66 protein-coding genes and 1 pseudogene are annotated in these 53,848 nt (G+C 58.2%); 48 read left to right on the forward strand and 19 right to left on the reverse strand.

What is annotated here, in order from left to right; genetic code table 11:
• The 30 genes from BO74_RS08080 to rplQ all read left to right on the forward strand — a co-directional run.
• Window positions 1-150, forward strand: a 150-nt coding sequence (locus BO74_RS08080; RefSeq protein WP_496441505.1) for an EF-Tu C-terminal domain-related protein, incomplete at its 5' end; no start/stop codon positions are given.
• Between the two features lie 54 nt (window positions 151-204).
• The gene (gene rpsJ / locus BO74_RS08085) at window positions 205-516 is read left to right on the forward strand and encodes a 30S ribosomal protein S10 (protein WP_305073101.1); all 312 of its coding nucleotides are present in this window, start codon (window positions 205-207) and stop codon (window positions 514-516) included.
• Window positions 517-626: 110 nt separating this feature from the next.
• Window positions 627-1,271, forward strand: coding sequence for a 50S ribosomal protein L3 (gene rplC, locus BO74_RS08090; protein WP_496441391.1), 645 nt, complete (start codon window positions 627-629; stop codon window positions 1,269-1,271).
• Window positions 1,271-1,891 carry a 50S ribosomal protein L4 gene (gene rplD / locus BO74_RS08095; RefSeq protein ID WP_496441392.1) on the forward strand — a complete coding sequence of 207 codons (621 nt, stop codon included), beginning with the start codon at window positions 1,271-1,273 and terminating at the stop codon, window positions 1,889-1,891. The genes rplC and rplD overlap by 1 nt, the downstream gene beginning before the upstream one ends.
• The gene (gene rplW / locus BO74_RS08100) at window positions 1,888-2,190 is read left to right on the forward strand and encodes a 50S ribosomal protein L23 (RefSeq protein ID WP_496441394.1); all 303 of its coding nucleotides are present in this window, start codon (window positions 1,888-1,890) and stop codon (window positions 2,188-2,190) included. Before rplD ends, rplW begins: the two co-directional genes overlap by 4 nt.
• Window positions 2,190-3,017, forward strand: a complete 828-nt coding sequence (rplB, locus tag BO74_RS08105; protein ID WP_496441396.1) for a 50S ribosomal protein L2 — start codon at window positions 2,190-2,192, stop codon at window positions 3,015-3,017. The genes rplW and rplB overlap by 1 nt, the downstream gene beginning before the upstream one ends.
• 13 nt (window positions 3,018-3,030) lie before the next feature.
• Entirely contained in the window at window positions 3,031-3,306 is a 276-nt protein-coding gene (gene rpsS, locus BO74_RS08110; protein ID WP_496441398.1) for a 30S ribosomal protein S19, read from the forward strand.
• A 10-nt stretch (window positions 3,307-3,316) separates the two neighbouring features.
• Window positions 3,317-3,646, forward strand: coding sequence for a 50S ribosomal protein L22 (rplV, locus tag BO74_RS08115; RefSeq protein ID WP_496441507.1), 330 nt, complete (start codon window positions 3,317-3,319; stop codon window positions 3,644-3,646).
• 9 nt (window positions 3,647-3,655) lie between these two features.
• The gene (gene rpsC / locus BO74_RS08120; RefSeq protein ID WP_496441400.1) at window positions 3,656-4,501 is read left to right on the forward strand and encodes a 30S ribosomal protein S3; all 846 of its coding nucleotides are present in this window, start codon (window positions 3,656-3,658) and stop codon (window positions 4,499-4,501) included.
• Window positions 4,485-4,898 carry a 50S ribosomal protein L16 gene (gene rplP / locus BO74_RS08125; protein ID WP_496441402.1) on the forward strand — a complete coding sequence of 138 codons (414 nt, stop codon included), beginning with the start codon at window positions 4,485-4,487 and terminating at the stop codon, window positions 4,896-4,898. Before rpsC ends, rplP begins: the two co-directional genes overlap by 17 nt.
• Before the next feature lie 3 nt (window positions 4,899-4,901).
• Window positions 4,902-5,096 carry a 50S ribosomal protein L29 gene (rpmC, locus tag BO74_RS08130; protein WP_496441404.1) on the forward strand — a complete coding sequence of 65 codons (195 nt, stop codon included), beginning with the start codon at window positions 4,902-4,904 and terminating at the stop codon, window positions 5,094-5,096.
• Window positions 5,093-5,356, forward strand: a complete 264-nt coding sequence (rpsQ, locus tag BO74_RS08135; protein WP_496441406.1) for a 30S ribosomal protein S17 — start codon at window positions 5,093-5,095, stop codon at window positions 5,354-5,356. The genes rpmC and rpsQ overlap by 4 nt, the downstream gene beginning before the upstream one ends.
• Before the next feature lie 123 nt (window positions 5,357-5,479).
• The gene (gene rplN, locus BO74_RS08140; protein WP_496441408.1) at window positions 5,480-5,848 is read left to right on the forward strand and encodes a 50S ribosomal protein L14; all 369 of its coding nucleotides are present in this window, start codon (window positions 5,480-5,482) and stop codon (window positions 5,846-5,848) included.
• Between the two features lie 9 nt (window positions 5,849-5,857).
• Complete coding sequence (rplX, locus tag BO74_RS08145; protein WP_496441410.1) at window positions 5,858-6,175, forward strand: 50S ribosomal protein L24; 318 nt, start codon at window positions 5,858-5,860, stop codon at window positions 6,173-6,175.
• 9 nt (window positions 6,176-6,184) lie between these two features.
• Complete coding sequence (rplE, locus tag BO74_RS08150; protein ID WP_496441412.1) at window positions 6,185-6,724, forward strand: 50S ribosomal protein L5; 540 nt, start codon at window positions 6,185-6,187, stop codon at window positions 6,722-6,724.
• Window positions 6,725-6,731: 7 nt separating this feature from the next.
• A complete protein-coding gene (gene rpsN, locus BO74_RS08155) occupies window positions 6,732-7,037 on the forward strand; it encodes a 30S ribosomal protein S14 (RefSeq protein WP_496441414.1) in 306 nt (101 codons plus the stop codon).
• A gap of 17 nt (window positions 7,038-7,054) precedes the next feature.
• Window positions 7,055-7,450, forward strand: coding sequence for a 30S ribosomal protein S8 (rpsH, locus tag BO74_RS08160; protein WP_496441416.1), 396 nt, complete (start codon window positions 7,055-7,057; stop codon window positions 7,448-7,450).
• Between the two features lie 9 nt (window positions 7,451-7,459).
• Entirely contained in the window at window positions 7,460-7,993 is a 534-nt protein-coding gene (rplF, locus tag BO74_RS08165) for a 50S ribosomal protein L6 (protein ID WP_496441417.1), read from the forward strand.
• 12 nt (window positions 7,994-8,005) lie between these two features.
• Window positions 8,006-8,359 (forward strand): 50S ribosomal protein L18, encoded by a 354-nt coding sequence (gene rplR, locus BO74_RS08170; protein ID WP_496441508.1) that lies wholly within the window; start codon window positions 8,006-8,008, stop codon window positions 8,357-8,359.
• Between the two features lie 29 nt (window positions 8,360-8,388).
• A complete protein-coding gene (rpsE, locus tag BO74_RS08175; protein ID WP_496441419.1) occupies window positions 8,389-8,913 on the forward strand; it encodes a 30S ribosomal protein S5 in 525 nt (174 codons plus the stop codon).
• 3 nt (window positions 8,914-8,916) lie between these two features.
• A complete protein-coding gene (gene rpmD / locus BO74_RS08180) occupies window positions 8,917-9,099 on the forward strand; it encodes a 50S ribosomal protein L30 (RefSeq protein ID WP_496441420.1) in 183 nt (60 codons plus the stop codon).
• Window position 9,100: 1 nt separating this feature from the next.
• Complete coding sequence (gene rplO, locus BO74_RS08185; RefSeq protein ID WP_496441422.1) at window positions 9,101-9,535, forward strand: 50S ribosomal protein L15; 435 nt, start codon at window positions 9,101-9,103, stop codon at window positions 9,533-9,535.
• A gap of 86 nt (window positions 9,536-9,621) precedes the next feature.
• Window positions 9,622-10,881, forward strand: coding sequence for a preprotein translocase subunit SecY (gene secY, locus BO74_RS08190; protein WP_496441511.1), 1,260 nt, complete (start codon window positions 9,622-9,624; stop codon window positions 10,879-10,881).
• A 1-nt stretch (window position 10,882) separates the two neighbouring features.
• On the forward strand, window positions 10,883-11,101 hold the full coding sequence (infA, locus tag BO74_RS08195) for a translation initiation factor IF-1 (RefSeq protein ID WP_496441424.1): 219 nt from the start codon (window positions 10,883-10,885) through the stop codon (window positions 11,099-11,101).
• 76 nt (window positions 11,102-11,177) lie between these two features.
• Window positions 11,178-11,291, forward strand: coding sequence for a 50S ribosomal protein L36 (gene rpmJ, locus BO74_RS08200; RefSeq protein ID WP_263769975.1), 114 nt, complete (start codon window positions 11,178-11,180; stop codon window positions 11,289-11,291).
• Between the two features lie 66 nt (window positions 11,292-11,357).
• Window positions 11,358-11,720, forward strand: a complete 363-nt coding sequence (rpsM, locus tag BO74_RS08205) for a 30S ribosomal protein S13 (protein ID WP_496441427.1) — start codon at window positions 11,358-11,360, stop codon at window positions 11,718-11,720.
• A 12-nt stretch (window positions 11,721-11,732) separates the two neighbouring features.
• Complete coding sequence (gene rpsK / locus BO74_RS08210; protein WP_496441428.1) at window positions 11,733-12,122, forward strand: 30S ribosomal protein S11; 390 nt, start codon at window positions 11,733-11,735, stop codon at window positions 12,120-12,122.
• A 12-nt stretch (window positions 12,123-12,134) separates the two neighbouring features.
• Window positions 12,135-12,764: a 30S ribosomal protein S4 gene (gene rpsD, locus BO74_RS08215; protein WP_496441429.1), complete on the forward strand. Its 630-nt coding sequence runs from the start codon at window positions 12,135-12,137 to the stop codon at window positions 12,762-12,764.
• Between the two features lie 41 nt (window positions 12,765-12,805).
• A complete protein-coding gene (locus tag BO74_RS08220) occupies window positions 12,806-13,783 on the forward strand; it encodes a DNA-directed RNA polymerase subunit alpha (protein WP_496441431.1) in 978 nt (325 codons plus the stop codon).
• A 32-nt stretch (window positions 13,784-13,815) separates the two neighbouring features.
• Window positions 13,816-14,214 carry a 50S ribosomal protein L17 gene (rplQ, locus tag BO74_RS08225; RefSeq protein ID WP_496441432.1) on the forward strand — a complete coding sequence of 133 codons (399 nt, stop codon included), beginning with the start codon at window positions 13,816-13,818 and terminating at the stop codon, window positions 14,212-14,214.
• 349 nt (window positions 14,215-14,563) lie between these two features.
• Here rplQ and msbA read toward each other — a convergent pair whose 3' ends face one another.
• The 5 genes from msbA to BO74_RS08250 form a co-directional block, all read right to left on the reverse strand.
• Window positions 14,564-16,369: a lipid A export permease/ATP-binding protein MsbA gene (gene msbA, locus BO74_RS08230; RefSeq protein ID WP_496441434.1), complete on the reverse strand. Its 1,806-nt coding sequence runs from the start codon at window positions 16,367-16,369 to the stop codon at window positions 14,564-14,566.
• Between the two features lie 98 nt (window positions 16,370-16,467).
• A complete protein-coding gene (locus BO74_RS08235; protein ID WP_496441436.1) occupies window positions 16,468-17,826 on the reverse strand; it encodes a hypothetical protein in 1,359 nt (452 codons plus the stop codon).
• Window positions 17,827-18,016: 190 nt separating this feature from the next.
• Window positions 18,017-18,961: a glycosyltransferase family 2 protein gene (locus BO74_RS08240; RefSeq protein WP_496441437.1), complete on the reverse strand. Its 945-nt coding sequence runs from the start codon at window positions 18,959-18,961 to the stop codon at window positions 18,017-18,019.
• A 63-nt stretch (window positions 18,962-19,024) separates the two neighbouring features.
• On the reverse strand, window positions 19,025-19,981 hold the full coding sequence (locus BO74_RS08245) for a glycosyltransferase family 2 protein (RefSeq protein WP_496441439.1): 957 nt from the start codon (window positions 19,979-19,981) through the stop codon (window positions 19,025-19,027).
• 31 nt (window positions 19,982-20,012) lie between these two features.
• Window positions 20,013-21,776, reverse strand: a complete 1,764-nt coding sequence (locus tag BO74_RS08250) for a carbamoyltransferase family protein (protein WP_496441440.1) — start codon at window positions 21,774-21,776, stop codon at window positions 20,013-20,015.
• Between the two features lie 202 nt (window positions 21,777-21,978).
• Between BO74_RS08250 and BO74_RS08255 the strand changes: the two genes are divergently transcribed.
• Window positions 21,979-22,779, forward strand: a complete 801-nt coding sequence (locus BO74_RS08255) for a lipopolysaccharide kinase InaA family protein (RefSeq protein ID WP_496441442.1) — start codon at window positions 21,979-21,981, stop codon at window positions 22,777-22,779.
• On the opposite strand, the gene BO74_RS08260 is transcribed toward BO74_RS08255, so the two are convergent.
• Entirely contained in the window at window positions 22,776-23,663 is an 888-nt protein-coding gene (locus BO74_RS08260) for a lysophospholipid acyltransferase family protein (protein ID WP_496441443.1), read from the reverse strand. The two genes, BO74_RS08255 and BO74_RS08260, sit on opposite strands and share 4 nt — an antisense overlap.
• A 117-nt stretch (window positions 23,664-23,780) precedes the next feature.
• Between BO74_RS08260 and dapF the strand changes: the two genes are divergently transcribed.
• From dapF to xerC, 3 genes are read left to right on the forward strand one after another with little or no spacing between them, the layout of a single operon-like run.
• Entirely contained in the window at window positions 23,781-24,611 is an 831-nt protein-coding gene (dapF, locus tag BO74_RS08265; protein ID WP_496441445.1) for a diaminopimelate epimerase, read from the forward strand.
• Complete coding sequence (locus BO74_RS08270; RefSeq protein WP_496441446.1) at window positions 24,608-25,264, forward strand: DUF484 family protein; 657 nt, start codon at window positions 24,608-24,610, stop codon at window positions 25,262-25,264. Before dapF ends, BO74_RS08270 begins: the two co-directional genes overlap by 4 nt.
• A gap of 4 nt (window positions 25,265-25,268) precedes the next feature.
• Window positions 25,269-26,165: a tyrosine recombinase XerC gene (gene xerC, locus BO74_RS08275; RefSeq protein ID WP_496441447.1), complete on the forward strand. Its 897-nt coding sequence runs from the start codon at window positions 25,269-25,271 to the stop codon at window positions 26,163-26,165.
• A gap of 116 nt (window positions 26,166-26,281) precedes the next feature.
• On the opposite strand, the gene msrB is transcribed toward xerC, so the two are convergent.
• Window positions 26,282-26,695, reverse strand: a complete 414-nt coding sequence (msrB, locus tag BO74_RS08280) for a peptide-methionine (R)-S-oxide reductase MsrB (RefSeq protein ID WP_496441449.1) — start codon at window positions 26,693-26,695, stop codon at window positions 26,282-26,284.
• Window positions 26,696-26,826: 131 nt separating this feature from the next.
• Here msrB and BO74_RS08285 point away from each other — a divergent pair, with 131 nt between their 5' ends.
• The 4 genes from BO74_RS08285 (at window position 26,827) to hslV (ending at window position 30,112) form a co-directional block, all read left to right on the forward strand.
• Window positions 26,827-27,267 carry a Fur family transcriptional regulator gene (locus tag BO74_RS08285; RefSeq protein WP_496441451.1) on the forward strand — a complete coding sequence of 147 codons (441 nt, stop codon included), beginning with the start codon at window positions 26,827-26,829 and terminating at the stop codon, window positions 27,265-27,267.
• Window positions 27,264-28,244: a CobW family GTP-binding protein gene (locus BO74_RS08290; protein WP_496441452.1), complete on the forward strand. Its 981-nt coding sequence runs from the start codon at window positions 27,264-27,266 to the stop codon at window positions 28,242-28,244. The genes BO74_RS08285 and BO74_RS08290 overlap by 4 nt, the downstream gene beginning before the upstream one ends.
• Window positions 28,245-28,378: 134 nt before the next feature.
• Window positions 28,379-29,566 (forward strand): STAS domain-containing protein, encoded by a 1,188-nt coding sequence (locus tag BO74_RS08295; protein ID WP_496441454.1) that lies wholly within the window; start codon window positions 28,379-28,381, stop codon window positions 29,564-29,566.
• Window positions 29,567-29,575: 9 nt separating this feature from the next.
• Window positions 29,576-30,112 carry an ATP-dependent protease subunit HslV gene (hslV, locus tag BO74_RS08300; RefSeq protein ID WP_305073060.1) on the forward strand — a complete coding sequence of 179 codons (537 nt, stop codon included), beginning with the start codon at window positions 29,576-29,578 and terminating at the stop codon, window positions 30,110-30,112.
• Between the two features lie 21 nt (window positions 30,113-30,133).
• Here hslV and BO74_RS08305 read toward each other — a convergent pair whose 3' ends face one another.
• Both BO74_RS08305 and BO74_RS08310 read right to left on the reverse strand, forming a co-directional pair.
• Window positions 30,134-30,973: an HDOD domain-containing protein gene (locus BO74_RS08305; protein ID WP_496441455.1), complete on the reverse strand. Its 840-nt coding sequence runs from the start codon at window positions 30,971-30,973 to the stop codon at window positions 30,134-30,136.
• Window positions 30,970-31,242, reverse strand: coding sequence for a hypothetical protein (locus BO74_RS08310; protein ID WP_496441457.1), 273 nt, complete (start codon window positions 31,240-31,242; stop codon window positions 30,970-30,972). Before BO74_RS08310 ends, BO74_RS08305 begins: the two co-directional genes overlap by 4 nt.
• Window positions 31,243-31,396: 154 nt before the next feature.
• On the opposite strand from BO74_RS08310, the gene hslU reads away from it, so the two are divergent.
• Entirely contained in the window at window positions 31,397-32,728 is a 1,332-nt protein-coding gene (hslU, locus tag BO74_RS08315; protein ID WP_496441458.1) for an ATP-dependent protease ATPase subunit HslU, read from the forward strand.
• Window positions 32,729-32,752: 24 nt separating this feature from the next.
• Here the strand turns inward: hslU and BO74_RS08320 are convergent.
• The 7 genes and pseudogenes from BO74_RS08320 to lptM all read right to left on the reverse strand — a co-directional run.
• A pseudogene (locus tag BO74_RS08320) lies at window positions 32,753-32,931 on the reverse strand (MFS transporter); the annotation flags it as partial.
• Between the two features lie 81 nt (window positions 32,932-33,012).
• A complete protein-coding gene (locus tag BO74_RS08325; RefSeq protein ID WP_496441460.1) occupies window positions 33,013-33,606 on the reverse strand; it encodes a cysteine hydrolase family protein in 594 nt (197 codons plus the stop codon).
• Window positions 33,607-33,691: 85 nt separating this feature from the next.
• Window positions 33,692-34,093: an RNA-binding S4 domain-containing protein gene (locus BO74_RS08330; RefSeq protein ID WP_496441462.1), complete on the reverse strand. Its 402-nt coding sequence runs from the start codon at window positions 34,091-34,093 to the stop codon at window positions 33,692-33,694.
• Window positions 34,094-34,099: 6 nt separating this feature from the next.
• Window positions 34,100-37,192: an efflux RND transporter permease subunit gene (locus tag BO74_RS08335; RefSeq protein WP_496441464.1), complete on the reverse strand. Its 3,093-nt coding sequence runs from the start codon at window positions 37,190-37,192 to the stop codon at window positions 34,100-34,102.
• 11 nt (window positions 37,193-37,203) lie between these two features.
• Complete coding sequence (locus BO74_RS08340; protein ID WP_496441466.1) at window positions 37,204-38,319, reverse strand: efflux RND transporter periplasmic adaptor subunit; 1,116 nt, start codon at window positions 38,317-38,319, stop codon at window positions 37,204-37,206.
• Complete coding sequence (gene lysA, locus BO74_RS08345; protein WP_496441468.1) at window positions 38,316-39,563, reverse strand: diaminopimelate decarboxylase; 1,248 nt, start codon at window positions 39,561-39,563, stop codon at window positions 38,316-38,318. Before lysA ends, BO74_RS08340 begins: the two co-directional genes overlap by 4 nt.
• Window positions 39,560-39,724: an LPS translocon maturation chaperone LptM gene (lptM, locus tag BO74_RS08350; RefSeq protein ID WP_496441469.1), complete on the reverse strand. Its 165-nt coding sequence runs from the start codon at window positions 39,722-39,724 to the stop codon at window positions 39,560-39,562. The genes lysA and lptM overlap by 4 nt, the downstream gene beginning before the upstream one ends.
• 37 nt (window positions 39,725-39,761) lie before the next feature.
• Between lptM and cyaY the strand changes: the two genes are divergently transcribed.
• Window positions 39,762-40,079 carry an iron donor protein CyaY gene (gene cyaY, locus BO74_RS08355; RefSeq protein ID WP_496441471.1) on the forward strand — a complete coding sequence of 106 codons (318 nt, stop codon included), beginning with the start codon at window positions 39,762-39,764 and terminating at the stop codon, window positions 40,077-40,079.
• 13 nt (window positions 40,080-40,092) lie between these two features.
• Here cyaY and BO74_RS08360 read toward each other — a convergent pair whose 3' ends face one another.
• Complete coding sequence (locus tag BO74_RS08360; protein ID WP_496441473.1) at window positions 40,093-42,384, reverse strand: penicillin-binding protein 1A; 2,292 nt, start codon at window positions 42,382-42,384, stop codon at window positions 40,093-40,095.
• Window positions 42,385-42,609: 225 nt separating this feature from the next.
• Between BO74_RS08360 and BO74_RS08365 the strand changes: the two genes are divergently transcribed.
• The 8 genes from BO74_RS08365 (at window position 42,610) to BO74_RS08400 (ending at window position 50,356) form a co-directional block, all read left to right on the forward strand.
• Window positions 42,610-43,689, forward strand: coding sequence for a pilus assembly protein PilM (locus tag BO74_RS08365; protein WP_496441475.1), 1,080 nt, complete (start codon window positions 42,610-42,612; stop codon window positions 43,687-43,689).
• Window positions 43,686-44,252, forward strand: a complete 567-nt coding sequence (locus BO74_RS08370; protein ID WP_496441477.1) for a PilN domain-containing protein — start codon at window positions 43,686-43,688, stop codon at window positions 44,250-44,252. The genes BO74_RS08365 and BO74_RS08370 overlap by 4 nt, the downstream gene beginning before the upstream one ends.
• Window positions 44,249-44,914 (forward strand): type IV pilus inner membrane component PilO, encoded by a 666-nt coding sequence (locus tag BO74_RS08375; RefSeq protein WP_496441479.1) that lies wholly within the window; start codon window positions 44,249-44,251, stop codon window positions 44,912-44,914. The genes BO74_RS08370 and BO74_RS08375 overlap by 4 nt, the downstream gene beginning before the upstream one ends.
• A complete protein-coding gene (locus BO74_RS08380) occupies window positions 44,911-45,432 on the forward strand; it encodes a pilus assembly protein PilP (RefSeq protein ID WP_496441480.1) in 522 nt (173 codons plus the stop codon). The genes BO74_RS08375 and BO74_RS08380 overlap by 4 nt, the downstream gene beginning before the upstream one ends.
• Window positions 45,429-47,546, forward strand: coding sequence for a type IV pilus secretin PilQ (locus BO74_RS08385; protein ID WP_496441482.1), 2,118 nt, complete (start codon window positions 45,429-45,431; stop codon window positions 47,544-47,546). The genes BO74_RS08380 and BO74_RS08385 overlap by 4 nt, the downstream gene beginning before the upstream one ends.
• Window positions 47,547-47,641: 95 nt before the next feature.
• Window positions 47,642-48,172, forward strand: coding sequence for a shikimate kinase (locus BO74_RS08390; protein WP_496441484.1), 531 nt, complete (start codon window positions 47,642-47,644; stop codon window positions 48,170-48,172).
• Complete coding sequence (gene aroB, locus BO74_RS08395) at window positions 48,160-49,248, forward strand: 3-dehydroquinate synthase (RefSeq protein ID WP_496441485.1); 1,089 nt, start codon at window positions 48,160-48,162, stop codon at window positions 49,246-49,248. The genes BO74_RS08390 and aroB overlap by 13 nt, the downstream gene beginning before the upstream one ends.
• Complete coding sequence (locus tag BO74_RS08400) at window positions 49,241-50,356, forward strand: deoxyguanosinetriphosphate triphosphohydrolase (RefSeq protein ID WP_496441487.1); 1,116 nt, start codon at window positions 49,241-49,243, stop codon at window positions 50,354-50,356. Before aroB ends, BO74_RS08400 begins: the two co-directional genes overlap by 8 nt.
• Before the next feature lie 60 nt (window positions 50,357-50,416).
• Here the strand turns inward: BO74_RS08400 and pntB are convergent, their stop codons facing one another.
• Entirely contained in the window at window positions 50,417-51,838 is a 1,422-nt protein-coding gene (pntB, locus tag BO74_RS08405) for a Re/Si-specific NAD(P)(+) transhydrogenase subunit beta (protein ID WP_496441488.1), read from the reverse strand.
• 12 nt (window positions 51,839-51,850) lie between these two features.
• Window positions 51,851-53,446: a Re/Si-specific NAD(P)(+) transhydrogenase subunit alpha gene (locus tag BO74_RS08410; protein WP_496441489.1), complete on the reverse strand. Its 1,596-nt coding sequence runs from the start codon at window positions 53,444-53,446 to the stop codon at window positions 51,851-51,853.
• Window positions 53,447-53,848 lie beyond the last annotated feature (402 nt).

The following is a 53,848-nucleotide window of genomic DNA, read 5'->3' on the forward strand; positions in this document are numbered from 1 at the left end:
GAAGGTACCGAAATGGTCATGCCGGGCGACAACGTGCAGATGACGGTCAAGCTGATCTGTCCGATCGCGATGGAAGAAGGTCTGCGCTTCGCTATTCGTGAAGGCGGTCGTACCGTCGGCGCCGGCGTCGTCGCAAAAATTATCGAGTAATAGTTACTACGCGGGCGGGAAGTCTCCCGCCCCTTCGCTCTTTGGAACCTGAAAATGCAAAATCAGAAAATCCGTATCCGGCTGAAAGCTTTCGATTATCGCCTCATCGATCAGTCCGCTCTTGAAATCGTCGAAACTGCCAAGCGCACCGGGGCTGTCGTACGTGGCCCGGTTCCCTTGCCGACTCGTGTCCAGCGTTTTGATGTGCTGCGTTCGCCGCACGTCAACAAGACCTCCCGTGATCAGTTCGAGATCCGTACGCACCTCCGTCTGATGGACATCATTGATCCTACCGACAAGACCGTCGATGCGCTGATGAAGCTCGATCTTCCGGCTGGAGTGGATGTAGAAATTAAATTGCAGTAATAGCTTTAAGCCGGCTATAATGGCCGACTTTCACCGAGTGGCATCAAGCGATGCCACTCATTTTGTTTTGTGCTCGCCGGCCAATCGCAGCTGGCAAGAGGAGAATAACCATGAGTCTAGGCCTTGTTGGGCGCAAGGTCGGCATGACGCGCATCTTTACCGACGACGGCATGTCCGTTCCGGTAACAGTGCTCGACGTGTCGAACAATCGCGTCGCCCAGATCAAAACGCCTGAGAGCGACGGCTACACCGCCGTGCAAGTAACCTTCGGCAAGCGGCGCGCGTCGCGTGTCACGAAGTCGTTGGCCGGTCACTTGGCCAAGGCGGGTGTCGAAGCGGGTGTGTTGCTCAAAGAGTTCGTCCTGTCCCCAGAGGAAATTTCGTCGCTCAAGCCCGGTGATCAGATCAGTGTTTCGATCTTCGCCGTCGGCCAGAAGGTCGATGTGACCGGGAATACGATCGGTAAAGGTTTTGCCGGCGGAATCAAACGGCATCATTTCAGTTCGCAACGTGCTACGCACGGCAACTCCGTGTCCCACAACGCACCGGGCTCCATTGGTATGAACCAGGATCCGGGTCGTGTTTTCCCCGGGAAGCGTATGGCGGGGCATCTTGGCGATGTCAAGCGCACGCAGCAGAATCTCGAGGTGGTTCGCGTTGATGTCGAACGTCAGTTGTTGTTGGTTAAGGGTGCAGTTCCTGGCTCCAAGGGGTCGGATTTGGTCGTGCGCCCGGCTGTGAAGGCGGGGGCATAATGGAACTCAAGCTTATCAATGAGCAGGGCCAGGAAGCCAGCCGGTTGCAGGCATCGGACGTTTTGTTCGGGCGTGAATACAACGAGGCTCTGGTTCATCAGGTCGTTGTCGCTTATCAAGCCAACGCGCGTAGCGGGAATCGCGCGCAGAAGGATCGTGGGCAAGTCAAGCACACCACGTCCAAGCCGTTCCGTCAAAAGGGTACCGGTCGTGCGCGTGCCGGTATGTCCTCCTCGCCGTTGTGGCGCGGGGGTGGTCGCATCTTCCCGAATTCTCCTGAAGAGAATTTCAGCCAGAAGCTGAATAAGAAAATGTACCGTGCAGGTGTTGCGTCGATTCTGTCGCAACTTGTGCGTGAAGACCGGTTGGCTGTCGTCGATAGCATCTCGGTTGATGCGCCGAAGACCAAACTCTTCGCGCAGAAGATCAAGGGCATGGGTTACGACTCGGTGTTGGTGATTACCGACAGCCTCGACGAGAACGTTTACCTTGCTTCGCGCAATTTGCCGAATGTGCTTGTCCTGGAAGTGAATGAAGCTGACCCGGTGTCGCTGGTTCGTTTCCCCAAGGTGTTGATGACGAAGAGTGCCGTCGCCAAGTTTGAGGAGATTCTGGGATGAATCAACAGCGTTTGATGCAAGTGTTGCTTGCTCCTCAGATTTCTGAGAAGGCGACCTACGTCGCGGACAAGAACGAGCAGGTTATTTTCCGGGTTGCGTCCGACGCGACGAAGCCGGAAGTCAAGGCTGCGGTGGAGTTGCTGTTCAAGGTGGCTGTCGAGTCGGTTCAGATTGCCAACGTGAAGGGCAAGCAGAAGCGCTTCGGGCGCCACATGGGAAGCCGCAAGGGCTGGAAGAAGGCGTATGTCAGCTTGAAACCGGGCCAAGAGATTAATTTCGTTGATGGAGGGGCTGTGTAATGGCACTCGTCAAAGTAAAACCGACTTCGCCTGGTCGTCGCGCCGTAGTCAAGGTCGTCAATGCCAATCTGCACAAGGGTGCGCCCCACGCCGCTTTGGTCGAGGCGCAGTCGAAGAACGCCGGTCGCAACAATAACGGCCGTGTGACCACGCGGCACCAGGGCGGTGGCCACAAGCAGCACTATCGCCTCATCGACTTCAAACGCAACAAGGATGGTATTCCGGCGAAGGTCGAGCGCATCGAATATGATCCGAATCGGACCGCCAACATCGCGTTGCTGTGCTACGCGGACGGCGAGCGCCGCTACGTGGTTGCGCCGAAGGGGCTGGTGGTTGGTCAGCAGGTTGTCAGCGGTTCAGAGGCGCCCATCAAGGCCGGAAACGCACTGCCTATTCGCAACATCCCCGTTGGTACGACAATTCATTGCGTTGAAATGATTCCTGGCAAGGGTGCGCAGCTCGCGCGCTCGGCAGGGACCTCCGCTCAATTGCTGGCTCGCGAGGGCGTTTATGCGCAGCTTAGACTGCGTTCCGGCGAAATTCGCCGAGTGCATGTCGAGTGCCGGGCCACTGTCGGAGAAGTTGGCAACGAAGAGCACAGCCTGCGTTCAATCGGCAAGGCCGGTGCGAATCGCTGGCGCGGAATTCGCCCGACAGTCCGTGGTGTGGTCATGAACCCGGTGGATCACCCGCACGGTGGTGGTGAGGGCCGTACTGCATCCGGTATGCCGCAGGTTACTCCGTGGGGGCAGAAGACCAAGGGGTATCGCACTCGCAGCAACAAGCGTACGACCTCGATGATCGTGCAGCGCCGTCATAAACGCTAAGGGATAGAGAACTATGGGACGTTCCATTAAAAAGGGCCCGTTTGTCGATGCCCACTTGCTTAAGAAGGTCGAGACGGTTCGTGCAACCAGCGACAAGCGCCCGATCAAGACTTGGTCGCGCCGTTCTACGGTGCTTCCGGATTTCGTTGGGCTGACGATTGCGGTTCATAACGGCAAGCAGCACATTCCGGTCTACGTTACGGAAAACATGGTCGGGCATAAGCTGGGTGAGTTTTCGCTGACCCGTACGTTCAAAGGCCACACCGCCGGCAAGAAGGCGAAGAAGTAAAGGAATGGATATGGAAACACGTGCTATTTTGCGCGGCGTTCGGCTCTCCGACCAAAAGGGTCGGCTGGTTGCCGACCAGATCCGCGGATTGCCTGTGGATAAAGCGCTCAACATCTTGACGTTCAGCCCCAAGAAGGGCGCTGGAATCATGAAGAAGGTGCTTGAGTCGGCGATTGCCAATGCTGAACACAATGACGGTGCTGACATCGACGAGTTGAAAGTCAAGAGTGTCTATGTCGAGAAGGGCATGGTGCTCAAGCGCTTCACGGCCCGAGCGAAGGGGCGTGGCAACAGGATCGTCAAGCCGACCTGTCATATTTTCTTGACCGTCGGAAACTAAGGAAAAGAAATGGGACAGAAAATTCATCCGACCGGCTTCCGGCTGTCTGTTACGCGTGATTGGTCGTCGCGCTGGTATGCCAACAGCAAGAACTACTCGACCATGCTGAACGAAGACGTTCAGGTTCGAGATTACCTTAAGAAGAAACTCAAGCACGCCTCTGTCGGGCGCGTATTGATCGAGCGTCCCGCTCGCAACGCCAGGGTTACCGTGTTCTCGGCGCGCCCGGGTGTTGTCATCGGTAAAAAGGGCGAGGACATCGATCAGCTCCGCACGGCGCTGCAGCAGATCATGCGTGTTCCGGTGCATGTCAGCATCGAAGAGATCCGCAAGCCTGAGCTTGATGCGCAACTGATTGCCGATTCGATTACGCAGCAGCTCGAGAAGCGCATCATGTTCCGTCGCGCGATGAAACGTGCAATGCAGAACGCAATGCGGCTGGGCGCCCAGGGTATCAAAATCATGAGCTCCGGGCGTCTGAATGGTGCGGAAATTGCGCGGCGTGAGTGGTATCGCGAAGGGCGTGTTCCGCTGCATACACTGCGTGCCGACATCGATTATGCGACCTCGGAAGCGCTTACGACCTACGGCATCATTGGTGTCAAGGTCTGGGTGTTCAAGGGTGAGGTTCTCAATCGTGACGAAGCGGCTGAGGGGGCTGCGACCGATTCGCCGGCTTCCGAAGAGCCGGGTCGTCGGCCGCGGCGTGCCGCTAAGCCGTCCGGCGATGCGGATCGCGCTAAGCGCGCCGTAAAGGGCAATGGTGAGTCGGCCGTCGAGGGCGCTGCTACAGACGCCAAGGCGCCGGCAAAACGAGTAAGAAAGGCAGGAACGACTGATGCTGCAGCCAACTAGAAGAAAGTACCGCAAGGAGCAAAAGGGCCGGAATACCGGTCTGGCTACGCGCGGGACGAAAGTGAGTTTCGGCGAGTTTGGCCTCAAGGCGACTGGGCGCGGTCGTCTGACTGCTCGTCAGATTGAGGCGGCGCGTCGCGCGATGACCCGTCATATCAAGCGGGGTGGGCGTATCTGGATCCGGATTTTCCCCGACAAGCCTATCTCCAAGAAACCCGCTGAAGTCCGTATGGGTAACGGTAAGGGAAATCCCGAGTACTACGTTGCCGAAATACAGCCCGGCAAGATGTTGTACGAGATGGATGGCGTTGCCGAGACGCTGGCGCGTGAAGCCTTTGCGCTCGCCGCGGCGAAGCTGCCCATCCCGACGACGTTTGTAACCCGAATCGTAGGGTGAGAAATGAAAGCCAGTGAACTAAGAGCGAAAAGCGTTGATGAATTGAACAAGGAGCTCCTTGAGCTTCTGAAGGCACAGTTCAATCTGCGCATGCAAAAGGCGACGCAGCAATTGACCAACCTTAGCCAGATCGGCAAGGTTCGGCGTGATATTGCGCGCGTTCGCACTCTTCTTCGTGAAAAGGCGGTGCAACAATGAGCCAAGAAATCAGAAGGCGTGCCCTGGTTGGGCGTGTTGTCAGCGACAAGATGGACAAGACCGTTACGGTTTTGGTTGAGCGTCGAGTCAAACACCCGATCTACGACAAGATCATCGTGCGTTCAAAGAAATATCACGCGCACAACGAAGAAAACCAGGCGAAAGCCGGGGATCTCGTGGAAATCCAGGAAGCGCGTCCTTTGTCGAAGACCAAGTCTTGGGCGGTTACCAAGCTGCTCGAAAAGGCGATCGCGATTTAGGCTTGTGCTTCACTAAAAATCGGATATAATGCTTGTCCCTCGCGCCCGACCTATGACGTCGGGCGTTCTTGCCCTTCGGGGTTCCAAGACTGACCGCGTTGGCGGGACAAGTTGGAGACATAAATGATTCAGATGCAGACGGTTCTGGACGTTGCCGACAATACCGGCGCGCGTTCAGTTATGTGTATAAAAGTGCTCGGTGGCTCGAAGCGCCGCTATGCGAGCGTTGGCGATATCGTCAAGGTCAGCATCAAGGATGCCGCGCCGAGAGGTCGGGTCAAGAAAGGTGACGTCTACAATGCCGTGGTTGTGCGCACGGCAAAGGGTGTTCGTCGGCCGGATGGCTCGCTGGTGAAGTTTGACAACAATGCGGCAGTGTTGTTGAACAATAAGCTGGAGCCTATCGGAACCCGTATTTTCGGGCCGGTTACGCGCGAACTTCGTAGCGAGCGATTCATGAAAATCGTGTCGCTGGCGCCTGAAGTGCTGTAAGGGGTGGCGATGGAAAAGATTCGTAAGGGCGATGAAGTTATTGTCATCGCTGGCAAAGACAAGGGCAAGCGCGGTGCAGTTGTTCGGCGTACAGATGCTGATCATGTCGTGGTTGAAGGTGTTAATCGCGTCAAGAAGCACGTGAAGCCGAATCCTGTCAAGGGTGTCGTGGGCGGGGTTGTCGACAAGGACATGCCGTTGCACGTATCCAACATCGCGTTGTTTAACCCGTCCACCAAGAAGGCGGATCGGGTTGGCTTCAAGGTTCTTGAGGATGGCAAGAAGGTGCGTGTCTTCAGGTCGAATGGCGAACAGGTCGGGGTATAAGGAGCGGACATGGCACGTTTGCTGGACTATTACAAGAGTACGGTAGCTCCGGAGTTGGCTCAGAAATTTGGGTACAAGTCCGTGATGGAAATCCCGCGTATCACCAAGATCACCCTGAATATGGGTGTGGGTGAGGCGGTGGCTGACAAGAAGGTGCTGGAAAACGCCGTAGGCGATATGACCAAGATCGCTGGCCAGAAGCCGGTTGTGACCAAGTCGCGCAAGTCGATCGCCGGCTTCAAGATTCGCGAAGGTTACCCGATTGGTTGCATGGTTACGCTTCGTGGTCCGCGGATGTTCGAATTCCTTGATCGTCTGGTTGCCGTGGCGCTTCCGCGCGTTCGGGACTTCCGTGGTGTCTCCGGAAAAGGCTTTGATGGCCGTGGCAATTACAACATGGGCGTCAAGGAACAGATTATTTTCCCGGAAATCGAGTACGACAAAATTGACGCGTTGCGTGGTATGAACATCAGTGTTACGACCACCGCAAAGAGCGATGAAGAGGCGCGGGCACTCCTCGCGGCCTTCAAATTTCCGTTCAAGAACTGAGGCTTACATGGCGAAACTAGCACTGATTAACCGTGAAGATAAGCGGCGCAAGATCGTAGAGAAGTACGCGGCAAAGCGTGCGGAACTCCTGGCGATCATCGGTGATGTGTCCCGTTCGGAAGAAGAGCGTTTTGAGGCAAGGCAGAAGTTTCAGGCGTTGCCGCGGAATGCGAGTCCCGTGCGTTTGCGTAACCGTTGTAAGGCGACCGGGCGTCCGCGCGGCGTGTTCCGTAAGTTCGGTCTGGGGCGCAGTAAGTTGCGTGACTTCGTGATGCGGGGCGAGGTGCCCGGCATGACCAAGGCTAGCTGGTAAGCAGGAGAGTATACGATATGAGTATGAGCGATCCGATCAGCGATATGCTGACCCGCATCCGCAATGCGCAGCTGGCTAACAAGCCGTCGGTTGCCATGCCTTCTTCCAAGGTAAAGGTTGCAATCGTAAAAGTGTTAAAAGACGAAGGATACGTCGAGGATTTTGCCGTTACCGACAGCGAGGGCAAGGCGACGTTGGAAATCGCGTTGAAATATTACGCCGGACGGCCGGTTATAGAGCGAATTGACCGGGTGTCGAAGCCTGGCTTGCGTATCTATAAGGGCGTTGGCGATATTCCGCGCGTGATGAACGGCCTTGGCGTGGCGATCGTCTCCACGCCAAAGGGGGTAATGACAGATCGCAAGGCACGCGCCAGCAATGTGGGTGGCGAAGTGCTCTGTATCGTCGCTTAAGGGGAAGCTATGTCCCGTGTTGCAAAGAATCCGATCGTGCTTCCGCAAGGCGTTGATGTCGCCATCGGCGGTGCTGATATCACGGTCAAGGGGCCGTTGGGGTCTATCAAGTTTGATCTGAATCCGGCCGTTTCCGTCACCAAAGAGGACTCGTCTCTGCTTTGCAGGCCGGTGGACGGGGTGGAGAATTCGCATGCTCTGTCTGGGACGGTGCGCGCAATCCTCGCCAATATGGTCACTGGTGTTACTAAGGGTTTCGAACGCAAGCTCACGCTTGTCGGCGTTGGTTATCGTGCGCAGGCCCAGGGCGATGTTCTCAACCTGACGTTGGGCTTTTCGCATCCGGTTGCACACAAGATGCCGGCCGGTGTGAAATGCGAAACCCCTACGCAGACCGAAATTCTGATCAAGGGCGTCGATAAGCAGCAGGTTGGTCAGGTCGCTGCAGAAGTTCGCGCTTACCGGCCGCCGGAGCCGTACAAGGGCAAGGGTGTTCGCTATGCGGACGAAGTTATCGTTCTCAAGGAAACCAAGAAAAAGTAAGGTGCTGAAATGATTGACAAGAAACAGGCGCGTTTGCGTAGAGCCCGCAAAACCCGGGCCAAGATTGCCGAACTAAATGCCGTGCGCTTGTCCGTGCACCGGACGAACTGCCATATCTACGCGCAAGTGATCTCGGCGTGCGGATCGAAGGTTCTTGCGTCGGCTTCGACGCTTGAGAGCGCAGTCCGCAAGGATCTGGCGAACGGAGGCAATGCGGCGGCAGCCGCGATGGTGGGCAAGTTGGTTGCAGAACGTGCCGCGAGTGCCGGGATTCAGCAGGTTGCTTTCGACCGTAGTGGCTATCAGTACCACGGACGCGTCAAGGCGCTGGCCGAGGCCGCGCGTGAAGCCGGCCTCAAGTTCTGAGCGCGCCGGACATAAGATTGGAGTAAGCGATGGCAAAACCGCAAAGCAAAAAGACCCAGCAGGCCGATAAGCCGGATGATGGGTTCCGCGAAAAAATGATATCCATCAACCGTGTCACCAAGGTTGTAAAAGGTGGCCGGATTCTCGGATTCGCTGCACTCACTGTCGTAGGTGACGGAGATGGCCGAATCGGTATGGGTAAGGGCAAGTCGCGTGAAGTTCCGGTGGCTGTGCAGAAGGCCATGGAAGAAGCGCGCCGCAAGATGGTTAAGGTGAGTCTGAAGAACGGAACATTGCACCATACCGTCGTGGGTCGCCATGGCGCTTCGAGCGTGATGATGCAGCCGGCGCCGGAAGGTACGGGCGTTATCGCGGGCGGTGCAATGCGTGCCGTGTTCGACGTGATGGGCGTGACCAACATTGTCGCCAAGGCTCACGGCTCGACCAACCCGTACAACATCGTTCGGGCTACGATCAACGGGCTGCAAGCGATGAACACGCCGGCTGAAATCGCGGCCAAGCGTGGAAAATCCGTCGAAGATATCCTGGGGTAAGCGATGGCTGAGAAGAAAGTTAAAGTAACGCTCGTGAAGAGCCTTATCGGCACGAAGCAGTCGCATCGTGCGACCGTGCGCGGCCTTGGCCTGCGTCGTCTGAATAGTGTTTCGGAACTCGAAGACACGCCGGCGGTTCGCGGAATGATCAACAAGGTGGCTTACCTTGTTAAGTGTGAGGGCTAAGATGAGACTTAATACTATTCAACCTGCCGTTGGTGCAAAGAAGGACGTGCGTCGCGTCGGCCGCGGTATTGGATCGGGTCTCGGCAAGACCGCCGGTCGTGGGCATAAGGGCCAAAAGTCTCGTGCTGGCGGCTTCCACAAGGTTGGTTTTGAAGGCGGTCAAATGCCACTTCAGCGTCGCTTGCCGAAGCGTGGTTTCGTCTCGCTGACTAACGCTCGTAACGTCGAGGTTCGGCTTTCCGAGATTGACAAGCTACCCTTGGAAGAAATCGATCTTCTTTCCCTGATGCAGGCGAACCTGGTGTCCGCGCATGCGCTGTCTGCAAAGGTGGTTTTGTCTGGAGAGATCTCGCGGAAGGTTGTTCTTAAGGGTGTTGGGGCAACGCGTGGCGCGAAAGCAGCAATCGAAGCTGCCGGCGGCCGCGTTGAGGACTGATTTTTTACTGACGGCGGTGTCACTTGGCGACTAGTTCTGGGCAAATTGGAAAAAGCGGAAAGTACGGCGATCTGAAGCGCCGTCTGATGTTTTTGCTGGGCGCCTTGTTGGTGTACCGTATCGGATCCCATATCCCTGTTCCGGGTATCGATCCGACGGCGCTTGCCGAGTTTTTCAATCGGAATCAGGGCGGTATCCTCGGCATGTTCAACATGTTCTCCGGGGGCGCCCTGAAGCGCTTTACGATCTTCGCCTTGGGTATCATGCCTTATATCTCTGCGTCGATCATCATGCAGTTGATGAGCCACGCCAGCCCTCAGTTGGAAGCATTGAAGAAAGAGGGCGAGGCAGGCCGAAGAAAGATTACCCAGTACACTCGCTACGGAACGGTCGTGCTGGCGGTCTTCCAGGGGATTGGTATTGCTGTCGGTGTCGAATCGCAAGGCCTTGTTCTCGAGCCTGGGATGCTGTTCCGGTTTGTCACCGTTACGACCTTGCTGACGGGAACCATGTTCCTGATGTGGCTGGGTGAACAGATCACCGAACGGGGGCTGGGCAACGGGATCTCGATCATTATCTTCTCGGGTATTGCGGCCGGATTGCCGAGTTCCATCGGTGGGTTGCTCGAGTTGGTTAGAACTGGCGCGATGCACCCGCTTTCGGCGATATTCATCACGGTTCTTGTCGCGGCCGTGACAGCTGCAGTCGTGTTCGTCGAACGAGGTCAAAGAAAGATTCTCGTCAATTACGCCAAGCGGCAGGTCGGTAACAAGATCTATGGTGGGCAAAGTTCTCACTTGCCCCTCAAGCTCAACATGTCCGGTGTTATCCCGCCGATCTTCGCGTCGTCGATTATTTTGTTTCCGGCGACCATTGCAAATTGGTTCGGCGCAAACGATTCTCTGCGTTGGCTGAAAGACGTCGCAGCGGTGCTGTCTCCCGGGCAGCCAATTTATGTGATGCTGTACGCCACAGCAATCGTATTCTTCTGTTTTTTCTACACTGCTTTGGTATTCAATTCCAAAGAAACGGCTGATAACCTGAAGAAGAGTGGGGCGTTCGTGCCGGGGATCCGTCCAGGGGAGCAGACCGCACGGTATATCGACAAGATTTTGATGCGCCTCACGCTGATTGGCGCGGCTTATATAACTCTTGTCTGTCTTGTTCCGGAATTTCTCATCCTGAAGTGGAATGTGCCGTTCTATTTTGGGGGTACATCGTTGCTGATTATCGTCGTGGTAACTATGGATTTCATGACTCAGGTCCAAGCCTACGCGATGTCGCATCAGTACGAAGGCCTGCTGAAGAAGGCGAACTTCAAGGGTGCTGCGGGTTCGGCGAGATAGCATGGCGAAAGAAGACCTGATCGAGATGCAGGGCGAGGTTGTCGAAAACCTCCCAAACGCAACTTTTAAGGTGAGGCTAGAGAATGGACACATAGTCCTCGGTTTTATCTCCGGAAAGATGAGGATGCACTACATCCGTATCCTTCCCGGTGACAAGGTGACGGTTCAGTTGACACCCTATGATTTAAGTCGCGCACGAATCGTTTTTCGTGCCAAATAAAGAATCTCTACGTGGTACAAGCAAATTGGCAAACGGCTGGCTGCGCCTGCTGCCAAAAATATATTAGGAGTAATACATGAAAGTGCTGGCATCTGTTAAGCGCATCTGCCGCAACTGCAAGATTATTCGGCGCCACGGCATCGTGCGCGTGATCTGCTCCGATCCGCGTCACAAGCAAAGGCAAGGGTAATCGCCATCTCTGTCGAGAGTATGGCCGATTACTGTTCATTTACGTTCAGAGAATTGGGGTAAAACGATGGCCCGCATAGCAGGGGTAAATATTCCCAACCACCAACATGCAGAAATTGCGTTGACTGCGATTTTTGGTATTGGGCGCAGCAGAGCACAGAAGATCTGTGACGCTGCTGGAATCGTCCGCTCGACGAAGGTTAAGGATTTGACCGAAGCCGAGATGGAACGTTTGCGTGATCAAGTCGGGACTTTCGCGGTTGAAGGCGATCTACGCCGTGAAGTGACCATGAGCATCAAGCGGTTGATGGATCTCGGCTGTTATCGTGGGCTGCGCCACCGTAAGGGGCTGCCGGTTCGCGGGCAGCGCACCCGCACCAACGCCCGCACGCGCAAAGGTCCGCGCAAGGCTATTGCTGGCAAAAAGTGATAGGAACTAATCATGGCCAAGACTGCAACCAAGGTTCGCAAGAAAGTTAAAAAGAATATTGCTGAAGGTATCGCTCACATTCACGCGTCCTTCAACAATACGATTATCACCATCACCGACAGGCAAGGTAACGCCCTGTCGTGGGCAACGTCTGGCGGCGCCGGCTTCAAGGGGTCGCGTAAGAGCACGCCGTTCGCAGCGCAGGTCGCTGCCGAAGCCGCCGGAAAAGCGGCGCAGGAATGCGGTGTCAAGAACGTCGAAGTGCGTATCAAGGGCCCAGGCCCCGGACGCGAGTCCTCGGTTCGTGCGCTGAACGCCCTCGGGATGAAGATCACGTCCATCACCGACGTTACCCCGATTCCACACAATGGCTGCCGGCCGCCCAAAAAGCGCCGGATTTAAGGAGAAGGAAAAGTGGCTCGTAATCTCGATCCCAAATGCCGTCAATGTCGTCGGGAAGGTGAGAAGCTCTTCCTGAAAGGCGAGAAGTGTTTTTCCGACAAGTGCGCCATTGAGCGTCGCTCGTATGCACCGGGGCAGCACGGACAAAAGTCCGGTCAGCGTCTGTCTGACTATGGCGTTCATCTTCGTGAGAAACAGAAGATCCGCCGTATCTACGGTGTGCTCGAAGGGCAATTCCGTAAGGTTTACAAGGAAGCCGACCGGCGCAAGGGCGTGACCGGTGAAAATCTGCTTCAGTTGCTCGAATCGCGACTCGATACAGTGGCTTTCCGTATGGGATTTGGCGCCTCGCGTTCGGAGTCCCGTCAGGTGGTTCGCCATAACTGCATTCTCGTCAACGGTCGGCGCGTGAATATCCCGTCGTATCAGGTCAAGCCGGGTGATGTCATTGAAGTTGCTGAAAAGGCAAGAAATCACCTCCGTATCAAGGCAGCGCTCGAAGCGGCTGAATCTCGTGGCTTCCCCGAGTGGGTTGAAGTGAACGTCAAGGAAGCCAAGGGTACCTACAAGGCACGTCCGGAGCGTAGCGAATTGCCCTCGTCGATCAACGAAAGCCTCGTGGTCGAACTGTATTCCAAGTAATTGAGGGTAGTGCTTGATTGACGCGAAGCAAAGGACAAGACATGTATAGCAGCAGTGGACTATTGAAGCCGCGCATCATTGACGTACAGAGTTTGTCGCCTGTGCACGCCAAGGTGGTTATGGAGCCGTTTGAGCGTGGTTACGGGCACACGCTCGGCAACGCTCTACGGCGTATCCTGCTTTCCTCCATGCCAGGTTTCGCTGCCACAGAGGTCAGCATTGACGGCGTTCTGCACGAGTACTCCACGATTGACGGTGTTCAGGAGGATGTCGTCGATATTCTGCTGAACCTGAAGGGCGTCGTGTTCAAGTTGCACAACCGCGAAGAGGCTGTGTTGCATTTGAGCAAGGAGGGTGAGGGCATCGTTCGTGCGGGTGATATCGCGGTATCGCATGACGTTGAAATCATTAACCCGGAGCACGTGATTGCACACATCTCCTCGGGTGGCAAACTCGCACTCGAACTGAAGGTTGAGAAGAGCCGTGGTTATATTCCTGGCAATCTTCGCGACCTCGGCGATGCCGGAAAGAGCATCGGCAAGCTGGTTCTCGACGCGTCGTTCAGCCCAGTTCGTCGGGTGAGCTACTCTGTCGAGAGCGCTCGTGTCGAGCAACGTACCGACCTCGACAAGCTGGTCATGGAAATCGAGACCAACGGCGTTATCGAGCCCGAAGAGGCCATCCGGAATGCCGCGCGTATTCTGATGGAGCAGTTGTCGGTGTTCGCTGACCTGGAAGGGACGGCTCTGCCGGTGGAGCACCAGAAGGCGGTTCAAGTTGACCCGCTGCTGCTGCGCCCCGTCGATGATCTTGAGCTGACCGTTCGCTCCGCGAACTGCCTCAAGGCCGAAAACATCTACTACATAGGCGACCTGATTCAGAGAACTGAAAATGAGTTGCTCAAGACGCCGAACCTTGGGCGTAAATCGCTTAACGAGATCAAGGAAGTGCTCGCCGCACGTGGCTTGACGCTCGGCATGAAGCTCGAAAACTGGCCGCCGGCCGGGTTGGATAAATAATTGCCCCGGCGCAACGATAGGAAGGAAATTTTATGCGTCATCGTTTAGGTCTTCGTAAACTCAATCGGACCAGTTCACATCGACTGGCCATGTTGCGCAATATGACCGTTTCGCTCCTCAAGCACGAAACCATCAAGACTACGCTTCCTAAGGCGAAGGAATTGAGGCGTGTTGCTGAGCCGATCATCACCTTGGGAAAGAAGCCGAGCCTCGCCAACAGGCGTTTGGCATTCGACCGCCTTCGCGATCGCGATGTGGTGGTTAAGGTGTTTGATATCCTCGGGCCGCGTTACGCTGGCCGAAATGGGGGCTATCTGCGTATTTTGAAGTGCGGCTTCCGTGATGGGGATAACGCCCCGATGGCTATTGTCGAGTTGTTGGATCAGCCCGAAGCTAGCGAAGCTGAGGGTGATATCGAGAATGCTGCGTAAGTAGGTTGATATCCCCCGCGGCAAGCGGATAATGGGACAAAACCGAACGGGCTGTGGTGTGCTGATGCATACACAGCCCTTTTTTTTTTAAGATCGCGATGCTCTCGATACGGTTCTCTGCGCAGATACATCGTTTCGGCGGGGCCATCTTAACGGAGCACTGCTCTGGCAACTGCGCTAGATTGGTTGAAAGCGTATCAGAGGCGAGCGTCGTAAGCGATTGCCCTTGCCCGTCTGAATGTGGTGTCGATGAAGGCGGGCTGAGCGAGATGCGATAGCGTCTCTACGCAACTTGATGAAGCAGGAAGTATCCACTCGTGTCTGTACAGGTTTATTGGGCTCGGTGTGCTTATTTGGTCTCCTCGCCACTGCCGGCACTTTTAAACTGCATCGAGTGGAGACGTGCGTAGTGGCCTTTTAGTGCTAGCAAGTCAGCGTGCGAACCCCGTTCGACAATACGCCCGTGGTCCATCACCACAATCACGTCAGCTTTCTCGATCGTTGAGAGACGGTGGGCAATGACCAGTGTTGTTCGGTTCCGCGTGACGTGGTCCAGCGCATTCTGGATATATCGTTCGGACTCGGTATCCAGCGCGGACGTGGCCTCATCGAGGATAAGAATCGGGGCGTTCTTCAGAATTGCCCGAGCGATGGCAAGACGTTGGCGCTGTCCGCCTGACAGCAGTACGCCGTTTTCTCCCACGAGCGTGTCGTAGCCATGGGGGAGTTTCTCGATGAATTCCTTGGCATAAGCAGCCTCTGCCGCAGCCTCGATGGCCTTGCGCGGCGTGCTGGCGAGGTCGCCGTAGGCGATGTTGTTGGCGATGGTATCGTTGAACAGCGACGTCTGTTGTGTGACCAGCGCTATGTGACGGCGGAGGTTGCGTAGGGTGTAATTTTCGACGTCGATTCCGTCGATCAAGATCTGTCCATGCTCATGATGGTAGAAGCGAGGCAGCAGGCTGGCCAATGTTGACTTGCCGCTGCCGGAGCGGCCTACCAGCGCGATCATCTGGCCTGGCTCAATGGTCAGATTGATGCCGTCCAGAACCTTGCCGCTTTCCTCCGCATAGCTGAACGTCAAATCACGGATCTCGATTCTTCCAGAGACACGTTCTTGTTCAACGGTGCCTGCGTCGGCTTCAGGCAATTCATCGAGTTGCGAGAAGATGCTTTCCGCACCCGCAAGACCTTTCTGGATCGTCGCGCTGACTTCTGACAATTGGCGTATCGGTTTTGGCAGCATGCCCGCGGCGGTAATATAGGCGACCAGGTCGCCGGCGGAGGCGTCGCCCCTGAGCAGGAGCACGAGAAACAGAAGCACCGACATGGTACTGAACGTGACCAGTTGCAACGCTGGAGTGAACGTGGCAGATGTTCGCGCCATGCGTAATTGCTTGTTTGTATTCGCCTCGCTGGATGCTTTGAAGCGCCCGGCTTCGTAGTTCTCGCCACCGAAACTGCGCACGACACGGTAGCCTTGTATGGTCTCCGAGGCGATGTGCGTCAGATCGCCCATGGCTGCCTGTATCTTCTTACTCTGTTTTCGGAACTTGCGGCTCGCACTGCCCACCATTACACCGATGATCGGGAGAATGGCAACCATGACCAGCGTGAGTTTCCAGTTCATCCACAGAAGGTAGCCAAAGAGAAAGGCAACGGTCAGGCCTTCGCGGATGATTACCTTGATGGCATCTGTTGCAGCGCCCGTAACCATCGTCACGTTGTAGGTGATACGGGAAATCAGGTGGCCGGAATTGTTCTGGTCGAAGTAGGTGTTCGGCAGGTGCAACAAGCTTTTGAAAAGCGCCAGCCGCAAGTCGTGAATGAGTCCTAGCGAGACTTTCGCCAAGAAATAGTTGCCGAGGTATGAACCTATGCCTTGCCAGAAAACGATGACCACCAGCAGCAACGGGATTCCGTATGCCAGATCGAGGTCGCCAAGCAGTGGAATGGCACGGAAAGTCGAAGTCGCGGGGTCGGTCAGGCCGTCCACGAAAAACTTAAGAATGCCTGCTTGCATCGGCTGGGCCGAGGCAAAGATGATGAATCCGAGCAGGCTGAACGCGAATTGGCCGATATACGGGCGAAGGTAGCCGAGGAGACGGAAATAAATCCGTAGAGAACTGGTTGGCTGAATACCGGGTGTATGCATTGATAGGCTGGAGTAAACGGAAGTTTTTATTTTTGAACTTCAGAATCTTGCGTGAAAAAGGCACGGAGCCGAATTGTGAAGTGCAATAACGCTGAGGATCATCGGGATTCCCCTCGCTGCAACACGACGACGGCGTCACCGCTCTTGTTTGAGAAGCGCGATATCTCTTCCAAATCTAGCGAATCGAGCCATTCAGTTTTTTCTGTATCGCGGTGGGGAAGGTAGATCACTAAGTGGTTGATTTCTCCTTGGACGATAGCGTTGCTGATCTCTTTGGGGGAGAGGAGGGGTTTCTTGGGTCGATTGAACGTTGGTCCCGCAAAGTAGCGAGTTCGTGGATCTTCAATGTACGTGCCTGAAGCGAGTTCCGGATGCGATTTCAGCCATTGGCCAGCCTCGCGGAACTGGGTTTTCTTGGGTGAAAGGGATACGACATTGGCCAGAGCGGCAAGAACAAGGCAAATGATGAACGTTACGCGCCATCGTGGCCATAATTCAAATATGCGCTGCATTCCGATGGCGACTAGAGGGATCGTCAGTATATTGAGGAAAATTACATAACGGCTGCTCATGAACAGGTTGTGCATCACGAAAGCGAGCAAAACGAATGTATAAATGAGGAAGAACTGGGCTTGCGGTTGCCAGGAACGGAAATGGCAGCGAAGTCGCTGGGAATAGAGGAAGAATGCGAATGGAACGATCAAGACGCCATTGTTGGTGATGAATTTCTTGATTACCGTTGCTGCCAGCCCAAAGAAAAGAATCGACTTCGCTTCGTCAGTGGAATAATGACTCAGGATCGATGTGCCAAACTGCTCTGCCACGATATTGAATTTGTTGAGAGAAGCAAACGGATTGGCGGCCGTACTGTAGTCGACAATCCGCGAGCCCAGATCAGGTTGCCCTGATGCGAATGCTGCGAGAAGAAGTGCGCAGCCCGTGACCGGCAAAATACTGAGTGACAGTGAGTGCTTCAAGCGCTGCTGCCAGGAATAGCGCATAAATAGCGGCCAAATTGCGAGTGCACCGAAAAAGACAGCTCCTTCTATACGGAACAGGCAGGCAACTGCCAGAAGTAATTGGGGCAGTAGAGCGTTGCTAAACCCGGGTCGCCTTTGCCATCGCAAAGCGGCGAGCAAAGCCTGCAGACAGAGCAGCCACCAGCCGACCTCCCTGATGATCTCATTACGTTGCTCGTTGAATGCCGGCAATGAAAGCACGACCAGGCACGTGTACCAAGCGATAGACTGAAACTGGGTCTGTGCGATGCGGACCATTGTGGCGCATGCCCCGGCGAAAAGCAGTGAGTTTAGAACGTAGGCGGCGACTTCCAAGCCAAGTCCGGTGATCTTTGCGACGAGAGCGATGCATACGGGGAAGAAGACCCAGTCGAAATTTTCACGTGCGGCAGCTATACCCTCTTCAAGGAAAATGGCCGCTGTTTCGATGTACAGCATTCCGTCGCGGTTGGGGAGTTCTGTGTAGTAGATGGCGACAGATGAGAGCAACAAACTGCAGATAAATGCACACCAAACAGGATTAAAGAGAATCCTCTGTAGGGGCTTTGCGATTAGGGGGGAGGGAGTGGTACGGGATAGCATGGAATTGCGGTGGATTGTGTACGATCGTTTGGGCTTCTTGGATTGATCAAAGGCTGAGAGGGCCGGACTTTTTTCGGAAAAGTGTCTTCGCCCACAGCCGAAGCGCTTTCTTTGTGTAACTCAAATTGAACAAGACTCTCCAATCCTGTTTGACGGCGAGCTTGAAAAACTCTTTTGCTGATGCATAGTCGTTCGCCAGATAGGCGCTGCGAAAGAGCGACAGGCAGCGCTGAGTGAAAAACGGCTTTTTGAGCGATTGAAATTCTTGCCCGAGGCGACGTTCCGAAAACACCTCTTCAACCAACCGTGTCCCCCCCGCCTTGGCGTGGGAAAACTGGTGGCGAAGGCTGTCGTCGTGTTTGTAAATTCGTGCCAGCGGTGTTCTCAGGACAGTGCACGGATAATGTGCCAAAGCTTGTGCGAAAACCGGAATGTCCTCGGCGCTTTTGAACGCCTCGGGATACACGCCTCTTTCGAACAACGACCGGTGCACTGCGCAGGCACCGTTGCACAGAACGATGCTCTTATCCAACAGGTAGCTACGTACCCGTTCAAACGATGAGTCGGGTAGGTCGTTCGGTATCTGGGTGCGCTGCTTGTCGTTTGGCAGTACGGACGTGTGTCCGCCGATGACCAGACGGGTTTCCGGGTGAGCGACAATATGAGCTCCCAATTCTCCCAAAGCGCCCGGCAATAATTCGTCGTCGGCGTCGAGAAAAATCAGGAAAGTGCCTCTCGCTTCTCGTATTCCCCTGTTGCGGGCCGATGATGCTCCACCGTTCTCCTTGAGAATGAACTGGACGTTGCCGTGAATCTTCTGCCGGAGCTTATCCACAAGGAGTGGGGTGCCATCCGTTGAACCGTCGTCGATGACGATCAACTCGTGGTTTCGCGTCAATTGTTGTACGACCGAGGTGACGGCTCGTTCCAGTGTTGAAGCATAGTTGTAGGCGGGAATGACAATGCTCAGCAAGATTTCATCATGGGCCATCGTGACTTCGCTTTCTGGATTCGGATTCAATCGGGGTTGATTCCGGCAAAAAGGTGGAGCGCGTCATTTATGTCGAAGATCATTGTGCGGTTGTTGTTGTCTTGCCAGTCTGCCAAGGATGTCGCCAAAGCGTCGGAAGTCGTCTGGACGAGGTGTTTTTTTATAGCTTCGTAGTAACGACCGGATAATTTCAAGGCCAAGCCAAGGGCATTGTTTTCGTGTCCGTCGCCATACCCGTTTCATCTTCAGCCGGTAATGCGAGCGGATGTCATTGTCAGGAATTGCGCCAGGATTCTCGGCGAGGAATTTGGCTGATGTGATGAACTGGGCACCAAGCATCTTGATCCGTTGACGGGATGTGTTGCCGGGGTGCTTCCGATAACTGGCAAGTGTTTCGGGAATACGGGCGATACTGTACCTTGCAGCCAGTCGTAGCCAGCAATCCATATCCTCCAGCGGCAGATTCCGGTCGAATCCGCCGAGAGCGAGAAATGAGGGGCGGTGGAGCGTGACTGTCGGATTGAAAATAAAATATTCTTCGAGAAAAAGTTCACGAAAGGCATTCTTTTGCGGCCCCGGGTCTGGGCGCCCTTTGGGGTTTTTACGAGTGACGCGTTCGCCATTTTCGTCGATTAGGTCTACGTCGGCGTGAACCAAGGCTAGGTCCGGAGCTTTCCATTCCGAGATGGCTTGTTGAATCTGCTCTATTTTTCTTGGGTAAATGATGTCGTCGGAGCCTAGGAGGTGTACCCATTCACCTTGGCAGGCCTCGATGCAAGCGTTTGAGTTGGCACTTACCCCTTGATTCTCTCTTCGTTCGACAACAATGCGACGAAAGCGGGCACGATGCGCCTCGAGAAACCGCTGGGCAATGTCGTAGGTGCCGTCTGTCGAACCGTCATCGATGAGCACTAGCTCAAGTTCTGGATAAGTCTGCTCGCAGACAGAAGCAAGGCAGGCTTCAATAAACTTGCTGTGGTTATAAGCGGGAATGGCCACGCTTACGAGGGGAATGCCCATGGTTTTTCCGTGAAATAGTCGGTCAATCAGGCTATGGAGTTGCTCCCTGAATATTGTGTTGTGGCGGGGGCTTGACCACCAGCACATCCTCCATGACCAGATACTCCAGATCCGAGCCATAGAACATGTTCAGCGCATCCGTGGGCGAGCAGATCATCGGTTCGCCGCGGCGGTTGAGCGAGGTGTTGAGGACGACGCCGTTGCCGGTGAGCTTTTCGAGTTGCTGCATCAGGTCGTAGTAGCGCGGGTTGAAATCGCGCTTCAAGACTTGGGCGCGCGATGTGCCGTCTTCGTGCACGACTTCCGGCACGCGTTCTTTCCAGCCTGGCGCGACTTCGAAGGTGAAGGTCATGAACGGGGCCGGGTGGTCGCTGCCAAGCATCTGCGGACCGACGGTGTCGAGCATGCTGGGGCAGAAGGGGCGCCAGCGTTCGCGGAACTTGATCTGTTCATTGATGCGGTCGGCGACGCCGGGCACGCTCGGGCAGCCGAGGATCGAGCGGCCGCCGAGGGCGCGCGGGCCGAACTCCATGCGGCCCTGGAACCAGGCGACCGGGTTGCCGTCGGCGAGGATCATGGCGATTTCCTGCGGCACATCGTTGATCCTTTGCCACTGCGGTTGTTCCGGATGGCGAGTACAGGCGGCAATGACGTCTTCGTTGCTGTACGACGGGCCGAGGTAAACGTGCTCCATTTTCTCCACCGGCACGCCGCGCTCGACCGAGACGTACGCGGCGGCGCCGATGGCGGTACCGGCATCGCCGGAGGCCGGCTGCACGAACAGTTCCTTGAGTTCGGGGCGGGCGATGATTTTCTGGTTGAGCTTGACGTTGAGTGCGCCGCCGCCCGAGAAGGCGAGCTTGCCGGTTTCGCGCAGGATGTCGCCGAGGTAGTGATCGATCATCTGCAGCGACAGATCCTCGAACAGCTTCTGCATGCTTGCCGCGTAGTGGATGTACGGGTCGTCGGCGATGTCGCCAACGCGTTTCGGACCGAGCCAGTCGATCAGCTTCGGTGAGAAATAGAAGCCCTTGCCGTTTTCCTTGTAGCGCCGAATGCCGATCACGTTGGCGTAGTCGGTGTTGATGACGAGTTCGCCGTTCTCGAATTTGGCGAGGCGCGAAAAATCGTACTTGTCAGGGTTGCCGTAGGGCGCCATGCCCATGACCTTGTACTCGCCATCGAGCATTTCGAAACCGAGGAACTCGGTGATCGCGCCATACAGGCCGCCGAGCGAATCCGGGTCGTAGAATTCCTTGATCTTGTGGATCTTGCCGTTTTCGCCGTAGCCAAAGAAGGTGGTGGCGTATTCGCCTTTACCGTCAATGCCGAGAATCGCTGTCTTCTCCTGGAAGCCCGAGCAGTGATAGGCGCTGGCCGCGTGCGCGAGGTGGTGTTCGACCGGGACGATCTCGACTTTCTTCGGGTCGAAGCCGAGCTGGGTCAGGCACCATTCGATGCGTTTCTTGTAGCGGTAGAAGCGGCGGTTGCCCGTGAAGATTGCGTCGAGCGAGCGATCCGGTGCGTACCAGTAGCGCTTGGCGTAGTGCCAGCGCGCCTTCTCGCCGAGGCTGATCGGGGCGAACGGAATGGCCACGGCATCGACGTCCGACGGCTTGATGCCGGCGAACTGGAGGCAGAACTTCGCCGCCTCGTAGGGCATGCGGTTCTTGGCGTGTTTGTCGCGCACGAAGCGTTCTTCTTCCGCTGCGGCGACCAGTTTGCCGTCGATGTAAAGTGCCGCCGACGGGTCATGCGTCAGCGCGCCGGAAAGTCCGAGTATTGTCAGTGCCAAGATTGCGTCTCTCGCAAGAGTTTCCCGGGGCGCAGAGTTCGTGTCCCGGTTGGAAAGGCCGAACAGTATACCTGTACTCAAGTTGTTGCGGCGACTGCGTTTTTCTACTGTTTACCCAGCGGGGCGTATTCCCTTATTTCGCGAAATCTCCCAGAATGGCGCCCCCTTGAGAACGAGATTACGCCTCGCGGATGAAATACCCATGAAAGACTTCATCAACCCTCGCTGGCAGTCCATCCTGGCGCACAACGGTCTGGCAAGCTTCGATGCATTTTGGCAGCGCGAGGCCGAATGGTTCGAGCCGCCGAACAAGCGTCGTGGCGGGTGGAGCGGCGTCGCCCGTTGTGAATTGCAGTTGCCGGAAGGCGGCAGCACGGCCATCTTTCTCAAGCGGCAGGAAAACCACGGAACGCGTTCAGTGTTGCACCCGTTGCGCGGCGTGCCGACGTTCCTGCGCGAGTTCAAGCGAATCATGGCGTATCGGCGGTGCGCCGTCCCGACGCTGGAGCCAGTGTTTTTTGGAATGCGCACGTACGGCAAGGATCAGCGGGCCATCCTGGCGACGGAGGAACTCGCCGGGTTTGTTTCGCTCGATGATCTGGTTCAAGGATGGGGGCGCACCGGCGTTCCGTCGCGGCAGGGGCGTCTTCGGATTCTGGCAGCCGTCGCCGACTTGTTGAAGCGCATGCACGCCCATGGCATCCAGCACAATTGCTTTTATCCCAAGCACGTTTTTGTCCGGATCAATGCGGATGGCGGGGTCGAGGCGCGGGTAATCGACCTCGAAAAATCGCGTCGCCGTCTTTTAAAGGTGATGTGCGCGCTACGCGATCTGTATTCCCTGAACCACTACTCTCAGACGGCCTGGTCTCGTACTGACCGGCTGTGGTTTCTCAAGCAGTATCTCGGCATACGCAAGCTTGATGCGTATGCTAAATGGCTCTGGCGCAGCGTCGCCGGGCGCTCGGCGAAGAAAAGTCTGGCGAGGCAGGCGGGGCGCTAATAGAAGCGCTTTTCGCCTTCCGGTCGGGTCTTGAAGCGGCGATGGACCCAGTAATACTGTTCCGGCATGGTCCGGACCGCGGTTTCTATCCAGGCGTTCATCCGCACCGTGTCGGCCTCCGCGTCGGCGGTCGGGAAGTTCTCCCAGGCGTCGCCGATTTCCGTGACGTAGCCTTCGCCGTCCGGTCGGGTGCGGGTGACGCAGGTCAGCACGACCGCGCCGGCCGCGCGCGCCAGCCGCGAGAGGCCGGCCGTCGTTGCCGCCGGGACGCCGAAGAACGGAACGAAGATCGCTTCGCGGCGCCGGGTGTTCAGGTCGGGAAGGTAGTAGAAGGGGCGTCCGGATTTCATCGCCTTGACGGTCGCCCGGATGCCGTCCTGACGGGTCAGCAGCAACTGGTCGCCGAAGCGGCGGCGACCGTTCAGCAACAGGCGGTCAAAAACGGGGTTGGCCTGTTCGGCGTACATGCTGAGCGAGTCGAAACGCATCGCGACCGCGACGCCGCCGGCGTCGAGTCCGACGAAATGCGGTGCAAGCAGGATGACCGGCCGGCCGGCGTCGAGCTGGGCGCGGATTTTCTCGGCGCCCTCGATGCGAATCAGGCGCTCCAGTCGTTCGCGGCTGGACCACCAGAGCAGGCTGCGTTCGAGGATCGAGCGGCCGAGAATGCGGAAGTGGTCCTTGACGAGGGCTTCCCTCTCGTCCTCGTTCCATTCGGGGAAGCACAAGCCGATATTTATCCGCACCACTTTTCGACGCTGACTCCCGATGCGGTAGAGAACGAGCCCGAGCGCGCGGCCGATCGGGGCGAGCGCCGGCAACGGCAGGAAGTGCAGCAGCCAGAACAGGAGGACGACAGGTTGGCTGAGGAGGTTGCGGATCATGGAGGCAGGGGAATGCACGGGGAACGGCATTGTATTGCCATCACCGCCGGTGTTCCATAGCCGGCCGATGCTTCCTCGTATAATGCGCGGAATGTCCTGAGACGCGGGTAGCGCCGAATGAAGATCCGTTTTTCCAAGATGCACGGGCTGGGCAATGATTTCGTGGTGATCGACGGGGTTCGCCAGGCGATCGCGTTGTCGTCCGTTCAGATTCGTTTCCTTGCCGACCGCCACTTTGGCGTCGGTTGCGATCAGCTGTTGCTGGTTGAAAAAGCCGGGCGGCCCGATGTCGATTTTCGCTACCGCATCTTCAACGCCGACGGCGGCGAAGTGGAGCAGTGCGGCAATGGCGCGCGCTGCTTCGTGCGCTTCGTGCATGAACAGGGGCTCACGGAAAAAACCGAGATCCGCGTCGAAACCATGAGCGGAGTGATCAGTCCCCGGCTCGAAGCCGACGGGAGCGTCACCGTCGACATGGGCGTGCCGGTTTTCGATCCGGAGCGGATCCCGTTCGTGAGTTCGTCGGTCGATCTCGTCCAGCCGGTTGAGGTTGGCGGCGAGCGTATCGATATCACAGCTGTTTCCATGGGCAATCCGCATGCCGTGCAGGTCGTTGCCGATGTCGATGCTGCACCGGTTGCCGTGCAGGGGCCGTTGATCGAAGCACATCCGCGCTTCCCGCAGCGCGTCAACGCCGGTTTCATGCAGCTCGCCGGGCGGCAGCGAATTCGTTTGCGCGTGTTTGAACGTGGTGCCGGCGAGACCTTGGCCTGTGGTACCGGAGCCTGTGCGGCGGTCGTCGCGGGAATTGCCCGGGGGCTGCTCGACTCGCCGGTGCGGGTCGAGACGCGTGGCGGGGAACTGAGCATTGCCTGGCAGGGGCCGGGCACGCCGGTGCTGATGACCGGACCGGCCGTAACCGTATTTACCGGAGAAATCGAGCTATGAAATCCGAAGAAGTCGCACAGTACCTGCTGGATCATCCCCAGTTTTTCGAGGAGCACACCGACCTCGTGTCTCGTCTGGTGATCCCGCATCCGCATGGCGGGCGGACGATCTCGATCACCGAGCGGCAGATGCTCAGTCTGCGCGACAAGAACCGGCAGGTTGAAGGCAAGCTCGCCGAGTTGTTGCAGTTCGGCGAGGAGAACGACGTCATCAGCGAGAAGATGCACCGCCTCGGGGTGGCGGTGATCGCCGCGGGCAGCTTCCAGTCGGTCATCCACTCGCTGAATTTCCATTTGCGTGACGATTTCGCCATCCCGCATTTCGCCTTGCGCCTGTGGCGTCGCCCCGAGAACGCCGCCGAGTTGCCCGAGTTCGCCGGCGTCAGCGAGGAATTGCAGACCTTCGCCGAAACGCTGGAACATCCCTATTGCGGCTCGACGTCCGGTTTTGAGACCGCCTCCTGGTTTGGCGCGGCGGCCGCGCAGGTGCGCTCGCAGGCGCTGATTGCCCTGCGCAACGGTGGCGGCACGATCGGCATGATCGCATTGGGCAGCGAAGACCCGCAGCGTTTCTATTCCGGCATGGGCACGCTGTATCTGGAGCGTCTCGGCGAAATGGCCTCGGCGGCGCTGGCCCGGGTGTTGCCGCTGTAGTGAAATGAGCGCGTCGGGGCCGGTTGATCGCTATCTGGACGAACTGGCCCAGCAGCGTCGTCAGTCACCGCATACCGTCAGCAACTACCGGCGCGATCTGGGTGTGTTGTCTCGCCTGATCGAGACGACGGGCGATCTGAACCTGACGTCCTTGCAGGCGCATCACGTCCGGCGGTTCGTGGCCCAGTTGCACGGCCAGGGATTGTCCGGCCGCTCCTTGGCGCGCATGTTGTCGGCCTGGCGCGGCTTCTATCGCTGGCTCGGGGCGAATGGTGAAATTTCCGCCAACCCCGTCGAAGGCGTGAAAGCGCCGAAGCGACCGCAGGCGCTGCCGAAAGTGCTTTCGCCCGATGAAGCGTGCCGCCTGCTGGAGGGGCAAGGCGAGGATGCGCTCGAGTTGCGTGATCTGGCGATGTTCGAACTGTTCTACTCATCGGGCGTGCGCCTCACCGAGTTGACGACACTGGACGTGGGCTGCCTGCATGATCTGGCGGATGGGGAAGTCCGGGTGCTCGGCAAGCGCGGCAAGGCGCGCCATGTGCCGGTCGGGCGCAAGGCCCGGGAGGCGATCGAGCGGTGGGTCGAGCGTCGCCCGGAGGTGGCCGGCCCCGGTGAAACGGCACTGTTCGTCGGCAAGCGCGGCGCGCGCATCCATCCGCGCGTGGTCGAGGAGCAACTGAAACGCCGTGCCCTGGCGCAGGGGCTGCCGGTCAACGTTCATCCGCACATGCTGCGGCATTCGTTCGCCTCGCATCTGCTGCAGTCGTCAGGCGATCTGCGCGCCGTCCAAGAAATGCTCGGGCACGCCAGCATTGCCTCGACGCAGGTGTATACCCATCTCGATTTCCAGCATCTGGCACACGTCTACGATCAGGCGCATCCGCGGGCAAAACGGAAATAATTCCATTTCTAAATCACCCGTGACTTTGTCGACATCGCCTTGCCGTGCTACAGCACTGTCTGCGGCTCGTCTTCGCGTCACTGGCGATTTATAAAGGGAATAGTCCCGGAACGGGTTCAGCCCCGCAATGGCGGCAACGGCTCGCCCCTCGGGACGAAGACCAGCGCCAGCCCGTTGTTGCAGTAACGCAATCCGGTCGGCGGCGGGCCGTCCTCGAAAACGTGCCCTTGGTGGCCACCGCAGCTTGCGCAATGGTATTCGGTGCGCGGATAGCCCAGCTTGAAGTCGGTCTTCGTGGCGGTCGTGCCGGGGAGCGCCTCCCGGAAGCTTGGCCAGCCGGTGCCGCTTTCGTACTTGGCCCGGCTGTTGAACAGTGGCTGGAAACAGGCGGCGCAGAGGAAGGTGCCGTCGCGTTTCTCTGTGAGCAGCCCGCTGCTGCAGGCGTACTCGGTCTCTTCCTCGAAGAGGATGCGGAAAGTTTCCTCGGGTAGCAGTTTGGCCCATTCGGCCTTGGTCTTGGCAAGCGGCATGGTCGTCTCTCCTCGTTCGTTCGTCATTGGGCAATGTCGATACGCAGGGGTTCATATTGCATCTGCAACTGCGTTGCGAGCATGGATGTGGCGTGTTCTAATCGCCCTCCCGAGAACCTCTGGAGCGCGACATGGCAGCAACTCCTTCATCCGGCCAGCAGGTGGTTGCCGAACAGATTCGGCGTTGCGGCGCGCGTGCGACGCCGGCGCGCATTCGTGTCCTGCGTCTGTTGCGCGAGGCGCCGACGCCGGTTTCGCATGCTGAAATCGAAGAGCGGTTGGGCGAGCCGACGATGGATCGGGTGACGTTGTACAGAGTGCTTGACTGGCTGGTGGCCAGTGGCTTGGCTCACAAGAGTGCCGATGCGCATCGCGTCTTCCGCTTTTCCGCCGCATCGCTCGGCGAACATGCGACGCACGTGCATTTTCGTTGCGAGCAATGCGGCGGCGTCTATTGCCTCGACGCATCGCTCCCCGTCGCGCCGGCGCTGCCGCCGGGTTTTTCGCTGACCCGTCTGGATTTTGACCTGCGCGGAATCTGCGCGAACTGTGGCAAGGAGACGAAGCGATGAGCGCGCCCATTCCGGTAACTATCGTCACCGGCTTTCTCGGCAGCGGCAAGACGACGCTGCTCAACCGGATTCTGACCGAATCCCACGGTGAGAGGATTGCCGTCATCGAGAACGAGTTCGGTGAAGCGGGGATCGACAACGAATTGCTGGTTTCCGGCGAGGAGCAGGTCGTCGAGATGAACAACGGTTGCATCTGCTGCACCGTGCGTGGCGACCTGATCCGGATTCTCAACGATCTGGCGGACCGGCGCGCGGACGGCCGGCTCGCGTTCGACCGGGTGGTGATCGAAACGACCGGCCTGGCCGACCCCGGGCCGGTGGCGCAGACCTTCTTTCTCGACGAACAGGTTTCGCGGCGCTATCTGCTTGACGCCGTAATCACCCTCGTCGATGCCGTCCATGCCATGCGCCAACTCGACGAGCACGAGCAGGCACAGGCGCAGGTCGGATTCGCCGATCGCTTGCTGTTGTCGAAAACGGATCTGGTTGGCGGTGAGCAGGCAGGCGCCGTGTCGCAGCGTCTGCGACAGATCAATCCCCGCGCCGAGCTTGTCGCGGCGCATTTCGGGCAGGTGCCGATAAAGGAGTTGCTCGATATCCGCGGATTCAACCTGAATGACGTGTTGCGCATCGCGCCGGAATTCCTGTCTGCCGGCCATCATCACCATGCGAAGGATCGCGTCGGTGCCTTCGTCTTTCGCTGCACGCAGCCCTTCGACGATGCCCGGCTGCAGGACTTTCTCGCGGCGATTGCCCGGGTCTATGGTCCAGGTCTGATGCGTTACAAGGGCGTGCTGTCGATTCAGGGTTTGCCCTACCGGGTGATCATTCAGGGCGTGCATGAACTGATGGGAGCCAGCGCCGGGAAAGATTGGGAGCCGGCGAGTGTGCGCGAAAGCGTCATGGTGTTCATCGGCCGCGACCTGCCGCGCGAGATCATCGAGCAGGGCTTGCGCCAGAGCCTGTGCGCGGCATGAGGCAAAAGAAGCGTCGCGGCAGCCCCGAAATTGCAGAGCGTGAGGCGATGTGTTAAAACAAACCCCCGCGTTCCAGCCGTAGCCCGATCGCTTCTGCCATGGTTTTCTCATTCTTCAAAAAGCAGCCGGAAAAGATGGTTGCTCGTCCAGCGGCCGTTCCGCGGAGGGCGGATGTCGGGGGCGACCACGCAGAAAAAGACGGCACGGGCAAGGCAACCATGCCGGGGTCGACTCGGGCCGAGGCAGAGGGGCCGGATGCGAACGCTCCGGTGGATTCGCCCTCGGACTTCTCCGACTTCGCTTTCAGTCAATCTTCGCTGGATTTTCACGTCGAGGCCGATGTCGATCCAATCGACGCTCAGGCCGAAGAGGCCGCCGTTCTGTTTGCCAACAGTCAGGATGCGGCGGCGCAAAGTGTCCTTGAAGGCACGGTGCCGGCCTGCCGCGGTGAGTCCGGTGAACGGCTCTGGCTGATGCTTTTCGACCTGTACCGGGTGACGGGCCAGCAATCGGCCTTCGAAGCGCAGGGAATCGAGTATGCGCGGGCTTTCGAAAAGTCGCCGCCCGGCTGGGGCGGCAGTGCCCCCGAAAATGCCAAGCCGCGCGAGGGAAGTGCGGGCAGTCTGGTTTTCAAGGGGGATCTGCTCGGGAGCAATCAAACCGCGTTTGAAGCCGTCAGGCAGTCGCTCGGGAAGAACCGCAGATTGCGGCTCGATATGTCGAAAGTCGGACAGCTCGATCCCGACGGTTGCGCCAGCCTGCTGCATTTTTTAGTTCAGGCACGGAAGAACAAGCAGGAAATCGAACTGCTTGGTCGTGAGGCGCTTGGCGAACTCGTCCAGGGGTGTGTCGAGGTCGGGCGTGCCGAAGGGAAGGCGTGCTGGTTGCTCCTGCTCGAATTGTGTCAGTTGCAAGGGCGTCAGGAAGCATTCGAAGAGGTGGCGATCGACTACGCGGTGACTTTCGAGGAGTCGCCGCCTTCTTGGGAAGTTGCGCGAGTGGCGGCGCCGGAGCCGGAAATTCCGGCAGAAACCCCGGTCAGTGGCGAGGCAGGCGATGCCTACGTATTGAATGGTGAGGTCAAGGGCGCGCGCTTTGCCGATCTTTCGGCGTTTGCCGACAGCCGTGACGCAGTTCAGATTGACTGTTCCGGGCTGAAACGCATGGATTTCGTGAGTGCTGGTGCGTTGCTGAATGCGCTGACGTCGGTCCGCCGTTCCGGGAAGAAAATCGTTTTTCGCCACCCCAATTATCTGGTGGCCGAGTTGCTGCGCATCGTCGGGCTGACGGCGGTGGCCACCCTCGTTTTTGCCAAACGTTAGGATCGATTCATGGAACAATACCACGGCACGACGATCATTTCGGTTCGTCGCGGACGCAAGGTCGCCATGGGCGGCGACGGCCAGGTGACGCTGGGCAACATCGTCGTCAAGGCCAGCGCGCGCAAGGTGCGCCGCATCCACAACGACAGCATCCTCGCCGGCTTCGCCGGCGGGACAGCCGATGCCTTTACGCTGTTCGAACGCTTCGAAGCCAAACTGGACAAGCATCAGGGCAATCTGGTCCGATCCGCGGTCGAATTGGCCAAGGACTGGCGCAGCGACCGGGCCTTGCGGCGGCTGGAGGCGATGCTCGCGGTAGCCGATCGCGAAAGCTCGCTGATCATCACCGGCAACGGCGACGTGCTGGAGCCGGAGCAGGGGCTGCTGGCCATCGGCTCGGGCGGTGCCTATGCGCAGTCGGCCGCGCGCGCGCTTCTGGAAAACACCGAACTCGATCCGGCGGAGATCATCCGGAAATCACTGGCCATCGCCGGCGATCTCTGCATCTACACCAATCACAGCGTCACGCTCGAAACGCTGGATTAATCTGGAGGCGTCACGCTCCGGTCAGACGCCGAGCGAAACGCGGAAATCGTCGAATCGCGCTTCGATTTCGGCAAAATGCGCAGCGAATTTTGGCCAGGAAACGCCTAGGCTGGCGCAAGCGACGTCGGAGAGCTCGGGGACCTGATTGCTCGGCAATTCCCCCAGGTCGAGCGCATGGTTCAGGCATTCGCTGACATGCACCAGATTGCCCATCTCGCTACCGAATTCGTTGGGTTCGTGGTGCGCCGCGATCGCGTCGACGATATCGGTCGGCAGCTTCCAGGTCGTTGCCAGGATGCGGCCAGCCTCGCAGTGGTCGTAGCCGAAAACGGCGCGTTCGGCGATGAACAGCGGGATGTCCTCGCGCTGATGCCGGTCGAGCGCGGCAAGGAAGTGGGTCGGGCTGGCGGTGTACATCAGGAGTTGCCCGATGTCGTGCAACAGGCCGCTGGTGAAGGCCAGATCGGGATCGATGCCGGTCTGTTCGGCCAGCACGCGGGCACAGGTGGCGACACCGAGCGAGTGCTGCCAGAGGATGCGGGCGCTGAAGCCGGATGCATGCGCGTCGTAGCGATAGATCAGCGCCGAAGCCAGAACGATGGTGGCGATCCGGTCGGCGCCGAGGAGCAGGAAGGCTTGGCTGGCAGAGGCGACGCGTTTCGAAAGCCCCGACCCGGCGGAATTCGCGGCGGCGAGGAGGCGGGCAACGATGGCGGGGTCCGAGTTGATATGGTGCGCCAGGGTATCGAGGTTGGCACTGTCGTCGCCGAGTGCCCGGATCAGATAATTGACCACTTCCGGCAGCGAGGGAAGCGCCTCCGCGTGGGTCGGCAGCGAGTCGAGCCGTGGCGGCGGGGTCATTGTGCACCTTCCAGTCGGTACGCGAGAACCGCGGAGCGGAGGGTGTCCCGGGCGGGGGAACTCGTTCCGCGGAAGACGTGTGCGATCCGCTTTTCAGCAGCCTCGCGTTCGCTGGCAAGTGTTTCGGCATCCCGGGTGTCAGCGACGAGCACCGTGACGGTGGTAACGCCGCGCCGCATCAGCCGGTCGAGCATCGCCACGTCGAGAACGGTGCCGGCAGCCAGCAACGGCTTGCCTTCGCGGTCGGTGAGATCCCGGGCGAGTGCCATGCCCGGCGTGGCTCGAGCTGGGGCAAGGCACAGGAGGCGTTGCTTGGCGGTCATCGGCGAGCCCGGTCTTGAGATTAGGAGTGGCGTGAGTTTGCCACAGCGCAAGGTCGATGAGAACATAACGCCCTTGATCCGTGGTTAAGGCAGGACTGATATGACGCAGATGACTCCGCAGGAAATCGTTCACGAACTCGACAAGCATATCGTCGGACAGGGCAAGGCCAAGAAGGCGGTGGCCATCGCCTTGCGCAACCGCTGGCGGCGGGCGCAGGTGAGCGAGCCGCTACGCCAGGAAATCACGCCGAAGAATATCCTGATGATCGGACCGACCGGGGTTGGCAAGACGGAAATCGCCCGGCGTCTGGCGCGCCTGGCCAACGCTCCGTTTATCAAGGTCGAAGCGACCAAATTCACCGAGGTCGGTTACGTCGGTCGTGACGTCGAGACGATCATTCGCGACCTGGCCGAGATCGCCATCAAGAACGGGCGCGAGCAGGCCATGAAGGGCGTGCGGGTACGCGCCGAGGATGCTGCCGAGGATCGCATCCTCGATGCGCTGCTGCCGCCGGCCCGTGGTGGTTTCTACAACGATACGCAGAACTCCGAAGAAAATGCGACCCGGCAGAAATTCCGCAAGAAACTGCGCGAGGGCGAGTTCGACGACAAGGAGATCGAGATCGAGGTTGCCGGTGCGCCGTTGCAGGCGGAAATCTTCGCGCCGCCGGGGATGGAGGAACTGACCTCGCAGATCCAGGGGATGTTCCAGAACATGGGCGGGGCGCGCAAGAAATCGCGCAAGCTCAAGATCATCGAAGCGCGCCGCCTGTTGATCGATGAAGAGGCCGGGAAGCTGGTCAACGACGAGGAGGTGAAGCTCGACGCCGTGCGCAACGTTGAGCAGAACGGCATCGTCTTCCTCGACGAAATCGACAAGATCACTTCACGCAGCGATGCGCACGGCGCCGATGTCTCGCGCCAGGGGGTGCAGCGCGATCTGCTGCCGCTGGTCGAGGGGACGACGGTGTCAACCAAGTACGGCATGATCCGCACCGATCACATCCTGTTCATCGCCAGCGGCGCTTTCCATCTGGCCAGGCCGTCCGATCTGATCCCGGAACTGCAGGGGCGCTTCCCGATCCGGGTGGAACTCGATTCACTGTCGGTCGCCGATTTCGAGCGCATCCTGACGCAGACCGATGCGTGCCTGACCATGCAGTACGAAGCCTTGCTGGCGACCGAAGCGGTTACCCTGACATTCACCACGGAGGGCATCCAGCGCCTGGCCGAGGTGGCCTGGTCGGTCAACGAGCGTACCGAGAACATCGGCGCCCGCCGCCTCTACACGGTGATGGAGCGCCTGCTCGAAGAGGTCTCGTTCAGCGCCGGCAACAAGGGGGCAGAAACGGTGACGATCGACGCGGCGTACGTCGATTCTCGGCTGACCGAACTTTCGCGCAACGAGGATCTGTCGCGCTACGTGCTGTGAGTACTAGCGGTCATGCGGCCTGCAGCCGATGACTTGGATCAGCTTCTGCAGGATCGGCGCGAAGATGAACTGGCCGAACGAGCCGCCGGCATTGATGACTCCCGATGCCGCGCCGCGCGCTTCCAGCGGCAGCCGGTGCTGGCGTCGAGTGGCGCGAGAAATAGCCCGAGAGATTGTCGTGCGCCCATGGTGACCATGAGAATGCCGGCAGCCGAGAGGGTGACGAGCCAGAGTTGCGGGGTGTTGAGGGCGCGGAACGTGTGTTTGTCTTCGCGGTAAGGCGACTATCGCGCGACGAATTCCTCGAGTGTCAGCACGCTGGAAACCTTGGTCAGCATGCGCAAGGTCTGCTCGTGGTCGTCGTCGCTGGCCGCGATGCAGCAGTCACCAAGAACATGGCAGGCTAAGTCGCGGTCATGCGCGTCACGGGTGGCCGTTTGCACCGCCATGTCGGTGGCACAGCCGGCGATGAACAGATTGCGGACGCCGTAGGTGCGCAGCAGGAGTTCGAGCGGTGTACCGAAGAAGGCGCTGACACGGTGCTTGACCAGCACGGCTTCGCTGGCGAGCGGTGCGGCCTTGACGTGGAAGTCGGTCGCCCAGGTGTCACGCTGCAAGACGCCGAAGCGCTTCGCGCCGCCGAATACCGGCGAGGTCTCCGGTTGTTCCTTGTAGTCGGCAGAGAACGCCACGCCGACGTGGATCACTGCCATTTCGGCACGGCGCGTATGCCGCAACAAAGCGGCTACACGGTCAAGCGGCCCGTGGCGGGTATCGAAATCGGCATAGCCTTTGCCGGCGACTTTGCCGTCCGGATGGACGATTTCGTTGATGAAGTCGATCAACAGCAGGGCGTTTTCAGAAGCGGTGGCGGCCATGGTCGTTCCTCACGAAAGCGTTATGGGGAAAAAGCCGCGCTATGGTAATCCAATCGGCCCCCGGTCGAGGCCACGAGTGCGCGGGTCAGTAGCGCTCGTTGAAACCGTGGATTTGGCGCCGGGCCTTCTTCGTCGGCCGCCCGCGCAGTTCGCTGCCGGGCGAGGGGGCGAGCTTTTGGGCTTCACGGACGGTTTCGCGCCGGGTGCGGCTTTCGTCGGTTTCTTCGTAGAGCAACTGCGCCTCGCTGGCCGGACGGCGCTGCTCGTTGAGCCCGCGGACGACGACCGTCCAGTGCTGCTGCCCGGCAGTGATGTCCAGCGTGTCGCCCAGGCGCAGGTCGCGGGCGGGTTTTACCGGGCTGCCGTTGAGGCGCACGTGGCCACCGTGAATGGCCTCGGTGGCCAGCGAGCGGGTCTTGAAGAAACGCGCCGCCCAGAGCCATTTATCGACGCGCAGGCCGGCGGGAGGAGGAGGACGTTCTGCCATCGTTGATCAGACCGGTTCGGAGGTGACGTGCGCCGCCTGTTCGCGCCGTGTCAGCCGGTCGAGGTAGAGATAGACCACCGGGGTCAGATACAGCGTCAGGAACTGCGAGACGACCAGCCCGCCGACGACGGCGATCCCGAGCGGCTGGCGCACTTCGGCGCCGGCGCCGATGGCCAGGGCGATCGGCAGGGTGCCGACCAGTGCGGCCATGGTGGTCATCATGATCGGGCGGAAGCGGATAACGCAGGCCTTGTAGATGGCGTCGAATGCCGGGGTGCCCTCGTTGCGCTGCCGGTCGAGGGCGAAGTCGATCATCATGATCGCGTTTTTTTTGACGATGCCGATCAGCATGATGACGCCGACAAAGGCGTACAGATTGAGGTCGATGCCGAAGATCATCAGCGTGATCAGCGCGCCGAGCGCTGCGGACGGCAGGCCGGACAGGATGGTCAGCGGATGGATGAAGCTCTCGTAGAGAATGCCGAGCACGATATAGACGACCAGCACGGCGATCAGCAGCAGGATGCCAAGTCCCTGCAGTGAGGACTGGAAGGCCTGGGCAGTTCCCTGCAGGCTGGTGTTGAGTGTCGCGGGCAGGCGAATCTCCCGTTCGAGCGCCTTGAGGCGATTGACGGCGTCGCCCAGAGACACGCCCGGGAGCAGGTTGAACGAGAGGGTGACCGACGGGAGTTGCCCTTGGTGGCTGATCGTCAGCGCCTGCGTGCGGCGGGTGACTCGCGTCACGGTGTCGAGCGGTATCAGCTTGCCGCTGGAGGCGCGGACGTAGAGTCGGGAGAGCTTTGTCGGATCGAGCTGGAATTCCGGGGCAACCTCGAGGATGACCTGGTACTGGCTAGCCGTGCCGTAGATCGTCGAAATCTGTCGCGCGCTGAAGGCGTTCTGCAAGGCATCCTCGACCTGGCTGAAGGTGAGGCCGAGCGCAGCAATCTTGTCGCGGTCAACATCAAGGGCGACTACCGGGTTGCGGTTGTTGAGGTTGCTGGTGACATCGACGAAGCCGGGTAGCTGGCGGATCTGCCGCAGCAGGGTGTCGGTCCATTGGTACAACTCGTCGAGGTCGGTGCTCTGCAGGGTGTACTGGTACTGCGCTGAGGTAACCTGGCCTCCGATGCGGATGGCCGGCGGGTTTTGCATGAAAACGCGAATGCCCGGAATTGCCGCCAGTTTCGGGCGCAACTGCTGGATTATTTCGTCCGCGGAGAGTTCGCGTTCGTGACGTGGCTTGAGCACCATGCTAAGCGAGCCGGTGTTCATCGTCGGGCGCGAGTTGGTCGCGCCGACCGACGACATGAAGGAACGGATGTTCGGATCCCGGGCGATGATGGCGGCCACCGCCCGCTGCTTTTCCACCATGGCGGCGAAGGAGATGTCCTGCGCACCCTGGGTGGTGGCCGTAATCTGTCCGCTGTCGCCGCTCGGCAGGAATCCCTTGGGGATCTGGACGAAGAGCAGGCCGCTGAAGACCACCGAGAGGACGAAGCCGAGCATCACGGTGCGCGGATGCTTCATCGCCAGCCGCAACGTCTTCTCGTAGCCCGCCAGCAGCAGTTCGAAGAAGCGCTCGAAAGCCCGGAATATGCGGCCGTGCGCTTCGCTTGCCGAGTGTTTCAGGTAGCGACTGCAGAGCATCGGCGTGAGGGTCAGGGAAACGATGCCGGAGACGAGGATCGCCACGCAGATGGTGACGGCGAATTCATGCAGCAGACGGCCGACGATGCCGCTCATGAACATCACCGGGATGAACACGGCGACCAGCGAGATGGTCATCGAGACGATCGTGAAACCGATTTCCCGCGAGCCCTTGATCGCGGCCTGCTGCGGCGTTTCCCCCAGTTCGATGTGCCGGACGATGTTCTCCAGCATGACGATGGCGTCGTCGACGACGAAGCCGACGGCCAGGGTCAGCGCCAGCAGCGACAGGTTGTCGAGGCTGTAGCCGAGTGCGTGCATCACCGCGAACGTGCCGATGACCGAGATCGGCAAAGCCAGCGCCGGGATGACGGTGGCCGACAGGTTGCGCAGGAACAGCAGGATGACCAGAACCACCAGGAAACCGGCGAGCAGCAGGGTGAATTGGACGTCGACAATTGATTCGCTGATCGAGATGCTGCGGTCGTAGAGCGTGGTCATGCTGATCGAGGCCGGCAGGCTGGCCTGAAAGCTCGGCAACATGCGCTTGACCGATTCCACCGTGTCGATGGTGTTGGCGCCGGGTTGCCGCTGGATGGCCAGAACGATGGCGCGTTTGTCGACGTTCCAGGCGGCGATGCGGGCGTTTTCTACCCCGTCGACCGGCGTGGCGACTTCTTCCAGGCGGACGGGGGCGCCGTTGCGCCAGGCGACGATCAGCGGACGATAGGCGGCGGCGGTCGTGAGCTGGCCGTTGTCCTTGATGGCGAAAGCCTGGTGGCGGCCATCCAGTTGGCCGAGCGGCTGGTTGACGTTGGCTTGCGCGATGGCCTGCCGCAGCTCGTCGATTCCCATGTTGCGGGCGGCGAGCTGATCCGGGTTGGCCTGGATCCGTACTGCGTACTTCTGCGAACCGAAGACCAGTACTTGGGCGACTCCGGCGACGGTCGACAGGCGTTGCGCCAGTTGCGTTTCCGCGTATTCGTTGACCACCGCCAGCGGCAGCGTCGGGGAACTCAGCGCGACGTAGAAGATCGCCGAGTCAGCCGGGTTGACCTTGCGGAATGATGGCGGGCTGGACATGTCCGACGGCAGTTTGCGCTGTGCCGAGGCGATCGCCGACTGCACGTCCTGCGCCGCGGCGTCGATATTGCGGTCCAGCGAAAACTGCAGGGTAATCGAGGTGCTGCCTTGGGCACTCGTCGAACTGAGCGATTCCAGCCCGGCAATCGTGGAAAACTGGCCTTCGAGTGGCGTCGCCACCGCGGCGGCCATCGTTTCCGGCGAGGCGCCGGGCAGCCGGGCGGTTACCGAAATGGTCGGGAAGTCGACGTTGGGCAGCTCCGAGACCGGCAGGGCGCGGTAGGCGATCAGGCCGAAGATTATGAACGCCGCCATCAGCAGCGTGGTCATCACCGGGCGGCGGATGCAGAGTTCCGGCAGGTGCATGGCAGTTTGCCCTAATTTTTTGCTGCTTTGGCGCCGGACGCTTCGTCCTTGATCTTCACCCTGGCACCCGGCACCAGGCGCAAATGCCCGTCGGTGATTACCGTCTCCCCGGCTTTGACCTCGCCCCCGATGGCGGTAAGCCCCGACGCCGATGCCAGAACCTCGATACGCCGCATTTCGACGCTGCCATCCTCTTTCAACGCATAGAGGAAATTGCCGTCGGCGCCTTGCTGCACCGCATTGTCCGGGACACAGACCGCATTCCTCAGTGTATCGAGGACCAGCGCGACGTTGAGGAACTGCCCGGGCAGCAGCTTTTCCTCACGGTTGGACAGTTCGGCCTTCAGCTGGATCGTTCCGGTACTCGTGTCGACGGTATTGTCGATGAAACGCACAGCTCCTTCATGATGCTCCGACGCGTCTCCCGGCTCGGTAATGTGAACCTTTAGCGTGCCGCCCTGTTTGCCCGCCCGAAGTCGTGGCAAGTACTTTTCCGGAACAGAGAAATTGACGAGTAGTGGCTGGACGCGATTGACGACGGCGAGCGTGACGTCGTTGGCCTTGACGGCGGAACCGGGAAAGACCAGTCGGGCGCCGACGATGCCGGAGATCGGTGCGCGGATGGTGGCGTAGGAAAGTTGCAGCCGTGCGACTTCGGCGGCTGCCTTGCTGGCGCGCAGCGTGGCCGCTGCCGCCGCTTCGTTGGTAAGGACGTCGTTTACCTTCTCGTCGGAGACGAAATTGCGCTCTTTCAGCGCCGTATAGCGTGCCGTATCTGCGCGCATCTTGGCGATCAGGGCTTCGTCCCGGGCGGCGGTAGCCTGTGCCTGCTGCAGTCGTGCGGAGAAATCGGTGGGGTCGAGGCGAATCAGGACATCCCCCCGGCTGACATGCTGTCCCTCGGTAAACAGAACGTCGGCAACCTGGCCGTCGACTCGCGACTTGATCGAAACGCTCTCGAAAGCTTCGGCACGGCCGACCACCAGCAGGGTGGCAGGGATGTCTCGCGTGATGGCTTTGGCCGCAGTAACCGGAACGGGTGGAGCCTCGGCCTTTTTGCTGCTATTTGTCTCCGAGCAGGCGGCAAGAGCCAGAGCCGCCGCGAACAGCAGCGCCGGGCGCTTCACGGCAAAAGGCTTTCCAGTGCCAGCAACTCCTCGACCGTTTCGCGTCGGCGGATCAGGTGGAACTGATCGCCGTCGACCATGACTTCGGCAGCGCGTGGGCGAGTGTTGTAGTTCGAGCTCATCGCCATGCCGTAGGCGCCGGCCGACATGATCGCCAGCAGGTCGCCCGATTCGATGGCCAGCGGACGAGCGTGGCCGAGGAAGTCCCCGGATTCGCAGATCGGGCCGACGATTTCCCAGCTTTGCGTGCCTGTATCGCGCGGTACGACCGGCACGATATCGTGCCAGGCGTCGTACAGTGCCGGGCGGGCTAGATCGTTCATCGCCGCATCGACAATGGCAAAATTCTTTACCTCGCCAGGCTTGAGGAACTCGACTCTGGCGAGCAATGCGCCGGCGTTGCCGACGAGGCGGCGTCCGGGTTCAAGAATGACTTTTAGCGAACGCTCCTTGAGCTTCTGCAGCAGCGGCTGCAGGTAACTCTTGACCGTCGGCGCCTCCTCATCCTGATAGCGGATGCCGAGTCCGCCGCCGAGGTCGATGTGGTGCAAGGTGATACCGTTGGCGGCAAGTTGGTCGATCAGAGACAGTAGCTTGTCGAGCGCCTCGGCGAACGGTGAGGGGTCGAGCAGTTGCGAGCCGATGTGGCAGTCGATGCCGGTGATCACGATGTTCGGCAGGGCCGCGGCGCGCTGGTAGATGGCCAGCGCCTCCTCGTAGGCGACACCGAACTTGTTTTCCTTGAGGCCTGTCGAAATGTACGGATGCGTTTTGGCGTCGACGTTCGGATTGACGCGCAGGCTGATGGGGGCCTTGATGCCGAGCGAACCGGCAACGTCGTTCAGTCGTTCCAGTTCGGGCGCCGATTCAACGTTGAAGCAGAGAATGCCGGTCTTGAGGGCGAAGGCCATTTCTTCGGCCGACTTGCCGACGCCGGAGAAAACGATCTTTTTCGGATCGGCGCCGGCCGCCAGCGCGCGTTTCAACTCGCCGGCGGAAACGATGTCAAAGCCGGCACCGCGACGGGCAAATACGTTGAGGACGGCGAGGTTCGAGTTGGCCTTGACGGCATAACAGACGAGCGCGTCCACGCCGCCTAGTTCGTTCTGGAATTCGTCGAGCGAGGCTTCGAGCGCAGCGCGCGAATAGACGTAGCAGGGAGTCCCGAAGCGCTCGGCGATATCGCCAAGGGGGACCGACTCGGCGTGGAGATGCCCCTTGTCGAGGTGAAAGAATGCAGTCATGGTGTCGTTTTTTTTGCCGTGTCTGTTTCGACCGTTGTTGGCGTGCTCGGCGCCGTCGTCGGGGCTTTTTGTTGAGGGGGCAGATAAAGCGATCCACGCGTCCCGCAGCCGTTCAAAAGGGTTGCGGACAGAAGCAGTAGGAGCGTAATGTATCTGCGCATAGTGTCAGGAAATCAAAGGGAAAAATGGTAGCACAGTATGGACGATAGCGAATTCATCAGCCTTGCCGACAGCGTGCTTGAACGGATCGAGCAAGCGATCGAAACGAGTGGTGCGGACGTCGATTGTTCGATGAACGGCGACGGGGTGCTTGAGGTCGAGTGTGTCGATGGCAGCAAGATCATCATCAACCGCCATCTTGCGGCGCAGGAAGTTTGGGTGGCCGCGCGCTCCGGCGGATTCCATTACCGCTGGAGCGACGAGGGGTGGCGTGACACGAGGAGCGGGGAGGAGTTGCTGGCCTCGCTCTCGGAGTTGATTTCCGCGCAGAGCGGAGAAGCTGTCACGCTGCGTTGAACTGCCTTGCCGTTCAGTCGACAGGTTTCGCGTCAGGATCCAGGGGCGGCTCCGGTTCGACCACCGGAGGAACGTTCTCGGCGTAGAACAGTTCTCTCGCCGGTCCCTTGGGCGTCTCAACTTCGATCGCCACCAGCCCCTCGGGTTGGGGCAAGAAAGATTGAGGGACATCCTTGAGAACCTTGTCCATGTACCCAATCCAGGCCGGCAGCGCCGCAGATCCACCGGTTTCCCCCTTGCCCATGCTCTTGGGTTGGTCGAAACCGATCCAGGAGCAGCCGACCACGGTTCGCTGGTAACCGCAGAACCAGGCGTCGACGTGTTCGTTGGTCGTTCCGGTCTTCCCCGCGAGGTCACGACGTTTCAGCGTCCTCGAGGCTCGGGCTGCTGTCCCGTAGATGGTGACGTCGCGCAGCATGCTATCCATCAGGTAAGCGTTACGGGCGTCGATTGCCCTTAATGACTCTTCCCCCGCTGATACGGGTTGAGCCTCCGCTATGACTTGATCCTTGTCGTCACGGATCTGGCTGACGATGTAGGGCTGGATTCTGAAACCGCCATTGGCAAATATCGAGTATGCGGCAACCATCTGCCACGGGGTCACCGATCCCGCACCCAGCGCCATCGTCAGGTATGCGGGATGTTTTTCCGCCTCGAAGCCAAAGCGCGTCACGTAGTCCTGAATGAAATGTACACCGCTTGCCTCCAGCAAACGTATCGATACCATGTTTTTCGATTTGGTCAGCGCGGTACGTATGCGCATCGGCCCTTCGTACTTCCCGTCGTAGTTCTTCGGCTCCCATGTCTGGCTTCCCGTGACCGACGCAGGAATGCTGATCGGCTCGTCATTCACGATCGATGCAGGAGAGAAGCCCTTCTCCAGAGCTCCGGAGTAGATGAACGGCTTGAAACTCGACCCGGGCTGTCTCCATGCCTGGGTGGCATGATTGAATTTGTTGCGGCCAAAATCGAAGCCGCCGACGAGAGCCTTGACGGCGCCGGTTTGAGGGTCGGTCGACAGGAATGCCGACTCGACTTCCGGCATTTGAGCAATGCGCCAGTTGTTCTTGTCGTCCGTCTGTACGCGGATGACCGCCCCGCGGCGAATGCGCTTGTTGGGGGGGGATTTGTCGTCGATCATGCGGGCGGCGAACTTCAGCCCGCTGTCGCTGATGGTAATGATTTCACCGCCGCGCCGATATGCGCGGACCTGTTTCTGGTTTGCCTCCATGACGATCGCCGGATGCAGGTCGTCGTTGTCATCGTAGTCTTGAAGCAGAACGTCGAGTGCTTCGTCCTGCTCTGACTTGATATCGGACAAGTCCACGTACGCTTCCGCACCACGGTAGCCGTGACGCCGGTCGTAATCGAATACGTTGTGGCGAATGCTGCGGTAGGCCGCTTCCTGGTCATTCTTGAGAATGGTGGTGTGGATCTTCAGTCCGCGCGAATAGACGTCAGCAGGGAAGCTCTCCGCCGCGATCTGGCGGGCCATTTCCGCTACGTATTCGGCGTGAACTGCATAGTCGTTCGTTTCTCGCTTCACCACCAGTGGTTGTTTCAAGGCCGATTCATGCTGCTCCGCAGTGATGAAGCCGAGTTCGCGCATGCGGCGCAGAACATATTGCTGGCGGAGTCCGGCACGTTTCGGATTGACCACCGGGTTGAATGCTGACGGTGCCTTGGGCAGTCCCGCGAGCATTGCAGCCTCCGCAATGCTGATCTCCTTCAGTTGCTTGCCGAAATAGATCTGTGCAGCAGCGCCAAATCCGTAAGCCCGTTGTCCCAAATAGATCTGGTTCAGATACAACTCGAAAATCTGGTTTTTTGTCAGATTGTGTTCAATCTTGAAGGCCAGAAGGGCTTCATAAAGCTTGCGCGTGTAGGTCTTTTCCGAAGAAAGGAAAAAATTCTTGGCGACCTGTTGCGTGATCGTTGATGCTCCCTGGCGCCGTCCTCCGCCCAGGAAATTGCTGATGGCGGCACGTGTGATTCCGAGTGCGTCGATTCCGCCATGCTGGTAAAAACGTTCGTCCTCGGCAGCAAGAACGGCCTGCTTCAATACATCCGGCACATCGGAAAAATGAACAAGCTCGCGCCGCTCCTCCCCGAATTCGCCTATCAAGTAGTTGTCGGCCGTATAAACCCGAAGCGGGATCTTCGGACGATAATCAGTCAGGACATCCAGCGAGGGCAGGTTCGGATAGGTCAGGACGAGCACCATGGCCACCATGGTGGCGAGAATCAGGAAGACCCCCGAAACGAATAGCAGCGGATAGAGAATCCAACGAGAGGCGTGTGTCAATGGCTTGTCCACAAAATGGCTGGCCCGAGATTATAAACACGAGCGACTCGTTCTGACTCGTTCGCTGAGCCCTTGTTTTTTCCGCTGTTTCTCGAAGAATTTCGCTGAAAAGAATGACGAAAAAATAGCTTTACTTGCTTTATGCTTGTTGTTAGGATCTAAAGTAGATTATCTATAAACACGCTAACTATTAGGTATTCAAGAGTTTTTTTGAGGGGTGGCGATTTGCAATTCGATCTTTCGATCCTTAATCCCAAGTCTCGCTCCCTGATCGGGCTCGATATCAGTTCGTCGTCTGTCAAGATGGTTGAACTGGCAAGTGACGGAAAAGGGGGGTGTCGGGTCGATCGCTACGCGATCGAGATTCTTCCGCGCGATGTCGTCGCTGATGGCAATATTGTCAATCTTGAGGCGGCAGCTGAAACCGTGCGGAGAGCATGGAGAAAGCTGGCAACGTCTACCCGGCTCGTCGCGTTGGCGCTCCCTGCCTCGCATGTGATTACGAAAAAAATAATAGTGGCAGCGGGACAGCGTGAAGAGGAATTGGAGCTTCTGGTCGAGTCTGAGGCGAACCAGTACATACCTTTTGCGCTGGATGAGGTAAATCTCGATTTCCAGGTATTGGGGCCGGCGCCTTCATCTCCTGAAGAAATTGAGGTTCTCATTGCTGCTTCTCGCAAGGAAAAAGTTGAGGATCGTGTAGCAGTGGCCGAATCCGCCGGACTCAAACCCGCCGTCGTGGACGTAGAGTCGTACGCTGTCTTGTCAGCCTTGGAATTGGTTGAGAAGCAACTGCCTCAAGGAGGGAAGGGGCAAATTGTTGCGTTGGTTGATGTCGGTGCCAATGTCATGAGCCTCACGGTTCTGCGGGATGGACAGCAACTTTATGCGCGGGAGCAGGCGTTCGGCGGTAACCAGCTTACTCAGGATATCGCTCGCTTGTACGGAATGACCTTCGAGGAGGCTGAAACCGAGAAGCGCAGAAATGGTCTGCCGGATAGTTATGAAGCCGAACTTCTGCAGCCTTTTGTAGAAAATATGGCGCTGGAAGTTTCGCGTGCCTTGCAGTTCTTCTTTACGTCAACCCAGTTCAACAATGTCGATCATATCGTTCTTGCAGGGGGGGGCGCGGTTCTGCCGGGGGCCGATGAGGTGATTGCGTCTCGGACACAAATTAATACTGTTGTGGCTAACCCGTTTGCCGACATGGTTCTGTCCGACCGGGTTCGCGCGAAGAGTTTGCTGATTGACGCGTCATCCTTGATGGTCGCATGTGGCCTTGCTCTGCGGAGGTTTGACGAATGATACGTATCAACCTTCTCCCTCACCGGGAAGAGAAGCGAAAGGCCAAACGCCAGCAGTTTTATGGCTTGTTGGGCTTGATTTCCATTTTGGCGGCCCTTGTCGTTTTCCTCGTCTATTCAATAATTGACGGATATGTCTCCACCCAAGAGGCGCGGAATGATTTCCTGAAAAAGGAAATCGCCGTGCTCGACAAGCAGATTGATCAAATAAAGAGGCTCAAGGAGCAGACGCAAGCACTTCTCGCGCGCAAACAGATCATCGAGTCATTGCAGAGAGACCGTGCCGAGGCCGTTAATTTGCTGAGCGAAATGGTGAGGCAGATGCCGGAAGGGGTGTATATCCGATCGCTCAAGCAAGACGGGACCAAGCTCGCTTTGATTGGCTATGCGCAGTCGAATGCGAGGGTTTCGACTCTGATGAGGAATATTGAGGCTTCCCAGTGGCTTGAGCGGCCTCAACTCGTCGAAATCAAGGCGGTTACTGTTGATAAGCGTCGGCTTAACGAATTCAGTATGAACGCTGCCGTCAAGCGGGTGGCGCCTAAGGAGCCTGGCAAGAAATGAAGCCGCCTTCTTCATCAAACTTGAGCATCCAGTCTATTCTGGATGATTTTCGCAACCTGAACCCGAAAGATGTCGGTGCCTGGCCGCTCGCGCCCCGCATTGCCGTACTTGTCGGTCTCTTCCTGCTCGTATTGTTCATTGGCTGGTGGGTGTGGTGGAGCGAGCAACTATCGACGCTCGAATCAAGGCAGCAAGAAGAGTTGAAGCTCAGAGACGAGTTCGTTGCAAAGAAGTCTCAAGCGGTTAATCTCGACTTGTATGTGCAGCAACTCAATGAGATCGATCGCTCGTTCGGGGCTTTGCTGAAACAGTTGCCGAGCAAGGCAGAAGTCGAGTCCTTGTTGGTCGAGATAAATCAATCGGGCATGGGGCGTGGTTTGCAGTTCGAGTTGTTCAAGCCAAGGGCGGAAGTCGTCAAGGATTTTTACGCCGAACTGCCAATTGATGTCAGGCTGACCGGGAATTACCATGATTTCGGTGCTTTCGCCGACGATATCGGCAAACTGTCCCGAATAGTTACGCTGAACAACATCGCGATTACACCAAACAAAGATGGTTCGCTGGTAATGAATGCTGTTACCAAGACCTTCCGTTATCTTGACGAGGAAGAAATTGCTGCCAAGAAAAAGGCGGCAGCAGCTGCCAAGGGTAAAAAGAAATGAAACCACTTCTTGTGATCTTGGCGTGCATCGGACTCGCGTCATGTTCAGGCGACGGTGATCAGGACGGATTGCGGCAGTGGATGAACGATGCGACAAAGAATGTAAAGGGGAAAATTCCGCCGCTTCCTCAGGTAAGGCCATATGAACCGGTTGCTTACGACGCTGGAAACCTTGTCGATCCATTCAAGCCGTCGAAGATTTTGCCGGAAAGGAGCAACAAAGGTGGTGGGAACAAGCCTGATTTTGATCGCCCGAAAGAGCCGCTAGAGGCCTATCCGCTTGAATCCCTGAAGTACGTTGGTGTAATGACAAAGAGAAAAACCTCCTTTGCCATAATTCAAGTCGACGGGGCGTTGTATCAGGTTAGAACAGGGAATTACCTAGGCCAAAATTTCGGGGTGATTACCAAAGTGTCTGAATCAGAGGTCGTTCTCAAGGAACTCGTGCAGGATCCTGCGGGCGATTGGGTGGAAAGAGTGAGTTCCCTGATGTTGCAGGGATTGGAGGGAGCGAAGTGAGAAAAACGACCGTTGGCTTTCTGATGGGCATCGTGGCTTGCGCCATGTTGCCTTGGACCTCGATATCTGCCGAGGAAATTCGTCAAAATTCTATTGAGGCAATGAAAGTAGTCCAGCAAGGGGGAATTCTGAACCTTAAGCTGACCTTTAAAGCGCCTTTGCTTGCCCCTCCTTCTGCGTTTAGCGTGGCCAATCCGGCCAGGCTGGCTCTTGACTTTGCGAATACCACCAACGGGCTTGGAAAGAACAGCCAGGCGTTCAACGAAGGCGACCTGAAAAGCGCGAATATTGTCCAGACGGACGATCGTACCCGTGTCGTGCTCAATCTCATAAGAGCGATGACCTACGAAACAACGATCGAAGGTAATACGTTGCTTCTGGCATTGACTCCGACTGTTGGCAAAGCGTGGCAAGAAGGCGGTGTCGACAAGCCCGTCGAGCATTTTTCGAAGGGGGGGGCAGGTCTGTCGGCAGCGAATAGCATTAGAGACATCGCTTTCCGCCGGGGGCGGGATGGCGAGGCGCGGATTGCAGTTGATATGAGCGACTCAACCTCGGGCATAGACATTCGTCAGCAAGGGCAATCACTGATTGTCGACTTTCTCAACGTCGCTGTTCCAGAGGCTTTGCGCAAGAAGCTCGATGTGACCGATTTCGCAACGCCGGTTGTGTCCGTGGCTACTGTTCAGCAAGGAACCAGCGTCAGGATGACGATCGTGCCGAAAGGGCTGTGGGAGCATAACGCCTATCAGACCGACAACCAGTTCGTGATTGAAGTTAAACCGGTAATAGAAAATCCGAACAAATTGGTGCAAGGAACCCGGGGCGGATATCAGGGAGAAAAGCTGTCCCTCAATTTCCAGAATGTCGAAGTGCGTCGATTGCTACAGGTGATCGGTGAGTTTACTGGCATGAACATCGTTGTCAGCGATTCGGTTGGGGGCAACATCACGCTGATACTGAAAGATGTGCCGTGGGATCAGGCGCTGGACATCATCCTGCAGCAAAAGGGCCTGGACATGCGCAAGAACGGGAATGTGATCCTGATTGCGCCGCGCGAGGAGATTGCCACCAAAGAAAAACTGGAATACGAATCCAAAGTGCAAATCGGTGATCTGGAGCCGTTGCGCACTGAGAGCTTCCAAATGAATTACATCAAAGGGGCTGATGTCAAGAAGCTGTTGACCGATTCCAAGCAGACGTTGTTGTCGAAACGTGGAAGCGCCCTACTGGACGATCGTTCGAACATCTTGTTCGTGCAGGATACTCCCAGTCGCCTCGAGGATGTTCGCGCAATGATCGCAAAAATAGACGTTCCGGTCCGGCAGGTAATGATTGAGGCCAGGATTGTAGAAGCGGGCGACAGTTTTTCGAAGAATTTGGGGGTTAGGTTGGGAACGGGGGCCGTAACGTCAGCGTCCACTACAGATTCCGTGACCGGGGCGATTTCGACAACATATACAAAAGAGACAGATCTTGGGTGGATAAATTCCGGCTCAAGGACGGGGGGCTTGGGCTCGGTGAACTTGCCGGCGTCTCCCTCTGTCGGTTCGGCTGCGACCTATGCTTTTACCCTGTTCAACTCGAGCATGACAAAGTATCTCGATATTGAGATTTCTGCCCTCGAATCCGACGGAAAGGGAAAGGTGATTTCGAGTCCTCGCGTTATGACGGCGAATCAGGTAGAGGCTCTGATAGAGCAAGGGGTTGAAATTCCTTATCAGCAAGCCACGAGTTCTGGTGCGACTAGCGTATCGTTTAGAAAGGCGAATTTGTCGCTGAAGGTGAAGCCGCAAATAACGCCTGACGGTAAAGTGACAATGACGCTCGACATTAATAAGGACACGCCAAATACTTCTTTGTCGACTGGTTCTGGGGTCGCGATTGACACCAAGCATGTCAAGACGGAGGTGCTCGTCGAGAATGGAGGCACGGTGGTTATCGGTGGCATTTATACCCAAAAGAAAACCGATACAACCTACCGAGTGCCATTCTTTGGTGACCTGCCGTACATAGGATGGCTGTTCAAGAACAGAGAGTGGATCGATGATAAAACCGAGTTGCTGGTCTTCATCACGCCCAAAATCGTCAACGAAGGTTTGGCGATGAGATGACTCCGCAGTGCGAAAAGAAACCGGCGCAAGCCGGTTTTTTTTCGCACATGCGTTTGTGCCGAAACAATTATCGAGGCGTACGGTAGAATATTGCCGTGGAAAAAAGCTCCGAAAACATATACCTAGTCGGTCTGATGGGCGCCGGTAAAACGACGATCGGCCGATCATTGGCCAAGCGCCTGGCGCGAAACTTTGTCGATACCGACAAGGAGATGGAGTCGCGTACCGGCGTCAGTATCCCAACAATTTTCGAGATTGAAGGGGAGGATGGATTCAGAAAGCGTGAGTCTCAGCTGATTGAAGAGTATGCGCAGACTTCAGGCTTCGTGGTCGCCACCGGGGGCGGGAGTGTCTTGCGCCCCGAGAATCGGGAGAACATGAGGCGCAGCGGCTTGGTGATTTATTTGAATGTGCCTCCGCAGACCTTGTGGGAGCGAACGCGGAACGACCGGAACCGTCCTTTGCTGCTGGTGGCAGATCCATTGTTGAAGCTCAACCAGTTGTTTTCGGCGCGAGACCCGTTGTATCGCGAGGTCGCGGAATTGGTCGTGGATGGCAGTCGTATGAGTGCCCAGGGTGTGCTTCAGCATTTGTTGCGGGAAGTGGAAAACAGATGGAAAAGCTGACAGTTTCACTTGGGGCGCGTTCCTATCCGATTTTCGTAGGATCGGGAGTTTCGAAAGATGCGGCGCTGATATCCCCTTTCCTGTCTCAACCGAAGGTCGCTGTCATTTCCAATGGCGTTGTTGCTCCACTCTATCTTGATCGGTTCAACGAGACTCTGCGTGGAGCAGGAATTGACGTGCTGGACATCATTCTTCCTGATGGCGAGAATTTCAAAAATTGGCAGACGCTGAACGGGATTTTTGATGCGTTGGTAGAGAATTCGTGTGAGAGGTCGACAACGCTAATTGCGCTCGGAGGCGGAGTCGTCGGAGACATGACCGGCTTTGCAGCCGCCTGCTACCAACGTGGCGCGCCTTTTATCCAGGTGCCGACAACGCTACTCGCTCAGGTCGACTCGTCTGTCGGCGGGAAAACGGCAATCAATCATCCACACGGCAAGAACATGATAGGGGCGTTTTATCAGCCCAGGCTTGTGCTTGCGGACACTGATTATCTTTCGTCATTGCCACCGCGTGAATTGAGCGCGGGTCTGGCCGAAGTCATAAAGTACGGTTTGATTCGTGATTTGCCTTTCCTGGCATGGATCGAGGCCCATCTGGAGGGCTTGATGGCCAAGGATCAGAGCCTTCTCCAATATGCCATTCTCCGATCATGCGAGAACAAGGCAGAGATAGTTGGCGCCGATGAGAAGGAGCAAGGCGTCAGGGCCTTTCTTAACCTCGGTCATACCTTTGGACATGCGATCGAAACAGGTGTCGGGTATGGGGAATGGTTGCATGGGGAGGCTGTCGCTGCTGGAACCGTCATGGCCGCGGAGTTGTCGAGAAGGCTCGGGTGGGTCGATCGCTCCGATGTCGAGCGAGTAAAGGACTTGTTCAAGCGGGCCGGTTTGCCAACTCGCGGTCCCGATTTGGGGAGCGCACGGTATCTCGAGTTGATGCAGCACGACAAAAAGGTTGTGAATGCCAAGCTTCGATTGGTGTTGCTCAAGAAAATCGGCGAGGCCGTTCTCTGTGATGACGTCCCGCTGACCGATGTTTCAGAAGCGATAGAGGCGTGCGTCGGCTTTGAATGAATTGGCGCCCTATGCCGTCGGCACCGCGAACTCGCGCGGGCGCCGTTACCTTGAACCGGCGCCTAACTATCGCGCGGAATTCCAGCGGGATCGCGATCGGATCGTTCACTCCACGGCATTCCGCCGGCTTGAATACAAGACGCAGGTCTTCGTAAATCATGAGGGGGATCTTTTCCGCACGCGCTTGACGCACAGCCTGGAGGTGGCCCAAATAGCGCGAGGAATTGCGCGAGCGTTAAGCCTGAACGAGGATCTTGTCGAGGCGATCTCGCTTGCGCACGATCTTGGGCACACTCCCTTTGGCCACGCCGGTCAGGACGCGCTCAACGAGTGCATGCGGGATTTCGGTGGATTCGAACATAATCTGCAGAGTTTGCGTATTGTCGACCAACTTGAGGAGCGATACGCCGCATTCCCGGGGTTGAATCTCGGTTTCGAAACACGGGAAGGCATCGTCAAACATTGCTCCCTTGACGTGGCCCGGACGCTCGGCGAGCTCGGCGAGCGGTTTTTAAACCGTTCCCAGCCGTCACTTGAAGCGCAAATCTGTAATCTTGCCGACGAAATAGCCTATAACAATCACGATATTGACGACGGCTTGCGTTCAGGATTGCTGTCCATCGACCAACTGATGGAGGTCACGCTCTTCCGCGAGCATCTACAACTGGTGCAGGCGGCATATCGGGAACTGTATGGACGGCGATTGATTCATGAAACGGTCCGGCGAATGATCAACGCGCTGGTTTGTGACCTGATTGAAACGACTCGATGCAATATTGCCCGGGCAAAGCCGCAGACCCTCGCGGAAGTTCGGCAAGCCGGGAAGCTGGTTGGCTTTTCCAGCGCCATGCGAGAGGCGCAACTCGAAATGAAGCGATTTCTGCGGGAAAATCTCTATCAGCATTTTCAGGTTCTCCGCATGACCAGGAAAGCGCACAGGATTGTGGCCGATCTGTTTTCCACCTTCCTGAGCGATCCGCGTCTTTTACCGGAAGAATATCGGGATCGTGACGGCCAGCCAAGGCGCGTTGCTGATTACGTCGCGGGGATGACCGACCGCTACGCGATGAAAGAACATCGGCGTCTGTTTGCTGTCGGCGAAATCTGAATGTAGAAACGCCCGCGATTGCGGGCGTTTCAGTAATCATTCGTGATTCCGGGCTAAGCGCTATTCCCCGCCCTTGAGCGCGACAAAGACTTCCTCCAGCATCTTCTTCGCATCGCCGAAGAGCATCCGGTTGTTGTCCTTGTAGAAGAGCGGATTGTCCACCCCGGCGTAGCCCGACGCCATGCTGCGCTTCATCACGATCGACGTCTTGGCCTTCCACACCTCGAGCACCGGCATGCCGGCGATCGGGCTGGCCGGATCTTCCTGCGCGGCCGGGTTGACGATGTCGTTGGCACCGATCACCATGGCCACGTCGGTTTCCGGGAAGTCCTCGTTCAGTTCGTCCATCTCGAAAACGACGTCGTACGGCACCTTGGCCTCGGCGAGCAGCACGTTCATGTGCCCGGGCATGCGGCCGGCGACCGGGTGGATGCCGAAGCGCACGTTGACGCCCTTCTCGCGCAGGTACTCGGTGATCTCGTACACGGTGTGCTGGGCTTGTGCGACGGCCATGCCGTAGCCCGGAACGATGATCACGTTCTTCGCTTCGCGGAGCAGTTCGGCGGTTTCCGTGGCCGACACCGCCACCACTTCGCCGCCGGGTTGCACCGCGCCGCTGCTGGCCGGTGCCGGTTTGCCTCCGTCGGAACCGAAGCCGCCGGCAATGACGCTCAGGAAGTTGCGGTTCATCGCGTTGCACATGATGTACGACAGGATCGCACCCGAGGATCCGACCAGTGCCCCGGTGACGATCAGCAGGTCGTTTGACAGCATGAAGCCGGTTGCCGCAGCGGCCCAGCCCGAGTAGCTGTTGAGCATCGAGACGACGACCGGCATGTCGGCACCGCCGATGGCCATGACCATATGTACGCCGAAGAGCAGCGAGATGAGGGTCATCACGATCAGCGGGGTCATGCCCTGGGCGATCGACGTGGCGTGCAGGAACTCGCGGCCGAAGTAGATCACGATCAGCAAACCGGCCAGGTTCAGCAAGTGGCGGCCGGGGAGCAGCACCGGTTTGCCGCCGATCTTGCCGGAGAGCTTGCCGAAGGCGACGACGGATCCGGAGAAGGTCACCGCGCCGATCAGGATGCCGACGTAGATTTCGATCTCGTGGATCGCCTTTTCGGTACCGGTAAAGGCGATCGAGGTGTCGATGTAGCTGGCGAAGCCGACGAGGCAGGCAGCGAGACCGACCATGCTGTGCATCAGGGCGACGAGTTCGGGCATCTGCGTCATCTTGACGACGCGGGCCGCGTACAGACCGACGGCACCGCCGACGACCATCGCGCCGACGATCCAGGGGAGCCCCCCGGCGATGACGCGCGGACCGAAGACCGTGGCGATCACGGCGATGGTCATGCCGATGATGCCGTACAGGTTGCCCCGCCGGGCGGTTTCCTGGTTGGACAGGCCGCCCAGGCAGAGAATGAACAGGATGGTTGCCCCGAGATAGGAGACAGTGGCCAAACTAGCAGACATTATGGGTTCTCCTTACTTGCGGAACATTTCCAGCATGCGCCGGGTGACGGCGAAGCCGCCGAACATGTTGATGGTGGCGAGGACGATTGCGCCTAGAGCCAGCCAGCGGATTACGTCGTCCGGCCGACCGCTGCCGCCGAGCGGTGGGGCGATCTGCACCAGCGCGCCGATGGCGATGATGCTGCTCACCGCGTTTGTCACGCTCATCAGCGGCGTATGCAGAGCGGGCTTGACGTTCCAGACAACCATGTAGCCAACGAAGCAGGCCAGCACGAAAACGGTGAAGTGCCCGAGGAAGGCGGCGGGCGCGAAGGCGCCAACCAGCCAGAAGAGGATCGCGCCGATACCGAAGAAGATGGCGGCCTTGCCGGCCGGCATGGCTTCACCGCTGCCACCGTGGCCGTGCCCCGAGGCCTTTTTGATGACCGCGGGGGCTTCGGCGGCTGGTTTGGCGGCGGGAGGTGGCGCGGGTAACTTGATCGGCGGCGCCGGCCAGGTAATTTCGCCGTCCTTGATCACGGTCAGGCCGCGGAGGGCGTCATCTTCCATGTTGACGTTGATCTGGCCGTCCTTGGTCTTGCACAGTTCTTCGGTCAGACGCAGCAGGTTGTTGGCGTATGCCGTCGAAGCCTGCTTGGAGAGGCGACTGGGAAGATCCGTATAGCCAATGATGGTGACGCCGTGCTTGACGACGGCCTTTCCGGGCTCGGTAAGTTCGCAGTTGCCGCCTTGTTCGCCGGCCATGTCGACGATGACGCTGCCCGGCTTCATGCTCTGCACCATCTCGGCGGTGATCAGCTTGGGCGCGGGCTTGCCCGGAATCAGCGCGGTGGTGATGATGATGTCGACTTCACGGGCCTGTTTGGCGTACATCTCCCGCTGGGCCTGCTGGAAACCTTCGCTCATGACTTTTGCGTAGCCACCGCCCCCGGCTCCGTCTTCTTCATAATCGACCTTGACGAATTCGCCGCCGAGCGACTTGACCTGATCGGCGACTTCGGCGCGGGTATCGTTGGCGCGAACGATGGCGCCCAGATTGGCGGCCGTGCCGATGGCGGCCAGGCCGGCGACGCCGGCTCCGGCGATGAAGACCTTTGCTGGCGGCACTTTGCCGGCGGCGGTCATCTGGCCGTTGAAGAAACGGCCGAAGGCGTTGGCTGCTTCGATGACGGCGCGGTAACCGCTGATGCCGTTCATGGAGGTCAGTGCATCCATCTTCTGCGCGCGGGAGAGCAGGCGCGGCAGACAGTCGATGGCCAGGATCGTGGCCTTCTTCGCCGCCAGCTTCTGCATCAGGTCGGGATGCTGGGCGGGCCAGATGAAGGAGGTCAGGGTGCCGCCTTCGCGCAGCAGGCTGACTTCCTCGTCGTTCGGGGCGCGCACCTTGAAGACGATATCCGCGCTTGCCCACAGCGTGGCGGCGTCGGCCACCACCTCGGCGCCAGCGGCGCGGTAGGTGTCATCGCTGAAGTTGGCGTGGTTGCCCGCACCGGATTCGATCGCGACCTTGAATCCCAGCTTGATCAGTTTTTCGACCACCTCGGGGACCGTCGCAACACGTTTCTCCCCGGGGAATACCTCACGTGGAACTCCGATACACAGTGACATTCAGTTCTCCATGACTCGATTCAAAATGACAAAAGCCGCCAACTACGCAGCCTCAAGGGCGAATCGCGCGCCTATATTGAATAGACAACAAGGCGCAAGCTGGCCAGTCAGTGTCGGCTTTGCAGTCTTCTGGGCTGGTGGCACGCATCGACGCCGATCTGTTCCGGCCAATACGATGATTATGGTAATTAATTGCTGTTCATCGAATTAAGCTTTAATTTAACATGCCTTCGTTACCGGAAAAAGCCGCGCAGGGGGGCGTGGGCGATTCCGCTCGTCTTTTTTTCGGCGGAGCGTTGTATTTTCGTCCATTTTTCGGGGTTTGTGACAATTTGGAAGGTGTTTGTGCGCGCTGAGAATTTTGTTTGATCGGACTGGTTTTCGCGCTATACTCGCCGACCG

The sequence above is a fragment of the Propionivibrio pelophilus DSM 12018 genome (genome assembly GCF_059569095.1).

Excerpts from the sequence above, each read along its gene's own strand:
- rpsJ (WP_305073101.1), top strand. The coding sequence starts at position 205 with ATGCAAAATCAGAAAATCCGTATCCGGCTGAAAGCTTTCGATTATCGC.
- rplC (WP_496441391.1), top strand. The coding sequence starts at position 627 with ATGAGTCTAGGCCTTGTTGGGCGCAAGGTCGGCATGACGCGCATCTTT.
- rplD (WP_496441392.1), top strand. The coding sequence starts at position 1,271 with ATGGAACTCAAGCTTATCAATGAGCAGGGCCAGGAAGCCAGCCGGTTG.
- rplW (WP_496441394.1), top strand. The coding sequence starts at position 1,888 with ATGAATCAACAGCGTTTGATGCAAGTGTTGCTTGCTCCTCAGATTTCT.
- rplB (WP_496441396.1), top strand. The coding sequence starts at position 2,190 with ATGGCACTCGTCAAAGTAAAACCGACTTCGCCTGGTCGTCGCGCCGTA.
- rpsS (WP_496441398.1), top strand. The coding sequence starts at position 3,031 with ATGGGACGTTCCATTAAAAAGGGCCCGTTTGTCGATGCCCACTTGCTT.
- rplV (WP_496441507.1), top strand. The coding sequence starts at position 3,317 with ATGGAAACACGTGCTATTTTGCGCGGCGTTCGGCTCTCCGACCAAAAG.
- rpsC (WP_496441400.1), top strand. The coding sequence starts at position 3,656 with ATGGGACAGAAAATTCATCCGACCGGCTTCCGGCTGTCTGTTACGCGT.
- rplP (WP_496441402.1), top strand. The coding sequence starts at position 4,485 with ATGCTGCAGCCAACTAGAAGAAAGTACCGCAAGGAGCAAAAGGGCCGG.
- rpmC (WP_496441404.1), top strand. The coding sequence starts at position 4,902 with ATGAAAGCCAGTGAACTAAGAGCGAAAAGCGTTGATGAATTGAACAAG.
- rpsQ (WP_496441406.1), top strand. The coding sequence starts at position 5,093 with ATGAGCCAAGAAATCAGAAGGCGTGCCCTGGTTGGGCGTGTTGTCAGC.
- rplN (WP_496441408.1), top strand. The coding sequence starts at position 5,480 with ATGATTCAGATGCAGACGGTTCTGGACGTTGCCGACAATACCGGCGCG.
- rplX (WP_496441410.1), top strand. The coding sequence starts at position 5,858 with ATGGAAAAGATTCGTAAGGGCGATGAAGTTATTGTCATCGCTGGCAAA.
- rplE (WP_496441412.1), top strand. The coding sequence starts at position 6,185 with ATGGCACGTTTGCTGGACTATTACAAGAGTACGGTAGCTCCGGAGTTG.
- rpsN (WP_496441414.1), top strand. The coding sequence starts at position 6,732 with ATGGCGAAACTAGCACTGATTAACCGTGAAGATAAGCGGCGCAAGATC.
- rpsH (WP_496441416.1), top strand. The coding sequence starts at position 7,055 with ATGAGTATGAGCGATCCGATCAGCGATATGCTGACCCGCATCCGCAAT.
- rplF (WP_496441417.1), top strand. The coding sequence starts at position 7,460 with ATGTCCCGTGTTGCAAAGAATCCGATCGTGCTTCCGCAAGGCGTTGAT.
- rpsE (WP_496441419.1), top strand. The coding sequence starts at position 8,389 with ATGGCAAAACCGCAAAGCAAAAAGACCCAGCAGGCCGATAAGCCGGAT.
- rpmD (WP_496441420.1), top strand. The coding sequence starts at position 8,917 with ATGGCTGAGAAGAAAGTTAAAGTAACGCTCGTGAAGAGCCTTATCGGC.
- rplO (WP_496441422.1), top strand. The coding sequence starts at position 9,101 with ATGAGACTTAATACTATTCAACCTGCCGTTGGTGCAAAGAAGGACGTG.
- secY (WP_496441511.1), top strand. The coding sequence starts at position 9,622 with ATGTTTTTGCTGGGCGCCTTGTTGGTGTACCGTATCGGATCCCATATC.
- infA (WP_496441424.1), top strand. The coding sequence starts at position 10,883 with ATGGCGAAAGAAGACCTGATCGAGATGCAGGGCGAGGTTGTCGAAAAC.
- rpmJ (WP_263769975.1), top strand. The coding sequence starts at position 11,178 with ATGAAAGTGCTGGCATCTGTTAAGCGCATCTGCCGCAACTGCAAGATT.
- rpsM (WP_496441427.1), top strand. The coding sequence starts at position 11,358 with ATGGCCCGCATAGCAGGGGTAAATATTCCCAACCACCAACATGCAGAA.
- rpsK (WP_496441428.1), top strand. The coding sequence starts at position 11,733 with ATGGCCAAGACTGCAACCAAGGTTCGCAAGAAAGTTAAAAAGAATATT.
- BO74_RS08220 (WP_496441431.1), top strand. The coding sequence starts at position 12,806 with ATGTATAGCAGCAGTGGACTATTGAAGCCGCGCATCATTGACGTACAG.
- rplQ (WP_496441432.1), top strand. The coding sequence starts at position 13,816 with ATGCGTCATCGTTTAGGTCTTCGTAAACTCAATCGGACCAGTTCACAT.
- msbA (WP_496441434.1), bottom strand. The coding sequence starts at position 16,369 with ATGCATACACCCGGTATTCAGCCAACCAGTTCTCTACGGATTTATTTC.
- BO74_RS08235 (WP_496441436.1), bottom strand. The coding sequence starts at position 17,826 with ATGCTGTACATCGAAACAGCGGCCATTTTCCTTGAAGAGGGTATAGCT.
- BO74_RS08240 (WP_496441437.1), bottom strand. The coding sequence starts at position 18,961 with ATGGCCCATGATGAAATCTTGCTGAGCATTGTCATTCCCGCCTACAAC.
- BO74_RS08245 (WP_496441439.1), bottom strand. The coding sequence starts at position 19,981 with ATGGGCATTCCCCTCGTAAGCGTGGCCATTCCCGCTTATAACCACAGC.
- BO74_RS08255 (WP_496441442.1), top strand. The coding sequence starts at position 21,979 with ATGAAAGACTTCATCAACCCTCGCTGGCAGTCCATCCTGGCGCACAAC.
- BO74_RS08260 (WP_496441443.1), bottom strand. The coding sequence starts at position 23,663 with ATGATCCGCAACCTCCTCAGCCAACCTGTCGTCCTCCTGTTCTGGCTG.
- dapF (WP_496441445.1), top strand. The coding sequence starts at position 23,781 with ATGAAGATCCGTTTTTCCAAGATGCACGGGCTGGGCAATGATTTCGTG.
- BO74_RS08270 (WP_496441446.1), top strand. The coding sequence starts at position 24,608 with ATGAAATCCGAAGAAGTCGCACAGTACCTGCTGGATCATCCCCAGTTT.
- xerC (WP_496441447.1), top strand. The coding sequence starts at position 25,269 with ATGAGCGCGTCGGGGCCGGTTGATCGCTATCTGGACGAACTGGCCCAG.
- msrB (WP_496441449.1), bottom strand. The coding sequence starts at position 26,695 with ATGCCGCTTGCCAAGACCAAGGCCGAATGGGCCAAACTGCTACCCGAG.
- BO74_RS08285 (WP_496441451.1), top strand. The coding sequence starts at position 26,827 with ATGGCAGCAACTCCTTCATCCGGCCAGCAGGTGGTTGCCGAACAGATT.
- BO74_RS08290 (WP_496441452.1), top strand. The coding sequence starts at position 27,264 with ATGAGCGCGCCCATTCCGGTAACTATCGTCACCGGCTTTCTCGGCAGC.
- BO74_RS08295 (WP_496441454.1), top strand. The coding sequence starts at position 28,379 with ATGGTTGCTCGTCCAGCGGCCGTTCCGCGGAGGGCGGATGTCGGGGGC.
- hslV (WP_305073060.1), top strand. The coding sequence starts at position 29,576 with ATGGAACAATACCACGGCACGACGATCATTTCGGTTCGTCGCGGACGC.
- BO74_RS08305 (WP_496441455.1), bottom strand. The coding sequence starts at position 30,973 with ATGACCCCGCCGCCACGGCTCGACTCGCTGCCGACCCACGCGGAGGCG.
- BO74_RS08310 (WP_496441457.1), bottom strand. The coding sequence starts at position 31,242 with ATGGCACTCGCCCGGGATCTCACCGACCGCGAAGGCAAGCCGTTGCTG.
- hslU (WP_496441458.1), top strand. The coding sequence starts at position 31,397 with ATGACGCAGATGACTCCGCAGGAAATCGTTCACGAACTCGACAAGCAT.
- BO74_RS08325 (WP_496441460.1), bottom strand. The coding sequence starts at position 33,606 with ATGGCCGCCACCGCTTCTGAAAACGCCCTGCTGTTGATCGACTTCATC.
- BO74_RS08330 (WP_496441462.1), bottom strand. The coding sequence starts at position 34,093 with ATGGCAGAACGTCCTCCTCCTCCCGCCGGCCTGCGCGTCGATAAATGG.
- BO74_RS08335 (WP_496441464.1), bottom strand. The coding sequence starts at position 37,192 with ATGCACCTGCCGGAACTCTGCATCCGCCGCCCGGTGATGACCACGCTG.
- lysA (WP_496441468.1), bottom strand. The coding sequence starts at position 39,563 with ATGACTGCATTCTTTCACCTCGACAAGGGGCATCTCCACGCCGAGTCG.
- lptM (WP_496441469.1), bottom strand. The coding sequence starts at position 39,724 with ATGCGCAGATACATTACGCTCCTACTGCTTCTGTCCGCAACCCTTTTG.
- cyaY (WP_496441471.1), top strand. The coding sequence starts at position 39,762 with ATGGACGATAGCGAATTCATCAGCCTTGCCGACAGCGTGCTTGAACGG.
- BO74_RS08370 (WP_496441477.1), top strand. The coding sequence starts at position 43,686 with ATGATACGTATCAACCTTCTCCCTCACCGGGAAGAGAAGCGAAAGGCC.
- BO74_RS08375 (WP_496441479.1), top strand. The coding sequence starts at position 44,249 with ATGAAGCCGCCTTCTTCATCAAACTTGAGCATCCAGTCTATTCTGGAT.
- BO74_RS08380 (WP_496441480.1), top strand. The coding sequence starts at position 44,911 with ATGAAACCACTTCTTGTGATCTTGGCGTGCATCGGACTCGCGTCATGT.
- aroB (WP_496441485.1), top strand. The coding sequence starts at position 48,160 with ATGGAAAAGCTGACAGTTTCACTTGGGGCGCGTTCCTATCCGATTTTC.
- pntB (WP_496441488.1), bottom strand. The coding sequence starts at position 51,838 with ATGTCTGCTAGTTTGGCCACTGTCTCCTATCTCGGGGCAACCATCCTG.
- BO74_RS08410 (WP_496441489.1), bottom strand. The coding sequence starts at position 53,446 with ATGTCACTGTGTATCGGAGTTCCACGTGAGGTATTCCCCGGGGAGAAA.